General features: G+C 53.6%; 54 protein-coding genes. 18 read left to right on the top strand and 36 right to left on the bottom strand.

Going from position 1 to position 45293, the window contains the following annotated elements; all coding sequences use genetic code 11:
- Window positions 1–129 precede the first annotated feature (129 nt).
- From QMD53_04035 to QMD53_04000, 8 genes are all read right to left on the bottom strand, one after another.
- A complete protein-coding gene (locus QMD53_04035) occupies window positions 130–357 on the bottom strand; it encodes a DUF3343 domain-containing protein (protein ID MDI6799828.1) in 228 nt (75 codons plus the stop codon).
- Between the two features lie 7 nt (window positions 358–364).
- A complete protein-coding gene (locus QMD53_04030) occupies window positions 365–1513 on the bottom strand; it encodes an aminotransferase class V-fold PLP-dependent enzyme (GenBank protein ID MDI6799827.1) in 1149 nt (382 codons plus the stop codon).
- A gap of 9 nt (window positions 1514–1522) precedes the next feature.
- Window positions 1523–1660: a hypothetical protein gene (locus QMD53_04025; protein ID MDI6799826.1), complete on the bottom strand. Its 138-nt coding sequence runs from the start codon at window positions 1658–1660 to the stop codon at window positions 1523–1525.
- Between the two features lie 4 nt (window positions 1661–1664).
- Window positions 1665–1922 (bottom strand): sulfurtransferase TusA family protein, encoded by a 258-nt coding sequence (locus QMD53_04020; protein MDI6799825.1) that lies wholly within the window; start codon window positions 1920–1922, stop codon window positions 1665–1667.
- A 156-nt stretch (window positions 1923–2078) separates the two neighbouring features.
- On the bottom strand, window positions 2079–3179 hold the full coding sequence (gene yedE / locus QMD53_04015; GenBank protein MDI6799824.1) for a YedE family putative selenium transporter: 1101 nt from the start codon (window positions 3177–3179) through the stop codon (window positions 2079–2081).
- On the bottom strand, window positions 3179–3406 hold the full coding sequence (locus tag QMD53_04010; protein MDI6799823.1) for a sulfurtransferase TusA family protein: 228 nt from the start codon (window positions 3404–3406) through the stop codon (window positions 3179–3181). The genes yedE and QMD53_04010 overlap by 1 nt, the downstream gene beginning before the upstream one ends.
- Window positions 3407–3568: 162 nt before the next feature.
- A complete protein-coding gene (gene gltA / locus QMD53_04005) occupies window positions 3569–4954 on the bottom strand; it encodes an NADPH-dependent glutamate synthase (protein ID MDI6799822.1) in 1386 nt (461 codons plus the stop codon).
- Window positions 4951–5811, bottom strand: a complete 861-nt coding sequence (locus tag QMD53_04000) for a sulfide/dihydroorotate dehydrogenase-like FAD/NAD-binding protein (protein MDI6799821.1) — start codon at window positions 5809–5811, stop codon at window positions 4951–4953. Before QMD53_04000 ends, gltA begins: the two co-directional genes overlap by 4 nt.
- A 112-nt stretch (window positions 5812–5923) precedes the next feature.
- On the opposite strand from QMD53_04000, the gene QMD53_03995 reads away from it, so the two are divergent.
- A complete protein-coding gene (locus QMD53_03995; protein MDI6799820.1) occupies window positions 5924–6439 on the top strand; it encodes a hypothetical protein in 516 nt (171 codons plus the stop codon).
- A gap of 3 nt (window positions 6440–6442) precedes the next feature.
- Here QMD53_03995 and QMD53_03990 read toward each other — a convergent pair whose 3' ends face one another.
- Genes QMD53_03990 through QMD53_03980 form a run of 3 tightly spaced genes read right to left on the bottom strand, consistent with a single transcriptional unit; the run spans window position 6443 to window position 9476 of the window.
- Window positions 6443–7435 carry an acyl-CoA dehydratase activase gene (locus tag QMD53_03990; protein ID MDI6799819.1) on the bottom strand — a complete coding sequence of 331 codons (993 nt, stop codon included), beginning with the start codon at window positions 7433–7435 and terminating at the stop codon, window positions 6443–6445.
- Window positions 7435–8523 carry a CoA protein activase gene (locus tag QMD53_03985; protein MDI6799818.1) on the bottom strand — a complete coding sequence of 363 codons (1089 nt, stop codon included), beginning with the start codon at window positions 8521–8523 and terminating at the stop codon, window positions 7435–7437. Before QMD53_03985 ends, QMD53_03990 begins: the two co-directional genes overlap by 1 nt.
- Complete coding sequence (locus QMD53_03980) at window positions 8520–9476, bottom strand: acyl-CoA dehydratase activase-related protein (GenBank protein ID MDI6799817.1); 957 nt, start codon at window positions 9474–9476, stop codon at window positions 8520–8522. The genes QMD53_03985 and QMD53_03980 overlap by 4 nt, the downstream gene beginning before the upstream one ends.
- 119 nt (window positions 9477–9595) lie before the next feature.
- Here QMD53_03980 and QMD53_03975 point away from each other — a divergent pair, with 119 nt between their 5' ends.
- The gene (locus QMD53_03975) at window positions 9596–10642 is read left to right on the top strand and encodes an FAD:protein FMN transferase (protein ID MDI6799816.1); all 1047 of its coding nucleotides are present in this window, start codon (window positions 9596–9598) and stop codon (window positions 10640–10642) included.
- A 101-nt stretch (window positions 10643–10743) separates the two neighbouring features.
- Here QMD53_03975 and QMD53_03970 read toward each other — a convergent pair whose 3' ends face one another.
- The 6 genes from QMD53_03970 to dnaK form a co-directional block, all read right to left on the bottom strand.
- The gene (locus QMD53_03970) at window positions 10744–11085 is read right to left on the bottom strand and encodes a DUF4870 domain-containing protein (protein ID MDI6799815.1); all 342 of its coding nucleotides are present in this window, start codon (window positions 11083–11085) and stop codon (window positions 10744–10746) included.
- 113 nt (window positions 11086–11198) lie between these two features.
- A complete protein-coding gene (locus QMD53_03965) occupies window positions 11199–13661 on the bottom strand; it encodes an AAA family ATPase (GenBank protein MDI6799814.1) in 2463 nt (820 codons plus the stop codon).
- Window positions 13662–13666: 5 nt separating this feature from the next.
- Complete coding sequence (locus QMD53_03960; GenBank protein ID MDI6799813.1) at window positions 13667–14068, bottom strand: helix-turn-helix transcriptional regulator; 402 nt, start codon at window positions 14066–14068, stop codon at window positions 13667–13669.
- 20 nt (window positions 14069–14088) lie between these two features.
- Window positions 14089–15198 carry a molecular chaperone DnaJ gene (gene dnaJ, locus QMD53_03955; protein ID MDI6799812.1) on the bottom strand — a complete coding sequence of 370 codons (1110 nt, stop codon included), beginning with the start codon at window positions 15196–15198 and terminating at the stop codon, window positions 14089–14091.
- Between the two features lie 37 nt (window positions 15199–15235).
- A complete protein-coding gene (gene grpE, locus QMD53_03950; protein MDI6799811.1) occupies window positions 15236–15796 on the bottom strand; it encodes a nucleotide exchange factor GrpE in 561 nt (186 codons plus the stop codon).
- A gap of 81 nt (window positions 15797–15877) precedes the next feature.
- Window positions 15878–17704 (bottom strand): molecular chaperone DnaK, encoded by a 1827-nt coding sequence (gene dnaK, locus QMD53_03945; GenBank protein MDI6799810.1) that lies wholly within the window; start codon window positions 17702–17704, stop codon window positions 15878–15880.
- Window positions 17705–17934: 230 nt separating this feature from the next.
- Here dnaK and QMD53_03940 point away from each other — a divergent pair, with 230 nt between their 5' ends.
- Window positions 17935–18120 carry a 4Fe-4S binding protein gene (locus tag QMD53_03940; protein MDI6799809.1) on the top strand — a complete coding sequence of 62 codons (186 nt, stop codon included), beginning with the start codon at window positions 17935–17937 and terminating at the stop codon, window positions 18118–18120.
- 63 nt (window positions 18121–18183) lie between these two features.
- Here the strand turns inward: QMD53_03940 and pdxT are convergent, their stop codons facing one another.
- From pdxT to QMD53_03890, 10 genes are all read right to left on the bottom strand, one after another.
- Window positions 18184–18750, bottom strand: coding sequence for a pyridoxal 5'-phosphate synthase glutaminase subunit PdxT (gene pdxT, locus QMD53_03935; protein MDI6799808.1), 567 nt, complete (start codon window positions 18748–18750; stop codon window positions 18184–18186).
- 34 nt (window positions 18751–18784) lie between these two features.
- A complete protein-coding gene (pdxS, locus tag QMD53_03930; protein ID MDI6799807.1) occupies window positions 18785–19669 on the bottom strand; it encodes a pyridoxal 5'-phosphate synthase lyase subunit PdxS in 885 nt (294 codons plus the stop codon).
- 96 nt (window positions 19670–19765) lie between these two features.
- Window positions 19766–20584: a bifunctional DNA-formamidopyrimidine glycosylase/DNA-(apurinic or apyrimidinic site) lyase gene (gene mutM / locus QMD53_03925; protein MDI6799806.1), complete on the bottom strand. Its 819-nt coding sequence runs from the start codon at window positions 20582–20584 to the stop codon at window positions 19766–19768.
- 28 nt (window positions 20585–20612) lie between these two features.
- The gene (locus tag QMD53_03920; protein ID MDI6799805.1) at window positions 20613–21263 is read right to left on the bottom strand and encodes a nitroreductase family protein; all 651 of its coding nucleotides are present in this window, start codon (window positions 21261–21263) and stop codon (window positions 20613–20615) included.
- Between the two features lie 29 nt (window positions 21264–21292).
- Window positions 21293–22246, bottom strand: coding sequence for a signal peptide peptidase SppA (gene sppA / locus QMD53_03915; protein MDI6799804.1), 954 nt, complete (start codon window positions 22244–22246; stop codon window positions 21293–21295).
- Window positions 22243–22566 (bottom strand): divalent-cation tolerance protein CutA, encoded by a 324-nt coding sequence (gene cutA, locus QMD53_03910; GenBank protein MDI6799803.1) that lies wholly within the window; start codon window positions 22564–22566, stop codon window positions 22243–22245. The genes sppA and cutA overlap by 4 nt, the downstream gene beginning before the upstream one ends.
- 13 nt (window positions 22567–22579) lie before the next feature.
- Window positions 22580–23071, bottom strand: coding sequence for a DNA polymerase ligase N-terminal domain-containing protein (locus QMD53_03905; GenBank protein ID MDI6799802.1), 492 nt, complete (start codon window positions 23069–23071; stop codon window positions 22580–22582).
- A 105-nt stretch (window positions 23072–23176) separates the two neighbouring features.
- Entirely contained in the window at window positions 23177–23833 is a 657-nt protein-coding gene (gene nth, locus QMD53_03900) for an endonuclease III (GenBank protein ID MDI6799801.1), read from the bottom strand.
- Between the two features lie 70 nt (window positions 23834–23903).
- Window positions 23904–24179, bottom strand: coding sequence for a hypothetical protein (locus QMD53_03895; protein MDI6799800.1), 276 nt, complete (start codon window positions 24177–24179; stop codon window positions 23904–23906).
- Between the two features lie 9 nt (window positions 24180–24188).
- On the bottom strand, window positions 24189–24461 hold the full coding sequence (locus QMD53_03890) for a metalloregulator ArsR/SmtB family transcription factor (protein ID MDI6799799.1): 273 nt from the start codon (window positions 24459–24461) through the stop codon (window positions 24189–24191).
- 199 nt (window positions 24462–24660) lie between these two features.
- Here QMD53_03890 and QMD53_03885 point away from each other — a divergent pair, with 199 nt between their 5' ends.
- Entirely contained in the window at window positions 24661–26145 is a 1485-nt protein-coding gene (locus QMD53_03885; protein MDI6799798.1) for a trehalose-6-phosphate synthase, read from the top strand.
- Here the strand turns inward: QMD53_03885 and QMD53_03880 are convergent.
- From QMD53_03880 to QMD53_03860, 5 genes are all read right to left on the bottom strand, one after another.
- Complete coding sequence (locus QMD53_03880; protein MDI6799797.1) at window positions 26142–27359, bottom strand: glycosyltransferase; 1218 nt, start codon at window positions 27357–27359, stop codon at window positions 26142–26144. The two genes, QMD53_03885 and QMD53_03880, sit on opposite strands and share 4 nt — an antisense overlap.
- On the bottom strand, window positions 27353–28048 hold the full coding sequence (locus QMD53_03875) for a DUF5752 family protein (GenBank protein MDI6799796.1): 696 nt from the start codon (window positions 28046–28048) through the stop codon (window positions 27353–27355). Before QMD53_03875 ends, QMD53_03880 begins: the two co-directional genes overlap by 7 nt.
- Complete coding sequence (gene otsB / locus QMD53_03870) at window positions 28032–28832, bottom strand: trehalose-phosphatase (protein MDI6799795.1); 801 nt, start codon at window positions 28830–28832, stop codon at window positions 28032–28034. The genes QMD53_03875 and otsB overlap by 17 nt, the downstream gene beginning before the upstream one ends.
- A 30-nt stretch (window positions 28833–28862) precedes the next feature.
- Window positions 28863–29768, bottom strand: coding sequence for a zinc metalloprotease HtpX (gene htpX, locus QMD53_03865; GenBank protein ID MDI6799794.1), 906 nt, complete (start codon window positions 29766–29768; stop codon window positions 28863–28865).
- A 79-nt stretch (window positions 29769–29847) separates the two neighbouring features.
- Entirely contained in the window at window positions 29848–30405 is a 558-nt protein-coding gene (locus tag QMD53_03860; protein MDI6799793.1) for a LemA family protein, read from the bottom strand.
- 103 nt (window positions 30406–30508) lie between these two features.
- Here QMD53_03860 and QMD53_03855 point away from each other — a divergent pair, with 103 nt between their 5' ends.
- Together QMD53_03855 and fusA are read left to right on the top strand one after the other, a co-directional pair.
- The gene (locus QMD53_03855; protein MDI6799792.1) at window positions 30509–31177 is read left to right on the top strand and encodes a rhomboid family intramembrane serine protease; all 669 of its coding nucleotides are present in this window, start codon (window positions 30509–30511) and stop codon (window positions 31175–31177) included.
- A 149-nt stretch (window positions 31178–31326) separates the two neighbouring features.
- Window positions 31327–33387: an elongation factor G gene (fusA, locus tag QMD53_03850; GenBank protein MDI6799791.1), complete on the top strand. Its 2061-nt coding sequence runs from the start codon at window positions 31327–31329 to the stop codon at window positions 33385–33387.
- Here the strand turns inward: fusA and QMD53_03845 are convergent.
- A complete protein-coding gene (locus QMD53_03845) occupies window positions 33384–33581 on the bottom strand; it encodes a hypothetical protein (protein ID MDI6799790.1) in 198 nt (65 codons plus the stop codon). The genes fusA and QMD53_03845 overlap by 4 nt on opposite strands.
- A gap of 100 nt (window positions 33582–33681) precedes the next feature.
- Between QMD53_03845 and QMD53_03840 the strand changes: the two genes are divergently transcribed.
- Window positions 33682–35013, top strand: coding sequence for a DUF1015 domain-containing protein (locus tag QMD53_03840; GenBank protein ID MDI6799789.1), 1332 nt, complete (start codon window positions 33682–33684; stop codon window positions 35011–35013).
- Between the two features lie 31 nt (window positions 35014–35044).
- On the opposite strand, the gene QMD53_03835 is transcribed toward QMD53_03840, so the two are convergent.
- Entirely contained in the window at window positions 35045–36916 is a 1872-nt protein-coding gene (locus QMD53_03835) for a DUF2207 domain-containing protein (GenBank protein ID MDI6799788.1), read from the bottom strand.
- 172 nt (window positions 36917–37088) lie between these two features.
- Window positions 37089–37484: a CBS domain-containing protein gene (locus QMD53_03830; GenBank protein ID MDI6799787.1), complete on the bottom strand. Its 396-nt coding sequence runs from the start codon at window positions 37482–37484 to the stop codon at window positions 37089–37091.
- Window positions 37485–37597: 113 nt separating this feature from the next.
- On the opposite strand from QMD53_03830, the gene QMD53_03825 reads away from it, so the two are divergent.
- From QMD53_03825 to QMD53_03775, 11 genes are all read left to right on the top strand, one after another.
- Complete coding sequence (locus QMD53_03825) at window positions 37598–37771, top strand: zinc ribbon domain-containing protein (protein ID MDI6799786.1); 174 nt, start codon at window positions 37598–37600, stop codon at window positions 37769–37771.
- A gap of 92 nt (window positions 37772–37863) precedes the next feature.
- The gene (trxB, locus tag QMD53_03820; GenBank protein MDI6799785.1) at window positions 37864–38802 is read left to right on the top strand and encodes a thioredoxin-disulfide reductase; all 939 of its coding nucleotides are present in this window, start codon (window positions 37864–37866) and stop codon (window positions 38800–38802) included.
- Between the two features lie 23 nt (window positions 38803–38825).
- The gene (trxA, locus tag QMD53_03815; GenBank protein ID MDI6799784.1) at window positions 38826–39158 is read left to right on the top strand and encodes a thioredoxin; all 333 of its coding nucleotides are present in this window, start codon (window positions 38826–38828) and stop codon (window positions 39156–39158) included.
- 4 nt (window positions 39159–39162) lie between these two features.
- The gene (locus QMD53_03810; GenBank protein MDI6799783.1) at window positions 39163–39573 is read left to right on the top strand and encodes a DUF3842 family protein; all 411 of its coding nucleotides are present in this window, start codon (window positions 39163–39165) and stop codon (window positions 39571–39573) included.
- Between the two features lie 18 nt (window positions 39574–39591).
- Window positions 39592–39780, top strand: coding sequence for a CooT family nickel-binding protein (locus QMD53_03805; GenBank protein ID MDI6799782.1), 189 nt, complete (start codon window positions 39592–39594; stop codon window positions 39778–39780).
- A gap of 83 nt (window positions 39781–39863) precedes the next feature.
- Entirely contained in the window at window positions 39864–40121 is a 258-nt protein-coding gene (locus QMD53_03800; protein MDI6799781.1) for a hypothetical protein, read from the top strand.
- Between the two features lie 70 nt (window positions 40122–40191).
- Window positions 40192–40878: an energy-coupling factor ABC transporter permease gene (locus tag QMD53_03795; protein ID MDI6799780.1), complete on the top strand. Its 687-nt coding sequence runs from the start codon at window positions 40192–40194 to the stop codon at window positions 40876–40878.
- On the top strand, window positions 40868–41173 hold the full coding sequence (locus QMD53_03790; GenBank protein MDI6799779.1) for a PDGLE domain-containing protein: 306 nt from the start codon (window positions 40868–40870) through the stop codon (window positions 41171–41173). Before QMD53_03795 ends, QMD53_03790 begins: the two co-directional genes overlap by 11 nt.
- Window positions 41174–41193: 20 nt before the next feature.
- Window positions 41194–41943 (top strand): cobalt ECF transporter T component CbiQ, encoded by a 750-nt coding sequence (gene cbiQ, locus QMD53_03785; protein MDI6799778.1) that lies wholly within the window; start codon window positions 41194–41196, stop codon window positions 41941–41943.
- Window positions 41944–41961: 18 nt separating this feature from the next.
- Complete coding sequence (locus QMD53_03780) at window positions 41962–42678, top strand: ABC transporter ATP-binding protein (protein ID MDI6799777.1); 717 nt, start codon at window positions 41962–41964, stop codon at window positions 42676–42678.
- A 134-nt stretch (window positions 42679–42812) separates the two neighbouring features.
- Window positions 42813–44606 (top strand): adenosylcobalamin-dependent ribonucleoside-diphosphate reductase, encoded by a 1794-nt coding sequence (locus QMD53_03775; GenBank protein ID MDI6799776.1) that lies wholly within the window; start codon window positions 42813–42815, stop codon window positions 44604–44606.
- A gap of 170 nt (window positions 44607–44776) precedes the next feature.
- On the opposite strand, the gene QMD53_03770 is transcribed toward QMD53_03775, so the two are convergent.
- The coding region (locus QMD53_03770) for an integrase core domain-containing protein (protein MDI6799775.1) at window positions 44777–45293 on the bottom strand (517 nt) is incomplete at its 5' end.

Genomic DNA, 45293 nt, shown 5'->3' with positions numbered 1-45293 from the left:
TGGTTATCAAGCATAAAGGTATCATATCACAGTACCAGTTAGGTAGGAATCACCATGTTTAAAGCTGCTTAGTCACTCCGGCCGGCTTGGTTTAAAAACCCTTTGCCGTTTGTGATTCTGAGCCCCTCTCTATGAATTCGGCTCGAGCCAGATAGCCTCGAAGGGGACTCTTCCCTCTTTCAGGACCACCCTGGCCTCCTCTTCACTTTCGGGTGCTATCTTCAAGGCGATCCCGCAATTTGCACTGATGGAGCGGGGGACCGGAACCACCACGACTTCTATCTTTTCCTTCAAAATTCGCTCGGCCTTGAGGGCATGATGTGTTGAATAAAAGGTGATTATTGAGTGACCCTTCAAGAGAGCATTACCCCCTCTTTGAGATGGCGATAAGAGCGTCGAAAAACGCCTCCACCTCGGCCTCGGTGTTCAAATAGCTGAGGCTGGCCCTAACCGTGCCATGCGGATGGGTCCCGATGGTCAAGTGAGCCCAGGGAGAGCAGTGGAGTCCGACTCGCACCATGATATCGTGCTCGCTATCTAAAATGTAGCCGACCTTAGAGGCCGAAAGGCCTTCTAGATTGAAGGAGAAGATGGGAAGGCGCGCCTCGTCCGCTATTTTAACCGGCTGGGTCAGCCCCTCAATCTTGGCAAGACCTTCTCCCATCATCCCAATAAGTTTTAGTTCGTGAGCCCTTACCTTGCCGACCCCTTGATCCAGTATAAACTCGGCTCCGGCCAGCAGCCCAACGAGTCCATGGGTATTTGGGGTTCCGCTCTCCAATGAGTCGGGGAGAAAATCCGGCTGAATATCGCTCTCAGAAGCGCTTCCCGTCCCGCCAAAGATAAGGGGGGAGATTTCGACCCCCTCCCCGATATACAGACCGCCCGTTCCTTGGGGGCCAAAGAGCGATTTATGGCCGGTGAAGGCGAGGATATCTATCTTCATCTTATCTACGTCTATTTCTATCACTCCGGCAGTCTGAGCTGCATCGACCATAAAGATTGCGCCAGCCTCACTCGCTATCTCTCCGACGCCTTCGATGTCCATGACGGCCCCGGTCACGTTGGAGGCGTGGACTAGCGATATCAGCTTGGTGCTCGGCCTTAAGGCCGCCTTGAAGTCGGCCGGATCGATGAGGGAGGTTTTGGGATCGGCCGGTATTATGGTCAGCTCGACTCCTAAACTCTCCAGATGGCGCAGAGGACGGGCGACCGAATTGTGCTCCATGCTGCTCGTGATGACGTGATCGCCGGCCTTGAGGAGTCCAAAGAGGGCCATATTTATCGCGTAGGTGGCATTATGGGTGAAGATGATCCGCAAAGGATCGGTGACCCCAAGGATAGTGGCCATGGCCTCTTTGGCAAGATATATCGATCTTGCCGCCTCAACCGAGAGGCGATGGCCGGAGCGGCCCGGATTGGCCCCTATGTTCTCAAAGAAGTCGGCCACGGCGGCGGAAACGGCCTGTGGTTTGGGATATGAGGTTGCAGCGTTATCGAAGTAGATGTTCATCTTAAGCCCTTAAATGGATAGTATCTTCTCAGCCTTCTTGAATGATTCGGTGGTGTCATACATGTTGGATATCTTGCCCACCACCAGGTCTTCCTTCAGACCGTAATAGTCGAGACAGGTCCCACAGGAGAGGACCTCGGCTCCCAAAGATTCAAGCTCTTTTAGACCATCGAGAACGGGAGAGCCGGATTTTGCGACCTTGTCCAGCCTCTATTCTCACCAAGAAGTGGCCTTCCATCTCCTCTTGGCTGGTCGAGCAGCCAAGACTTTCGGCCATCCGGATGACATTGTCTCTGGCAAAGTCTCCCCTCACCTTGACCTCGATAATCTCCTCTCCGTCTTCTATGGCCTTCTTGACCAAAATGACCGGCTCGGAACGGGAAAAACCTCTGGCATCGATCTCAAACATGGATAAGCCTCCTCCTTAGCGACTAAAGGGACTTCGCCTGAGCCAGGTAAAGGAATGGGGCGGCCCAAGAAGTAAGCTTAAAATATCATATCTTGGGCCGCCCTTTAAACTTAAAATCTTAAAAACCCATTACCGTCTCAACTTCACAGAGTTGTTCTAGACCTTCTCCATATTCATGAAGCCGATCACGGCGGTAAGCAGCAGGGCGATGATGACGGCATACTTGGCAAAGATGGGAACGCCGCTCGGGGAAGCAGCCAGCATGAAGTTGTGCGAGATGGCCGCGCCAAATATCATGCCAAGGACGGTCATGGCCGAATCGGAGTTGCCGCCACCCGAAAGGACTAGCTGACGCAGCGGACAGCCGCCCAGAAGGGCCGAGGCAAAACCGACCAGACCTAAGCCAAGGAAATTCCAGAGGTATTCACCATGGGCGACGGGTTGGCCGGCAAATCCAAGATTGAAGGCCGGAGCATTGACCCCATTGACCCCCAGAACTTGAACGGCGATATTGCCCAAAAAGACGGCAAGCAATATGGCAAGTGAACCCTTGGCCAGATGCCAATCCTTAATCAATACTATATCCCTAACCCCGCCGGCCATGCAGAGCCTACTCTTTTGAGCCAGATAGCCGACGAGTAGCCCCGCGCCAATCGAGAGGATGATGGAAGCGTGCTGGGCGGCCGGCCCTTCCTTGCTAAAAAAGACGGGCCCACCGGCCGCCGGATTGAACATGGGCTTAAAGATGAGAAGGAGGAGCATGATGGCCATTATTGAAGGGAGGATGAAGCCGTTTATTCTGGTCTGAACCTGGGTGCGGCCAAGGTCGAAGCCCTTCTTCAAGAAGTATACGCCGATGGCAACTCCGGCAACGAAACCGATTAGACCGATGAGGGCGTTTAGATCGCCGCCGCCAAGGCGAATCATCATCCTAAGAGGGCAGCCCAGAAAGACAAGGGCCCCGATCATCACAAAGATGCCAAGGATGAACCTGGTGAGCGTCGAGGAACCACCCTCGGCCTTGAACTCCTTGCCGATGAGACTCGCAAAGAGCGCCCCAAATACGATACCGATTATCTCGGGCCGGATGTATTGAACCGGGGCCGCCCGGTGAAGACCGAGGGCGCCCGCGATATCCCGCTCGAAGCAGGCGGTGCAAAAACCCATATTTATCGGGTTACCAAAGAGCACCAAGGCGACGGCAATGAACCCGATAACGGCGCCGGCCGACCAAATCATGAGATTATCCTTCTTCATTAACTGACTCCTTTTGTAAGATTAAGACGGAATTCTAGGCCATCACTTTCGACCGAGACCAGTCTGCCCGTCTTCTCGGCCATCCTGATTACGTTCTCTTTGGCGGCCGGATTATCGACAAGAACGACAATCTCAGCGTCCGGATTCTTTTCAACCGCCTCTTTAGTCCTGATGACGGGGAGCGGACAGGATAAGCCCCTCGCATCGACCTCCACTTCCAAGACCATCACCTCCTTATAAATATGACTTATGAACAATATAAGCATATATTTAACATAAGGGGGGTTTGCGGTCAAGGGATTACTCCTGATTTGGAAGAGAAAAAAGAAGGGCTCCTAATAAAGGAGCCCATCGCATACGATCAATAGACCGGCGGTCTCTGGGGAGCTTTAAGCTCTGGCGGATAGATACTCGTCGATCGAGGCGGCCGCTTGCTTGCCGGCTCCCATAGCCAGAATCACGGTTGCCGAGCCGGTTATGATGTCGCCGCCGGCAAAGACCCCCTTCATGCTGGTCGTGCCCTTCTCGTCGGCCTCGATATATCCCTTAGGGTTCAATTTAAGCTTTGGCGTTGCCTTGAGCAGAAGGGGATTAGCCCCTGTTCCGACGGCTGCGATGACCACATCGGCCTCGAGGGTAAAATTAGAGCCCTCCTTGATGACGGGGCGGCGCCTGCCACTCGCGTCGGGCTCGCCAAGGGTCGTCTCTATGCACTCGATCGCTTTGAGCCAGCCGCTTTCGCCGATCAGCTTTCTGGGCAGCGTCAACGTCTTGAATATGATGCCCTCCTCTTTGGCGTGGTGGGCCTCCTCGGCTCTTGCCGGCATCTCCTCTTCGGTTCGGCGATAGACTAGGTAAACTTCGCTTGCCCCCAGGCGCTTGGCCGTTCTTGCCGAGTCCATGGCCACGTTGCCGCCACCGACTACGACCACCTTGTGCCCCCTTTTGATGGGCGTATCGTGCTCCGGAAAGAGGTGTGATTTCATCAGATTGACCCGGGTTAGAAATTCGTTGGCCGAATAGACGCCATTTAGATTCTCGCCCTCAATCCCCAAGAAGTGGGGAAGGCCAGCCCCGGTGCCGATAAAGACCGCCTCATATCCCTGCTCGAAGAGGTCATCGACCGTCAAAGTGTTTCCGATCACAAAGTTGGTCCGTATCTCAACGCCAAGACCCTTAACGTAATCGATCTCGGCTTCGACTATTTTTTTGGGCAGTCTAAATTCTGGGATACCGTAGACCAGAACCCCGCCCGCCTTGTGGAGGGCTTCGAAGATGGTGACCGAATAGCCCAGTTTGGCCAGATCTCCAGCGCTGACCAGACTTGCCGGGCCCGAGCCGACCACGGCTACCTTCTTGCCTTTGGACTCTACTTTGGAACCGGCAGCCACATCTTGGCTCCGCTCCGAGTCGGCTGCAAACCGCTCTAGAAGACCGATGGCTATCGGATCGGACTTCTTGGCCAGGATACACTCCTTTTCGCACTGGTTCTCTTGGGGACAGACCCGCCCGCAGACGGCCGGCAGACTATTCTTCTCCTTGATCTTCTTGATGGCAGCGGCCGGATTGCCTTCCTTCAAAAGCTTTATGAAGGCCGGGATATCGATGCCGACCGGACATCCTCCCACGCAGGCCGGTTTTTTACACTGCAGGCAGCGCTCGGCTTCCGCCCTCGCCTGCTTCTCATCGTAACCCAAGGAGACTTCATCGAAATTGTCCATCCGCTCTTTGGCATCCTGCTCCCGGGCAGATAGCCTTTCGCCTTTTGCCATCATTTGCGTTCACCTTTCGAGCCGCAACCGCCTTCACATTGCCGTTCGAACCTTTCCAAAGAGGCCTTCTCTTCGTCCAGATATATCCTTTGCCTGATCATCAGCTCATCGAAATCGACCTCGTGGCCGTCAAAATCGGGCCCGTCGACGCAGCAGAACTTGGTCTGACCGCCAATGGTGACCCGGCAAGAGCCGCACATGCCCGTGCCATCGACCATGATCGAGTTCAGGCTGACCACGGTCTCGACCCCGAAGGGCTCGGTCGTCTTGCAGACGAACTTCATCATGATGGCCGGGCCGATGGCGATGACCCGATCGACTCTCTTGCCGCTCTCGATGAGCTGTCTTAAGGGATCGGTACAGACGCCAGAGATCCCGCGGCTTCCGTCGTCCGTGGTGATGATGAAGTCGTCGCTGATGGCTTTGAGCTCATCCTCTAAGACGAGCAGTTCAGCCGTTCTCGCACCCAAAATGGTGATTATCTCATTTCCCTTCGCTTTCAATGCCTTGGCTATCGGCAAAATGACGGCCGCCCCGACTCCGCCGGCCACGCAGACGACCGTACCAAGCCTCTCTATCTCGGAAGGCCTCCCCAAGGGGCCGACCATATCGGAAAGACTATCTCCCGCCTCCATATAAGCCAGTTCCTTGGTCGTCTTGCCGATGGCCTGAAACATTATCGAAACGGTTCCCTTTGAGCCATCATAGTCGCAGATGGTCAAGGGAATCCGCTCTCCGGTTTCATTTATACGAAGGATTAAGAATTGTCCCGGCTTGGCCTTCCTTGCGATATTGGGGGCCGAGATATCATAGTGATAAACTGCTGGTCCGATGGTTCTTTTGGTTAGAATTTCAAACACTTGTATCTCCCTGTTTCAAAGTTTCTCCCCATATATTTACGGCAAGTCAAACAAAAGTCAAGTCAGATATGTTATAAATATAGTAAATGAAGCAATAAAAGGAGGTGATAAAATGAAGAGGTTTACCGCTTTATTTTTGACGCTCATCCTTATTACGACAATCCTAACCTTAACCGGTTGCACCAAGAGGACCATCCAGACAGAGGACGGCGCTATCGATGTGAGCACCGGCTTGGGCGGAGACAAGGTGACCGTAACCTCCGATCAGGGCACCGGCGAGTTTGGAGCCGGAACCGAGCTTCCGGCCAATTGGCCGGATGATATGCCGATATATCCGGGGGCGACCCCTTACGGCAACATCAACATCTCCGGCGAGGAGAACTTGGAGACCGTTGCGGCCGTCTTGTTAACAAACGACTCCATCGATCAAATGAAGAGCTTCTACGACAAAGAGCTCGTGGCCAATGGCTGGAAGATCGAAAGCACCTTCACTGCCGATACCGGCGAGGGCAAGATCATTACCTATTCGGCGGTCAAGGGGAGTAGAATGGCCGGGGTCGTCTTGGGCGAGGATACTGTGGAAGAAGCCGAAGGAAACAACATCACGATAACGATATCGACTAAGTAACTATCAGGTAGTTAGTGTGACTGCCTGGGGCGGCCGGTCATTTTGGACTTCCCATTTACCGCACCGGCCGCCCCAGCAGGCTAAAGTCTCAGCCCCTTTAGAGATCTTGACTATCTCGCAGCCGTTAGAGCAGCCGTTGCAATTGAAACTCACCGTCTTGAACTCCATCTTGGCGGCCGAAAAGCCCCTAAATTCCCCTTTAAAACCCTCTTTTTCCGCCGCCGATTTGGCCAGAAGTGCCGCCCCGATCGCCCCCATGACGTTGTGGTATTTGGGAATTATCACCTCCGCTTCGAGCTCCTCTTCGAAGGCCTTCTTGATTCCAAGATTTGCGGCCACCCCACCCTGAAAAATTATCGGCGAGGCTATCTCCTTGCCTTTGGCTACGTTATTGAGATAGTTCCTGACCAGAGATTTGCATAATCCATAGATGATATCCTCGATGTGGTATCCAACCTGCTGCTTATGGATCATATCCGATTCGGCAAAGACCGTGCAGCGCCCGGCAATCTGAGCGGGGGTTTTGGAGCGGAGGGCGTAATCGCCGAAATCCTCGATATCGATGCCAATCCGCCCCGCCTGATGATCGAGAAATGAGCCGGTTCCGGCCGCGCAAATGGTGTTCATGGCGAAATCGACCACGATGCCGCCGCGCAGAATGATTATCTTGGAGTCCTGACCGCCTATCTCCAGAACCGTCCTGGCATCCGGGATGATCTTTAAGGCCGCGACCGCGTGGGCGGTTATCTCGTTCTTGACTACGTCGGCTCCGACTATCACCCCGCTTAAGGCCCGGGCGCTCCCGGTCGTTCCGGCCGCTTCGATCCTAAGACCGGGCGGAAGGAGCCTCTCCAATTCGACCAGACCGCTCTGGACGGCTGAGATCGGGTCGCCCATCGTCCTGCGATATATGTAGGCGATCATCTCCTCCTTGCCGTCCATGACAACCAGGTTGGTGCTGACCGAGCCGACATCGACCCCAAGATAGCCGACCATCATACAGCCCTCCTCTCAAGTCTCCTGCTCTTCAGAAGATCGGTGAAGGCTTCCAGTCTGGTCATGATCCCAGCCCGGCCCGTCTGTTCATCTATGCTCAATGTTAAGACGGGCATATCCATCTCTCTGACCACCTTGCCAAGCACGCTCTTTGCTATTATCTCCGGCATGCAGGTGAAGGGGAGAAGTTGGATGACCCCATCAAAACCCTCTTTGGCAAATTTGACCACGTGGCCCACGGTCGACTGACCCTCCCCGCCAACGAAGTGGGAGAGGTATGGCTGTGCCAGATGGGCTAACTCGCTTCGGCTGGTCCCAAGGATCCGGTTCCTTTTTAAGGGATCCAGCCAATCGGTGAGATAGACCGATCTCTCCACGTATATGCCTTTCTGGCCGAGGGTCTTTTCGATGTCGAAGTTGACGAAGGGCTCCAAGACGACGTAGAACTCGCCGACCAGACCTATCTTCAAAAAGCCCTCGGTCTCTTCTTTTTCGACCAAGCTAAGTAGCCTCAGCGCCTCTTTTCTGAGCGTCTCAAGCTCGGTTCCGGAATTTGCCTTCCTTATCAGTTGGACGGCCTTAAAATGGGCAAGATCCGTCGCGCCCGAGAACCTTTCAAAGCATCTCATCTTCAAGACTTCGCACTCCAGCTCATCCATGACCGTCGCCTTAGCCCAGGCGATCTTAACTTGGTGGGCGATCTCTAAGAACGATCTCTTAGGGACGAGCTTAGCGCAGGCTGCAAGGAAATCGCCATAGCTGACCCTAAGTGGCTTCATGACCACCATTTCGAAGTCCTTGCCCAAAGATTCGAGCATCCTCCTTTGGACTTCGGCATATAGACCGAACCGGCAGGGGCCGATCCCGCCGGCCATGACCGCAAGGTTGGCCCCTGCCTCCAAGCCCTCTATCAGGTTGCCCACTGTAACCTTCAGCGGAAAGCAGGCGAATTCGGGCGAATGCTTGACCCCAAGGTTGATCGTCCTAAGCGAGGTCTTCGGTGGGACGACCACCTCAACCCCGAGCCTGGTGAAGAGGTCGCTAAGGATAATGTCTAAGTTGCCAAGATGAGGGAAGGTCAGCTTCATATCGCCTCGGCCGCCTTCTTTCGCTCTATCATATCGAGAAAAGCCTCCAGCCGGGTCAATATGCCGGCCGATCCGCTGTGCTCATCTATGACGATGGACATGATGGGGATATTGCCCCCCCGTTTTTTGGCCTCATCTTCGATTATCATCTGGACCAGAGAGTCAGGCCCGCAAGCGAAGGAGAGGAGGTAGACTATGCCATCGACTAAGCCGGCATCGATCCAGTCCAAAGCCGCCGAGACGACTTCCTTTTCATACGTCCAGAAGAGCTCCTTTTCGACCGGCAAGATCTTGCGAATATTCGACTTGACCGAGTTCGTCTCGATCGTCACGACCTCGACTTTGGATCCAACCAATCTATCCAAGATATTCATGTTGATGAAGGGGTCGAACACGTTGTAGGGATGACCGAGAAGACCGATCTTTAGCCCTTCCTTCAGACCGCAAAGGCGCCCCTCTCTAATCAAGGGATTATGATGAGCGAGAGAGGGCTTGGGTGATCTTAGAGACTTAAAACCTTTGTGGACGGCGAGTCCGATCTTTACTACATCATCGGTGAAGTAGCGGCCGAGCTCAAAGATGGATGAGACGACCCCCCTTAGGCCGAGCTTGCGATCTATGGTGCAGGAGATTATTTGGGGGAGATCATCGTCCAAAGCGCTTATCATATCGGGCAGCCCCAAAAATTTGGGGCAGGTGTAGGCATCCTTTTCGATGCTGACAACCCTGGGGATGAATATGCCGTCCACCTTGTCTTTTAAGCTTAAGACGTGCCCGTAGAAGACCTTAAGCGGCAGGCAGGCCTCGTTCTCGGCCGCTTTTACTCCCAGATTCAAGATGGATTTATCGGTCTTGCCGGATAAGACGACCTCTACCCCGAGCCCAGAGAAGAACCCGTCCCACAGAGGAGAGTATTTGTAGTAGAGCAGGGCTTGTGGAATGCCTATCTTCATTCTGCATCAAACCCTTTCGGTAGAGATTAGATTATAACCCCTTCTTTCATGTACGGGCAATACGATGGAAGATTGAGAAGGTGGGCTTAACTATTATATGATGGCAAGGTGATTTAATTATGAAGAGAAAAACAATAACACAAAGCGCGGTAATGATAGCGATAGTCTTGCTGATAGGCTTAGCCCTCTTTGCTAAAAAGGGCGTCTATGAAAGCGTCCCCTATGAGAAGACGGAAGTCCTCATGGACACCTTCGTAACCATCAAGGCATTCGGAAGCGACAAGGAGATGGTTGAGGAGGGGGTGGGCGCGGCTTTTGCCGAGATAAAGAGGCTGGATGAGCTGATGAGCTTCTACTCCAAAGAGAGCGAAGTTGCGGCCATCAACGAAGTCAGCGGCCAAAGATTCGTCCGCGTCTCTTTTGACACCTTTGAGCTGATCTCTTTGAGCTTGGACGTCTCAAGGAAGAGCCTTGGCGCCTTTGATCCGACGGTTGGAAGCATTGAACATCTCTGGGACTTTGTCGAAAAAAGACGAGCCGACCCTAGCGAGCTTGCGGCCGCAGTAGCCCTCGTCGGCTATGAAGGGATCGAGTTGGACGAGGATAAACGGGCCGTAAGACTGAAAGCCGAGGGAGCTAAGATAGATCTCGGGGGCGTGGCCAAGGGCTACGCCTTGGACCGGGCGGCCGATATATTAAGAGATAACGGAATCGAGAGCGCCCTTTTGACCATGGGCAGCACGACCAAGGTCATCGGGGTCAAGGCCGATGGGAAGCCCTGGAAGGTCGGTATCCAAAATCCCCGTTTTGCCGGAGACGGCTCCCTTGTCGGCGTCCTTTCTCTGGACGGACTTGCCTTAAGCACCTCGGGAGATTATCAGCGCTACTTTGAAGAGGATGGCATCCGCCTCCACCACATCCTGGATCCCAAGACCGGGATGCCGGCCGAGGGCCTGATGAGCGCAAGCGTCATCGGAGAGATTACGGCCGCCGAGGCCGATGCTCTCTCGACGGCCGTATTTGTCATGGGCAACGAGAAAGGCTTGGAGTTTTTGGAAAGTGACGACCAGATCGAGGGCATCTTGGTCCTATCTGATGGAAGCGTCAAGATAACTTCGGGGCTTGAGGGCAGGGTTCAAGAATTAAAGGATAATGCCTGGGATTGAAAGGAGAGGGCGAAGGGCTTCGTTTTCCCCTTCGCCCTCTCTTAAAACTTAAATAGATCCGATCAAAGTAGCCAAGTTTGACCGATTTTAAACCAAGAAAGCTAGATGTACTTTTCGGCCAGATCTCCAAAGAAGGGCAACTTATACTTCTCGCCCTGGTAGGCCTTAACCATGAGGACCACCCAGAGCACAAGCCCGATCAATGAGATCAAAGAGCTGATTCCCCAGCCAATATACCAAAACATATTGGTAACAAAACCTAAAACGCTTAAGAAGCCGAATACGAGGATGGACTGCATGGCATGAAAACGGATGTACTCATCTTTGGGGGTTATCAGATAAAAGATGATTCCGCTTATCCAGCCAAAAGCGTAGCAAAGAAGACCCGCTAGCTTTGGGTCCAGTCCCGTGCCTGAAGATGATTCTTTCTTCTCTTCTTCCAAATCATTCACCTCCCCTCTTCGAGCTTGAGAAGATGTATAAGAATATTAAAGCATAAAAAAGCTAGGGGCGCCCTGTGCGGGCGCCCCTATTTACAATCACCTTGACCAAGACGCTAACCTATAGCCAGCTCCTTCTTCTTGGCCGGCTTTTTGGCCTTCTCGAAGGCGAGTTCGCCGCCCGTAAGTGAGACCTTAACCAGATCCCCCTCGCCGAACTTGCCCCTGATTATCTCCGAGGCCAGAGCATTTTCGATCAAGCGCTGGATGGCCCGCCTTAAGGGGCGCGCCCCAAGTTTGGGGTCATCACCCTCCTTGGCCAAGAAAGCCTTGGCCTCGCCGGTCACCTCTATCTCCATTTCCCGCTCTTTCAGTTGCTCCTTTAGCTCGCCAAGCATGATATCGACGATCTTTAAGATCTCATCCTCGGTCAACTCTCGGAAGATGATGATCTCATCTATCCGGTTTAGAAATTCGGGCCTAAAGCTCCTTTTGAGTTCGGCCATAATGACCTGCTTCATCTTATCGTGAGAGGCCTCAGTCTCCTTCTCGCTCCCAAATCCCAAAGAGCCCTTCTCCTTCTGGATCAGGTGGGCCCCAAGGTTGGAGGTCATAATGATGACCGTATTCTTGAAGCTGACCGTCCGTCCCTTGGCGTCGGTCAAACGCCCGTCGTCGAGTATCTGAAGAAGCGTGTTGAAGACATCGGGATGGGCCTTCTCGATCTCGTCGAAGAGGATGACCGAGTAGGGACGACGCCTGACCGCCTCGGTCAGTTGACCGCCCTCCTCGAAGCCGACGTAGCCGGGAGGCGCCCCAACCAGGCGCGAAACGGTATGTCTCTCTTGGTACTCGCTCATATCTATCCTGATCATGGCGTCGTCGTCGTCGAAGAGGAACTCGGCCAGCGCCTTGGTAAGCTCAGTCTTGCCGACGCCAGTCGGCCCCAAGAAGATGAAGGAGCCGATGGGCCGACGCGGATTCTTGAGCCCCGCTCTCGCCCGACGAATCGCTTCGGAGACGCGGGAAACCGCCTCGTCTTGACCGATGATCCGCCCGTGCAGCTCCTCCTCCATGCGAATCAGCTTTTCGGCCTCCTCTTCCAGCATTCGGCTGACTGGAATCCCCGTCCAACTGGAGACGACGGCCGCGATGTTCTCGGCCGAGACGGTCGAGCTGGTAATCCCTTTTTCGGCCAGCCAATCCTCCCGTTTGACGTTGAACTCGGTCTGCAGGCGGTCGGTCTCATCTCGAAGTTTGGCCGCCTTTTCATAGTCGCGCGATTGGACGGCCTCCTCGCCCTCTTTGGTCAAGACGTGAAGCTGATTTTCCAATTTACGCAAGCCGGGCGGGAGCATAATCGACTCCAGGCGAAGCTTGGAGGCCGCCTCGTCCATCAGATCTATCGCCTTGTCGGGCAGAAAACGATCGGTCACGTAACGGCTGGATAATTTAGCCGCCGCCTCCAAAGCCTCGTCGCTGATCTTGACCCGATGATGAGCCTCGTAGCGGTCGCGCAGCCCTTTGAGTATCTCGATCGTCTGCTCGACGTTTGGCTCACTCACCATGATCGGCTGAAATCTGCGCTCTAGGGCCGGGTCCTTCTCGATATATCTTCTGTACTCGTCCAAGGTGGTCGCCCCGACGCATTGAAGCTCGCCGCGAGCGAGCGCCGGTTTGAGCAGACTGGAGGCGTCGAGAGCTCCTTCGGCCGCTCCGGCTCCGACCACGTTATGGAGCTCGTCGATGAAGAGGATTATCTCGCCGCTCGCCTTCTTTATCTCATCGATGACGCCCTTTAGTCTCTCCTCAAACTCACCCCTATATTTGGCTCCGGCGACTAAGCTCCCCAAATCGAGCGAGACGACCTGCTTATCCTTGAGTATCTCAGGCACCTCGCTGCCCACGATGGCCTGGGCCAAGCCTTCGGCGATGGCCGTCTTGCCGACGCCGCTATCTCCGATCAGGACCGGGTTGTTCTTGGTCCGGCGGGAAAGTATCTGGATGACCCGCTTTATCTCCTCGGTGCGTCCTATGACCGGATCTAACTTGCCCTCCTTGGCTGCGGCCGTCAGGTCGCGGCTATATTTGGCCAGCATCTTGCCCTTTGGAGCCAGGCTTTCGTCGGTAAAGCCGTCTCTTCTAATTTGGCGCAGAGCCCCGTAAATCTTATCTTCACTAAAGCCGAGGTCGCGAAGCATGATGGCCCCCGGTCCCTCGCCCTCCTTCAAGATACCGATCAGGAGGTGCTCGCTTCCGACGTAGTTATCCCCAAGATGCTTGGCTTCTTCGGCTGCGATATCTATCGCCTTCTTAAGCCTTGGGGTCAGAACGAACTGCTCGATGAAGCCGTAGGCCTTATCGCGCCGGCTGAGCTCCACGATATCGTTTATCCTGATCCTGGCTTCGCCGATATCGGCGCCCAGAAGTGAAAATATCTGGGGGATGATGCCGTCGGTCTGGGCGAGCAGACCGAGCAATAGATGTTCGGTCCCCATCTGATTATTGTTTATCCTGCGAAGCGCGTCCTGGGCAACCGCCACAGCTTCCCGCGCCTTTTCCGTAAATTGATCGAACATTTAAATCACCTTCCTTCGTCTCTCTTTACCATGCTTCCTTTGGGAAACACGACTATATCTCTACGATAGCTCCTGTGAACGCTATCTATCTCTTTGACCATTTCATTCTTAAACTCATCCATGCCTCTCTTCATCTCTTCCATCTTTTTGTCCATCTCTTCGATCTGATCGTTCAAATTCATGATCATCTTGACCCCGGAAAGATTTATCCCAAGATCGCTCGTGAGCCTCTGAACATATTTGAGCATCTCTATATCTTCGTCCGAGTAGAGACGGGTCTTGCCGTCGCTTCTAGACGGCGAAATTATCTCTTTGGCCTCATACATCCGAAGGGTCTGAGGATGGAGGCCGGCAAGTCTGGCCGCCACCCCTATCATATAGACCCCTCTCTTCTCTCTATCCTTCATCTCTCTCACCGTTTAAATCGTTATACAAGCTTATCCAGATTCTCTCTGGGATTATCCTTATCTATGGCTGCCAGCTTCTCCAAGATCTCCTTCTTCTCGCCTTTGAGGTTTTTGGGCACGGAAATCTTGGCCTTTATCAGCATATCTCCCTTGCCGCGTCCCTTGAGACGCGGTGCCCCCTTACCTTTGAGCGAGAAAATCTGCCCGTCCTGAGTGCCGGCTGGGATTTTGAGCGATATCGCCCCGCTCATGGTCGGCACTTTGATCTTAGCCCCAAGGGCCGCTTCGGTGAACTTTAGCGGCAGATCCATCAGGATATCGCCGCCATCCCGCTTGAAGACGGGGTGGGGTTTTACCTTGGTTATCACATAAAGGTCTCCGGGTGGGCCGCCTTTATAACCAGCCTCCCCTTTGCCGGGAAATCTTATCCTGGCCCCATCGGTCACACCGGCCGGTATCTTGATATTGACTGGTTCGGTCTTGGCCGAGCGTCCCTTGCCCCTGCAAGTCGGACAGAGGTTGTCGATGACCGTCCCCTTGCCGAGGCAAGTCGGACAGGGCCGGCTGATGCTAAAGAAGCCCTGGTTCTGAGCGATCTGACCGCTTCCGCCGCAAGAAGGACAGGTTTTCGGGAAGGTTCCAGGTTTGGCCCCGCTTCCCGAGCAGGTGGTGCAAGCCGCCTCCCTAGTGACGTTAAGTTTTATTGAGGCCCCGCTGAAGGCCTGCTCGAAGGAGATCTGGACGCTGTATTGAAGGTCTCGCCCCCGCTCTGGCATATCGTAGCCTCTGGTCCGCCCGCCCATACCGAACATATTGAAGATATCAGAGAACTGGCCAAAATCTCCAAAGCCGCCAAAACCGGGATCGGCTCCGGGGCGAAAGCCGCCGCCCGACTGAAAGTATTTGACCCCTCGGTCATAATCTGAGCGCTTCTTCTCATCGGAGAGAACCTCATAGGCCTCGCTTATCTCCTTGAACTTCTCCTCCGACTCCTTCTTCTTGGCCTCCTCGGCCTTGTCGGGATGAAATTCGCGGGCGAGCTTACGATAGGCCTTCTTTATCTCATCGGCCGTAGCCTTCTTATCGACACCCAATATTTGATAGTAGTCTTTGTGATTATGGTTAGGCATATTTTTAATATTTCCTCATCAAGATTTAACCGAGCCCCTAGGAGCGCGGCTTGGCCACCTTGACCACGGCCGGCCGAATGACGCGACCGCCCAAAGCGTAGCCCTTCTGAAAGACCTCGACCACGCTTCCCTCCTCATATTCGTCGCTTTCCACCTGCATGAAAGCCTCGTGGTGAAGGGGATCAAACTTTTCTCCAACCGGATCGATGACGCTTAGGCCCTCTTTTTTAAGGGTTTCGGCAAGTTGGGCCATAACCAGCTCTATGCCCTTCTTGAAGGAATCTAAATCGGAAGAGTCGTTTGAAGCGGCAAGCGCCCTCTCCAGATTATCCAGAGTCGGCAAGACCTTAAGGACGATATCCTTGGAAGCCATCTCGAAGAAGGCTGCCTGATCCCGCTCGACCCGCTTCTTATAATTTTCAAACTCGGCTTTGAGTCTCTGAAGCATCTCCACATAGGAAGCGATCTCTTCATTCTTCTTTTTGAGCTCTTCCTTTAAAACGGCTAGATCGCCCTTCTTCTCTTTTTGGCCCTTCTCTTGTTTGGGATGCGCAGACTCACTTACGCCTTTAGCCCCCTTCTCTTCTCTTTCAGTCATCTATAAACCTCCGACTAGTTAAGGCTCTGGGAGCTGCGATTAAAGTCGCGTCCCCCAAATAATCCGCTCAAAGAGCCCTTATTATTCCTTACCTTCCTCGTCGACAACTTCGTAGTCGGCATCGACAACCTGGCCTTCGGCAGATCCTTCTGTTCCTCCCTCGCCGCTCTGGGCCTGAGCCTGCGCATAGAGGACCTCGGCCAGCTTGTAGGCGGCCTGCTGGAGCTTCTCGGTCGCCTCCTTGATCTTGGCAATGTCGCCGCCCTTTAGAGCCTCTTTGGCCTCGGCAAGGGCCGACTCGATGCCTACCCCATCCTCTTCGGCCAATTTATCCTTGGCTTCATCCAAGCTCTTTTCGGTATTATAGACGAGGTTGTCGGCGTTATTTCTTGCCTCGGCCTCCTCTTTTCTCTTTAGATCCTCGGCCGCATGCGATTCGGCCTCGCGAACCATCTTATCTATCTCTTCGCTCGAGAGCGATGAGGTTCCGGTGACCGTCATGGCCTGCTCCTTGCCAGTGCCGAGATCCTTGGCCGAGACATGGGTGATGCCGTTGGCATCAATGTCGAAGGCGACCTCGATCTGAGGGATCCCCCTTGGCGCGGCCGGTATGCCGACCAAATGAAAACGGCCAAGCGTCTTATTGCCCGGGACCATCGGACGCTCACCCTGGAGGGCGTGGATCTCTACGCTATTCTGCCCGTCCTCGGCTGTGGTGAAGATCTCGCTCTTTCTCGTCGGGATGGTGGTATTCCTCTCGATCAGTTTGGTGAAGATTCCGCCCTTGGTCTCGATGCCCAGAGATAGCGGGGTAACATCGAGAAGCAGGACCTCCTTCACATCACCCTTGAGGACGCCCGCCTGGATGGAAGCCCCAACCGCTACCACCTCATCGGGATTGACTCCCTTGTGAGGCTCCTTGCCGGCTAGCTTTTTGACCAGATCGTGGACGGCCGGCATACGGGTTGAGCCGCCGACCAGGATGATGTGGTCGAGGTCGGACACCTTTATCTTGGCATCATCGACCGCCCGATTGAAAGCGGCAACGCACTTCTCCAAGAGATCGGCCGTCATCTTCTGAAATTCGGAGCGGGTCAAGTTCATGTCCAAGTGGAGCGGACCTTGGTCGCTTGCGGTGATGAAGGGTAGATTTATGCTGGTGCTCTGGGCGCTAGAGAGCTCAGTCTTAGCCTTTTCGGCCGCCTCTTTGAGCCTTTGGAGAGCCATCTTATCTTTGGAGAGATCGACGCCGTTTTTGGATTTGAAATCCTCAACCATCCAGTCGATGACCAGCTGATCCCAGTCGTCGCCGCCAAGATGGGTGTCGCCGCTCGTCGATTTGACCTCAAAGACCCCCTCGCCAAGCTCCAAGATGGATACATCGAAGGTTCCACCGCCAAGGTCGAAGACTAAAATCGTCTCTTCCTTGCTCTTTCCAAGACCGTAAGCGAGAGCGGCCGCCGTCGGCTCGTTGATGATCCTTAAGACCTCAAGACCGGCGATGGCGCCCGCATCTTTGGTGGCCGTCCTCTGAGAGTCGTCAAAGTAGGCTGGCACGGTGATGACGGCCTGGGTGATCTTCTCGCCGAGGTAAGCCTCGGCGTCCCTCTTCAGTTTTTGCAGGATGAAGGCTGAGATCTGCTCGGGGGTATAGTCTTTCCCCTCGATCTTGACCTTATCTTTGGTGCCCATCTTCCGCTTGATTGAGCGGATGGTGTGATCGGGGTTGACGATGGCCTGCCTCTTGGCGACCTCGCCGACCAGAACCTCCCCGCCCTTGGAAAACGCAACAACCGACGGGGTAACCCTGCCGCCCTCGGCGTTGGGGATTACCGTCGGTTCGCCGCCCTCCAAGACGGCCATACAAGAGTTGGTGGTGCCCAAATCGATGCCCAGTACTTTTGCCATCGCTATCACTCCTTCAATAGATTAATAACTTTAGTTTAAAGACAGTATAAAATCTAAGTCGTTTAATGTCAAATTTATGATTTTGAGATTGAACTGGCTTTTAAAAGGTGGTTGAAAAATTAATTTTTGGTAAAATTTAGATTTCGTCTTTACAAACCATTTTTCTTTATGTATAAGTTTTCTTATGCGCACTAAAGCAAATACTCACAAATAATCGAGGAGGAAGCCTTATGCCAAGACCAATCGTAGATAGCGATGAATGCACCGGCTGCGGAATCTGTGTGGACGTCTGCCCTAATGACGTTCTTGAGCTGGTAGATGATATTTCGTCCCCCACCAACGAGGACGCCTGCGACGGCTGCGGACTCTGCGCCGAAGAGTGCCCTATGGAAGCCATCGTCATCGAGGAAGACTAGGCTCTTTCTTACGGATGAAAAAGGGCGGGGAGCGATCGCTCCCCGCCCTTTTCTTTTATCTCTTTAGATCATCTTCAAAAAGAGTTCGTGAATCCTCATGTCCTCAGTCAGTTCGGGGTGGAAGGCGGCGGCAAGGAGGCTCTTCTCTTTGGCCATGACGATATGGGAATCAAGCTCGGCCAAGACTTCGACCCCTTCGCCCACCCGCTCTATCCAAGGAGCCCTGATGAAGACAGCATTAAAGGGTCCTCCCTCTAGACCGGCCACCTCTATCTCGGCCTCAAAGCTCTCCTTCTGACGGCCAAAAGCATTTCGTCTCACCTCGATATCCATGATCGAAAGGCTCTCTTCGGCAGGTCCGATCAGACCCTTGGCCATCAGAATCATCCCGGCGCAGGTGCCAAAGATGGGAAGTCCGCCCTGAGCCAAATCCTTGATGGGCTTAATAAGGCCGTACTTCGCCATCAGCTTTGAGATGGTCGTGCTCTCGCCGCCGGGAATAATCAAGCCATCAATATTTGAGAGCTCATGGGGTTTCTTTATGATGACCCCATGAGCTCCCGCTCTCTCTATCATCCTTAAGTGTTCCCTGACCGCTCCTTGGAGGGAGAGCACGCCGATGCCCTTCATGATCCTGTTCCTTAAAAAATATTTAACTTAAGATCTACCAGCCCCTGGTCTGAATCAGCTTATCCTCGCCTATATCCTTGATGTCTAAGCCCTTCATGGCCTCGCCGATCCCCTTGGAGACCTCGGCAACGATCTTGGGGTCGTTATAGTGAGTGGTCGCCTCGACGATCGCCTTGGCCCGGCCAGCCGGATCGTTCGATTTGAATATGCCCGATCCCACAAAGACGCCGTCCGCCCCAAGCTGCATCATCAGGGCCGCATCGGCCGGGGTGGCGATACCGCCAGCCGAGAAGTTGACGACCGGAAGTTTGCCCGTCTCGGCCACCTGTAAAACCAACTCGTAGGGAGCCATCAGCTTCTTGGCCGCGGCCATCAGTTCTTCTTTTTTCAATCCCTTAAGCCAAGTCATCTCGCCGACTATCGTCCTCATATGACGGATGGCCTCGACGACGTTGCCGGTTCCGGCCTCCCCTTTGGTCCTCACCATGGCCGCGCCCTCGCCGATCCGGCGCAGGGCCTCTCCCAGGTTGGTTGCCCCGCAGACGAAGGGGATGGTAAAGGCATGTTTATCGACATGATTGGCCTCATCGGCTGGGGTTAAAACCTCACTCTCGTCGATGTAATCGACCCCAAGGGACTCTAGGACTTGGGCCTCGACGAAGTGGCCTATCCGCACCTTGGCCATGACCGGAATGGTGACGGCACCCATTATCTCCTCGATGATGAGGGGATCGGCCATGCGAGCCACCCCGCCGGCCGCCCGGATATCTGCCGGAACCCTCTCCAGGGCCATGACGGCAACCGCCCCGGCCTCCTCAGCTATTTTGGCCTGCTCGGCATTGGTCACATCCATTATCACGCCGCCCTTGAGCATCTCGGCAAGGCCGGTCTTTACCTTCAAAGTTCCCGTTCTAACCATTTATCCTCCAAATATTAGCGTTAAAGGCTAAGGTAATTTTACAGAAATAAAAATAAAGAGGCAAGAAAGGGGCTGGGTTAAAAGGTAAGATTGAGTTTATTTCTGGCAAATGGGACAGAAGTGGGCGCTTCGCCCGCCAAGCTTGATGCGGCCGATGCTCCCCCCACAGCAGGGGCAATCCTTTCCGGCCCGTCCGTAAACCCGATGCTGCTTGACGTAGCTCCCCTCCCTGCCGAAGACATCGACGTAGTCACCAACCGAAGAGCCGCCCGCCTTAAGGGCATCGGCTAAGACGTGCCTGATAGCACTCGCAAGGTTCTTTATCTCTTCGCCGGTTAGGCTCGAGACGCTTCGCAAGGGGTCGATGCCGGCCAGAAAGAGGGCTTCATCGGAGTAGATGTTGCCGACCCCGGCCAGAAAATTCTGATCCATAAGAAGGGGCTTTATCTTGCCCGATTTCTTGGCTTTGACTATCCGCCTGAACTCCTCATCGCTGATGTCCAAGGCCTCGGGCCCAAGATCCTTTATCTCTTGGGCATCGCCCAAGGGGCCCTCTGCCAACTTGACGTAGCCGAACTGGCGCATATCCCAAAAACTCAGCTCCATGCCATCCGAAAGAGAGAAAATGATGTGGGTGTGTTTGGCCACCTCCTCATCCGGCTTTGCGTAGAGGAGGCGGCCCGTCATCTTGAGGTGAACGAGCAGGTTTAACCCACCAAAGAGTTCGATTATCAGTATCTTTGCCCGCCTCTTTATGGCGGTGATGGTCTTATTCTCAACCGATTTTACAAAGTCGACGGGGGACGAGTTCTTCAAGGGCTTATCGGAGATGAGGCGGACCTTGACTATCTTTTTGCCTTGGGTCAGCCTCTCAAGCTGGCTGCGGATGGTCTCGACTTCGGGAAGTTCGGGCAAAGATATTTACCTCGCTTTCAACTGAATCTCAATCTAGATAGGTTACGCGTCCCTCAAGGTCGATCGCCTTTTCAACCATCCGGCCGCGAGCAGGATATCCGAGCGGCAGGATCGCCATAAGCTCATTTTTGGTGGCAAAGAAGTCTTCGACCAATTCCTCGGGTATAAGGAGGGGAACTCCCAGCCAGACGCTGCCCAACCCAAAACTGTGGGCGGCAATGAGAAGGTTCTCGATGGCGGCAGCCACGCTCTGGACCTCCATCATGTGGAGAAACCCCCTCTTGGTTCGGCCGAAGTACTTGCTCGCCTCTTGGGCGAAACTGCCCCGATTGAATACGGCGATAACTATCGGCGCCTCATCGATCATTCGGCTCGAATACTTGAGAAGACGGTTGACATAGAAGCCGGTATATTCCTTATACCTGGCTTCGCTCGAGACGTTTAAAAAGAGCGAGGAGAGGTCGTCCTTCTTTTTGCCCCCCATGACCACAAAATGCCAGGGCTGACTGTTGTGTGCGGATGGAGCAGAGCAGCCGGCCTTCAGCACCTTTTTCAAAACATCCTCATCTATGGGCCTGGTTTCAAAGTGACGGCAGCTTCGCCTGGAAAAGATGGCGTCCAATACCTCCAAAGATATCTCCTTTCGAGCGCCGATCATTATTGGCTCTGGGTCGATCATCGAATTTAAGACGGATGAGGCAAGCGCCCCTATCTCTTGGTTTGATAGCGAGGCATGGCCGCCTCTTGCTTTAGTTTGTCCAATATGGCGTACTCTGGCCCAAGGGCCTTTGCCTTGATGAAGAAGTCGAGATCACTCGCTGAAAGACCGAAGAGGGCATCCAAGAAGGTCGGCCCCTCATACTCGACCACGCTTGGGTCCTCAACTCCGGCTAGCTCGGCTGCAACATCTATCGCCTTCTGATAGTCACCGACGTAATCTATCAGTCCAAGATCCTTTGCCCGGCTACCCGTGAAGAGTTCGCCGGTCGCCGCCGAGCGGACCTCATCGACCTTAAGGCCGCGCCCCGTCGCCACGTCGCCTATGAACTGATTATAAACCTCATCGGAGAGACCCTGCCACTTTGCGACCTCTTCCTCGGTCAAGGTCCTTACGCCCATATCCTTATGTATGCCCGATTTTATCGTCTGGACCTTGATGCCTAGCTTTTCATAGAGACCGCTCAGATCCATAAATTGCGAGATGACCCCGATGCTGCCGACCAGCGTGCCCGGCTTGGCCACAATCTTGCTGGCCATAGCGGAGATATAATAGCCGCCCGAGGCGGCCATGTCGCCCATGAAGACGACGATCGGCTTCTCGTCCTTCGCCCGTTTTATCTCCTCAGCTATCTCCTGGGAAGCTCCGACCGAGCCTCCGGGGCTGTTGACTTTGAGAACGATCGCCTTGACCGACGAATCCTCAAGGGCCTCTTTGAGCTGATCTCTGACCAAGCTTGGGGTTATTCCGGCCGCCGAGCCGAAGGGATCGGACTCCCCGTTGCCGTCGGCGATGCTCCCGCTCAAAGATATGACGGCTACCACATCGCCTAAGCCGCCCGAGCTTTTGCTCCCGCTAAAGAAGATCGATCCGATGGCAAAGATGTAAAATAGCATGATTGCCGCAAGCGAAATACCTATTATCATCTTGGTTCTCTTCTTCATAAAAGACCACCCGTCTCCTTCTCTATCCAATTAAGGTAGGAAGGCTCGCCCCATGTTATATTCCAAGAGATAATGGCCGGGAGGTCGTAAGAATGCAGGCTCTTGATCTCGTCAGCCACCTCTTTCAGTTTATCCTCGGTCGTCTTGAAGATGACAGCGACTTCGCTCGCCGTCTCCAACTTGCCCTGCCAATGATAGTGGGACTCGATGGGGGAAGAGATGTTGGCGCAGGCTACCAGCCTCTTCTCCAAGAGGCTTGAGCTTATCCGCCTGGCCTCCGTCAAACTCGAAGCCGTAATGTATATTATGATATATTTCACCCAGAGAGCCCCCTTAAGAGTCTGAAGGTTTCGGCTTGTCCTTGGCCTTGAAGATCAGCCAGCCCTTGCCGCCCTGAAAACCGGTAAATATCAAAACGTAGCGCCCTTTAAGGATGGAGCCACCCAGGACGACCTCCACCTCTTTTGAGTCCCGCTTCAGAAGGGTGAAATTTCCCGAATCGAAGATAGCGACCTTGCCAGCCCCGTACTGGCCTTCGGGGATCTCGCCTTCAAAATCGATGTAGCTGACCGGGTGATCCTCGACTTCGATGGCCAGGTGCTTCACCCCGATCCCGGTCGGCAGCCCCTTGGGCACGGCCCATGATTTTAGGACCCAATCTTTCCCGCCGACTTCGGAAGGGAGTTCTAAGCGAAAATCGAAATGATGGCTGCTCGCATGATGCTCCTGGACGACGAAGCGGCTCTGGCCACCCCCTTGAGCTTCCCCCTTTGGCTCGGGGCTCTTCTCAAAACTCCGTTTGTCTCGATACTCCTCAAGGGCCATGTCTTAAGTCCTCAACCGATTTTTTGAACCTTTCCTGACGTCATTATACCTTGTTTTCAATATAAATTCTTAAGATGAAAATCGGTGGATATAAAGGGGGAAGAATTAGGTGAGACCAACCCGCCCGCAGTAGGTCCTTATGGGACATATTTCGCATCGCGGCCGGCGGCTCTTGCAGACATCCCGGCCATGCTCTATCAGGGCCATGTGGAGGGAGGGCCTCTCTTTGGGGGGAGTCCATCTCTCGTAGGCCGCCTTTATCTCCTCGTAGCTCGCTTTGGCGTCCACCAAGGGAAGGCGCTTTGCGATCCTCGCGATATGGGTATCGACCGGAAGGAGACCCACTCCCCCAACCAAAGCTAGCATGACGTCGGCCGTCTTGACCCCGACTCCAGGCAGGACGACCAGCTTCTCTTTGGCAGAAGAGATCGGCTCAAAGATCTTTGCCAAGTCTCCCTCATATTCGGTCATTATTACCTCGGCTGTCTCCTTCAATTTTTTGGCCTTGTTTCTGTGAAGACCGGCCGGCTTGATCAGTTCGGCAAGCTCACCCTCATCCATCTCGCTGAAATTGGCCGGGGTTATCATGAAATGATTTTTGAGGTTTTTGAAGGCCCGGATGTTCCCCCGCCGCTCGGTCGCCTGCGAGATGACGACGGAAACCAAAATCTCGAAAGGGGTCAGCTTTTCGCTCCAGAGAACGGGCTCATATGAGCCGATGATTATCCTCATCGCCGCCTTAAAGTCGGTCTCTTCTATCATGCTCTCTCCTTGGCTGGATAAAGTTTGGGCGGGGCCGTCAAGGCCCCGCCCACTAAGCAGGCTAGAAATATTAGTGTAGAATCTCTCCTTCGGAGTCGAGCATCTGCCTTAAAGCCAAGGTGTCCTCGGGATTACCCAGGTTTATCACCTTGCCGTTCAAGACGTAGACGGGACCCTTGCGGAAGGCCACAAGCTCGCTTTCGACGGCCAAAGGTTCGCCCAGGCGATCGACGTTTATGATGCTCAAGTTGACGGCCGGGTTTAGGCTCTTCAAAAAGGAGGCGACCTCCAGAGCCCTCTCCGATTCCATGCAGTTATCCCGAATGTATATGGTAAGATCCATCATCTTCACCTCTCACTTCTTAAGGGCCTCGATCAAGCCGGGCAAGACCTCCTCGATAAAGGAGAAATTTAGGGCATAATGATGAAACTGCCCCTCCTTCCTCAAGATTATCAGGCTAGATTCCCTAAGGACCCTGATGTGATGGGAGAGGGCCGGCCTAGAGAGGGAGAAGTCCTTGGCCATACAGTCGCAGGAGACTTCGCCACCCATCATCTTCACAACCATCTCACATCTCGTCTCATCGGAGAGGGCCTTAAATATCTTAACCTTTAGGTCTTGCACCATATAAGATCGGGCTCCAGACAAATTTAGATACTTTTAAAATTTTAAAACTACTTAACAATCTTGTCAACGGCTTTGTGACGGGCCGCTTTGGGCCCGATTTTGAATTTGAGCCGAGTGGGTAAATGGTATATCCTAAGGATGCCGATACTCCTTTCGATACTAATATCGCCCCGTCAAGAGCCGCTAGGGAGTGGCTTGGATGAAGAAGCAAGACCTAAAAGACCTGGTTAAAGAGAAGCTATCCGATCAACTCCTCGTGGTCGTCTCAAACCGGGAGCCGGTCATTCACAACTATCACGAGGAGGAGATAAGGTGCATAAGGCCGGCCAGCGGGCTGGTGACAGCCTTGGAACCGGTGGTCAAGACCTGCTCCGGAATTTGGGTCGCTCACGGCAGCGGCTCGGCCGACCGGGCCGTCACCGACGAGGCGGGCAGAGTTATGGTGACCTCGCCTGGTGATGAGAGAGGCGAGGAGCCCTACACCTTAAAGAGGGTCTGGATAAGCAAGGAGGAAGAGGAGGGCTACTATTACGGCTTCTCCAACCGGAGCCTCTGGCCCCTCTGCCACATAGTCTACCTGCGCCCCCGCTTCAACGCGGATGACTGGCTAAATTATAAAGAGGTAAATTCCAAATTTGCCAGGGCCATCTTGGATGAGATCGGCTCCAAAAAGGCCTTCGTCTTCATCCAGGACTACCATTTTGCCCTTCTGCCCCGCCTCTTGAAGGGGGAGCGGCCCGATTTGACGATCGCCCAATTCTGGCATATCCCCTGGCCCAACCCCGAAGCTTTTAGGATCTGCCCCTTCAAGGACGAGATCTTGGAGGGTCTCTTGGCAAACGATATGCTCGGTTTCCACTTGGAATACTTCTGCGATAACTTCATGGCCGCGGCAAAGAGGGAACTTGGGGCCGCGGCCGGAAAAAAGGACTTGAGTTTGACCCATAGAGATAAAACTACCCTGATCAAAGCCTGGCCGATAAGCGTCGACTTTGAACAGACCTCCCGCCTAGCCGAGTCGAATAGGGTTGAGGAGTTGAAACAGAGATTCACCAAAGAGTTCAATTTGAGGGATAAGATCGTCCTCTTCGGGCTGGATCGCCTTGACTATACCAAAGGGATCATCGAAAAGTTTGAAGCTTTGGATAGATTCCTAGAAAAGTATCCTGACTACCTCGGCAAAGTCGTCCTGTTACAAAAGGGAACCTTGAGCCGACTCCACATTCCCGAATACAAGAGACTGAATGATCGGATAAACGCAGTTGTCGAGAAGCTCAATTGGAAATATTCGTCCAATGGCTGGACTCCAGCCATTTTGACCAGGCGTGATCTCGATTATGACGGGATCCTCGCCCTCTATCGTCTGGCTGACGTCTGCATCGTAAGCTCACTCCACGACGGAATGAACCTGGTGGCCAAGGAATTCATCTCGGCGAGAAACGACCTTGGCGGCCGCCTGATCTTGAGTCGATTCGCCGGAGCCTTCAACGAGCTCGGCGAGGAGGCAATCGGCATAAACCCCTACGACATAGAGGCTTTTGCCGACAGGATAAAGGAGGCCATCGAGGTGGATGAGGAGGAGGCCAGAAGGCGAATGGGCGCCCTGCGCAAGGTGGTCTCGTCAAACGATATCTACGATTGGATAGGCAAGATAGCAAGTGACCTGGCCGAAATCGGAAGCTAAAGGCGGACTATCTCTTCGGGATGATAGAGGGAGATGAAGAGGAGAAGATAATCCCGAACGTGTCTGGTCAGAAGGAAATTTCTCCGGGCGAACTCCCTGGCGTTTACCCCAAGTCTCTTTGCGTAGCCGGGATTTGAGAGGAGCTCCCTTATCGAGTAGGCCGTCCCCTCGATCGTCCTGGTCAAAATGCCATTGTAATTATGGGTGACCTGAAGGGTGATGCCCCCCACGGCCGAGGCGATGATCGGCTTGCCCTTCCACATGGCCTCACTGACCGTAAGACCGAAGCCTTCACGAATCGATTTTTGCAAGATTATATCGGAGGCGCGCTGTAGGGCGTTTACTTCTGTGTCTGCCGGCGTCTCAAGCTCCAAGATGTGAATGTCGGCATCTTTGGCCGCCCGCTCCTTGACCTCGGATAGGATCTTGGCCCCTTCAGGATCGTCTACGGCTGCCCCTCCGGCCAGGATGAGCTGACAATCGACCGTCTTCTTGACCAGCTTATAGGCCTCGATTACCCCGATGGGGTCTTTGAGATAATCAAAACGTGATATCTGGGTTATGATCGGTTTGTCCCGCTTGATAGCAAATCTTCTAAGAACCGAATCGATCGCCTCTTTGGATAGTTCCTGATTCTTCAGGCTCAAGGGGTCTATCGAGGGGGGGATCAGGAAGGTCTTTATCGAGAGGCGCTGAGTGAACTTGGGCGAAGAGAAGATGGCGGCGTCGTAGGAGTCGATGTAGCGCCTCAAGAACTGCCAGGTTCCCCAGTCGGGCGATTGGGTGTCGACGTGGCAGCGCCATACCCATTTATTCTCATTTTCGGCCTTCTTCTCGACCAGGGCCAGGGGCTGGGGATCGTGAATCAGCACGATGTCGGAGTCAAGATCGATGTTTTTGGCGTTTTCCCGGCTGTTCTCCAAAAAGACCTCTATCTCTTCTTGGCCAATATCGACGTCGGCCCCATGCAGGGCGTTGTGTATCTTTTTGGTGATGGTGAAGAAGACCAAAGAGCCGGTCATTACCTCCCACTTCATATCGACACCCATGTCATTTATGAGGGGGATGAAGCGGTTCAAGATCTCGGCCACCCCGCCTCCCATGGCGGTGGAATTGACAGTTTTTATGCTCTTTTTGGAGAGCCTCTCGGCCAAGATCTTTATCTCGTCCACCTGTCCTTCGCCGATTATAGGAGCATACTGATCTATCAGCACCGCGCCTGACCTCCTTCGCTTCTTTTGGCCGACTTTACGGCCTTCTTGACCAGACCCAAGAGTTTGTTTCGGATATCTTCCATCACGTAGAAGATAAAGGGGTCGATGGCCGCAATACGCTCGGCCAGTTGCTCCTCGCCGAGTTCTTCTCTTAGCCAAAGGGCAAAGTCGTTTTCGGATTCACCCATGATGGGGTCGATGCCGACCATGTGAGAGCAGATGCTGTCGATGCTGACTTCCTTTAAGGCCTGTTGCAATTGAACGAGATCGTAGGCCACGTGTTTGGTCGGCAAGATAAATACCTTGGCCTTTATAAAATGAAACTCTCTGCCGGGCGGGGTGTCGAAGGGCTTGAAATCTTCGGAGTCGATGTGCTCTTTTATGAGACCGACTATCCGCGACTTGAGATCGAAGATGTTTAGGGGCTTCTCAAGATCGAGAGCGACTATCCTCTCGCTTAAGGCCTCCTCGTGGATATCCTTCTTGACCCAGTAGGCGAAGTCGTTGGGCGTCTTGGGCGATTCGTAAGGCTGAAAGGATACGAAGTGGTGGGTGTGATGATAGACCACCGAGATCGGTGCCGCCTCGATGAGATCGGCGAGTTCCTTCAAGTTCTTTGCCTTTTCGCCGGTTATTTCAAGAAGACTCAACCTGGTATAGAAAACGAATGGATTATCTGCCTTTTTCATCCAAGACCTCTTTCACTCCACCAAGAAATAGCTCAACCTCGCCGATATCGCTCAAGAAATATTCGGCAACGCTTTTGGGGCTCTCTTCGCCTACAAGCGCGGTTAAGCCCATCTCTTCAAGAGCCAAGAAGGCATCCTCGTCAGTCAAATCATCTCCTAAGTATATCGGCAAATAACCTAAGAGATTGACCTCATCGATTATCCACCGGACGGCGCTACCCTTATCCCAGCTAAGAGCGGGAAGGAACTCGATCACCTCTTTGCCCTCCCTCATCTTAAGCCGATTAGATGCCATGAATGGCTCGCAGACTTCATGGGCCATGCGTTTTATCTTCGCCACGTCCTCCCGCTTGACCTGCCGATAGTGAAGGCTTATGGTCAGTCCCTTCTCCTCCAGGGCCGCGTCCGGGTAATCCGAGAGCTTCAAGGCAAGCTTTCGGCCCAAGTCTAAAATAGAGGAAGCCGCCTCTTGGGCGCCGGGATGAGTCATCTTCTTACTCCCGGCCTCTATCTCAAGGCCATGATTTCCCGCATAGATTACGCCGCTCAATCCGACCCTTCCCTTGAGATCTCCCAGGGAGCGGCCGCTGATGACGGCGACCCTTACGTCCTCTTTATCCTTTAGTTCTGATAGAAGGTCCTTTATCTTTTGAGATATTACGGCATCCTTCGGATGGGGGACGATGGGGGAGATGGTTCCGTCAAAATCGGTCAAGAGAAGAAGGCCCTTGGCTGAAGCTATCCTCTCTCTTATGATGGACCAAGCTTTAAATAGATGCTGCATCTAACCTCTTAGGCAGGTTTTGCGGATTAATCAGACGACTTCAAATGACATTGCTCGAAGCTTTGCCACCCTCTCTTCGATCTTGGGATGGGTGTTGAAAAGGTTGTTTATGGAGCCACCGATATCCTTTAGAGGATTGACTATATAAAGGTGGGCCGTGGCCTTGTTGGCCACCTCGAGCGGCTCTCTATCCGAAGCGAGCTTCTCCAAAGCTGAGGCCAGTCCCTCCGGATAGCGGGTGAGCATGGCACCGCTCGCATCGGCCAAGAATTCTCGCTGACGCGAGAGGGCAAGACGCATTAGCTGAGCGACTACAGGCGCAAGAATGGCCATTATGAGACCGACTATCATAAGGATGGCTCCAAATTCTCCGCCGCCATCATCTCGCCGTCTCCTTGACCCGCCCCACCAAAAAGATCTCATCAACCAGTCAGCGAGCAGGGTGACGATGCCGACCATGACGACGGCAAGGCTCGCGAGTTTAATGTCGTAGTTCTTGATGTGACTCATCTCATGGGCTACGACCCCTTCCAGCTCGACCCGATCCAGCTTTTCCAGAAGACCGGTCGTGACGGCCACGGCCGAGTGCTCCGGGTCGCGTCCGGTGGCAAAGGCATTGGGGGCACTGTCCTCGATCACATACATCTTGGGAACCGGCACCCCGGCCGCTATCGAGAGGCCCTCGATGACGTTGTAGAGGTAAGGGAGCTCAACCTTTTCGACCTCCCTTGCCCGGCTCATGGCAAGGACGATGCGATCGCTGTAGTAATAGCCGGTCCAGCTCATAGCGCCCGCCACCAGGAGGGCGAAGAATACGCCCGCGTAACCGAACTCGGTGAGCTCGCCAAAGATGTAGCCCAAGTAGGCAACGAAGATGATGAAGATGATTATCATCGCCCAAGACCTTCTTATATTGCTCGATATCTCTTCATACATAAATTATCACCGATCAAAAGGGATTGGATGAAACGAAAAAAGATGGGTGAACCGATCTTTGAGCTCGAGCCCGATGAGGCTAGAATTGAACCTTTACCGGCTCCCTTGAAGACTCCTCGGCCCCGAAATAGGTACGCGCCGTAAAGCCGAACATGGAGGCAACTATGTTGCCGGGAAACCTCTGGATCATCGTGTTAAACTTCATGACCGTATCGTTATAGAACTGACGGGCGTAGGCTATCTTGCCCTCTGTCCCAGAGAGCTCCTCCTGGAGCATTATGAAATTCTGGTTGGCCTTAAGATCCGGGTAGGCTTCGGCCACCGCAAAGAGAGATTTTAAAGCCCCGGTCAAAGCATTTTCGGCCTGGGCCTGCTCGGTAACCCCTGCGGCATTTATGGCCTGAGCTCGGGCTTGAGTCACCTTTTCAAAGAGCTCCTTTTCGTGGGTGGCGTAGCCTTTGACCGTCTCGATCAGGTTGGGGATGAGGTCATAGCGCCGCTTGAGCTGGACGTCTATCTGTGACCAGGCGTTATCTATCCTGTTACGTAAGGTCACGAAATTATTATACATTCCGATGATGATCATGACCGGAATCAGCAGTATGATTATCAGAAATATGGTTGGACCAAAGAACATGTCTCCTCCTCTTTTTAAGTTAGAATTATAAAACAATCATAGGGCGGGCGACTTGCTTTGTCAATTTGGGCGCCTTAAAATGAGTCCTCAAAAGGGAGAGCAAGTGATACCGATAAGAGACGAGAATCCGACGCGCACCTTCCCCTTCGTGACGATATCGCTGATTGCGGTAAATTCAGCCGTCTTCCTCTATGAGTTGAGCCTTGGGAGCGGCTTTGACGCCTTCATCAGGTCTTTTGGGGCGACCCCTTGCCTCATCCTGACCAAAGGAGGCCCCTACGTCTATATCACCCTACTCACCTCAATCTTTTTGCACGGTAGCTGGTTCCATCTCCTCGGCAATATGCTCTATCTGTGGATCTTCGGAAACAACGTCGAGGACGTCCTTGGCCACCTTGGCTTCATCCTCTTCTATCTTCTATCCGGCCTGGGTGGAGCGAGCGCCCACGTCATCATGAACCCCGCCTCGAGCCTGCCGAGCCTTGGGGCGAGCGGGGCCATCGCCGGGGTGTTGGCCGCCTATCTCATCCTCTTTCCGCTCGCCGGCGTCGATGTGGCTATTCCCATCTTCTTCTTCATAAGCATAGTCCGTCTGCCGGCTCTCATCGTCATCGGATTCTGGTTCGTCCTTCAGTTGCTTAACGGATATTTCTCAGCCATGTCGCCTATGATGGAGGCGGGAGGAGTGGCCTGGTTCGCCCACATCGGCGGCTTCTTAATCGGCCTCCTCCTAGCCCTCTTCGCCTACAAAACGATTCCTCAAAAAGACTAACCCTTACTAAGGGAATCCCTCGGGCGAAAGCTTGAGTTCCCTGCAAAACTTGCGCCTTTTTCAAATTTATGAAGGTTGTCTTCCGTTGGTGTCGAAATGTGTAAATAATTTTGGTTTTTAATCCATTCTTATTGCAGGGGGATGATTCGATGGGCAAGACGACCACGGCCGACATCAGAAACGTGAGCCTTATCTCGCATGGGGGAGCCGGGAAGACCAGCCTCACCGAGGCCATACTATTCGACGCCGGATCGATCGAGAGACTGGGACGGGTCGATGATGGCTCGACAACGAGCGATTACGACCCCGAGGAGATAAAAAGACATATATCTTTGACCTCGACCATCACCCACTTCAATTGGAAGGACCACAAGGTTAACCTGATAGATAATCCTGGTTATGCCGATTTTATCGGAGAGGTCAAGGGCTCGCTTCGGGCCTGCGATGGGGCGATCCTCCTAATCGATGCCGTAAACGGTTTTGAGCCTCAGGCCGAGACCTACTGGAAGATGGCCGGCGATGAGAACCTATCCAGACTCGTCTTTATCAACAAGATGGACAAGGAGAACGCCGACTTCGATAAGGCCCTTGCCAGCTTGAGGGCCTCGCTTAAGGGTTCTTTGATGCAGCTCCAAATACCGATAGGCTCCGGAAAGGATTTCAAGGGAGTGATAGACCTCGTAAAAGAGGAGTCGCTCATCTCCGATAAGGGCAAAATGACCAAGGGTCCCGTGCCGGGCGATATGCAGGAAAAGGTGGCAGAGGCCCGCAGAATCCTTATGGAAGCGGCGGCAGAGAACGACGAGGAACTCTTGGACAAGTACTTGAGCGAGGAGAGCTTAAGCGGTGACGAGATGCTTCTGGGCTTGGCCAAGGGCGTGAAGGAGGGCGGCCTCGCCTTGGTCCTCTGCGGCTCGGCCCTTTTCAACCAGGCGGTTGAGCCGCTCATGGATGCCATCGTAAACTTCGTGCCCTCGCCAAACGAGCGGCCGACCCCGGCCGCTTTCGAGGGCAGAGATAAAAAGGAGGTGGCATGCGACGCCGATCCGAGCGCTCCCTTGGTGGCCCTGGTCTTCAAGACGATCTCCGATCCTTATATCGGTCGGCTCAATTTCGCCCGCATCTATTCGGGCACCATGCGGGCATCCAGCACGGTCAATAACTCAACCCAGGATAAGAAGGAGAAGATCGGCCACCTCTTTGCCATGTGCGGCAAGGAGCAGGGGGACGTAAGTGAGACCATATGCGGCGATATAGTCGCCATTCCCAAACTTGCCCAGACTCACAGCAACGACACCCTGTGCGATGAATCCAAGGATATAGTCTTGGAGAAGATCGACTTTCCGACCCCGGTCTATTCGGTGGCCATAGAGTCAAAGACCAAGGGCGACGACGAGAAGTTGAGCACCGCCCTCTCTAAACTGGCCGAAGAGGACCCGACCTTCGTCATCAGACGAGATAACGAGACGTCGCAGACGGTTATCTCGGCCATGGGAAATGTCCAGATAGAAGTGAAGATGGATAAGCTCAACCATAAATACGGCGTCCAGGCCGAGCTCAAAGAGAAGAAGATAGCCTACAAAGAGACGATCAGAAAATCCGCCCGAGTTCAGGGAAAATATAAGAAGCAGTCGGGCGGGCGGGGCCAATACGGCGACGTCTGGGTGGAATTTCAGCCGCTTGCTCAGGGCTCCGGATTCGAGTTCGAGAATAAGATCTTCGGAGGCTCCGTGCCCAAACAGTATATCCCGGCCGTGGAAAAGGGCCTTCGCGAAGCTATGGCCGAGGGAGTCTTGGCCGGCCATGAGGCGGTTGACATAAAGGCCACACTCCATGACGGCTCCTTCCACCCGGTCGACTCATCCGAGATGGCATTCAAGATAGCCGCCTCGATGGCCTTCAAAAAGGGGGTGGCCGAAGCCTCGCCCGTCCTCTTGGAGCCGATCTTAAATGTCGAAGTCCTTGTGCCCGAAGCCTACATGGGCAACGTGATCGGCGACCTCAACAGCAAGCGGGGCCGGATTCTCGGCATGGAGCCGACGGAAGACGGCTTCGAGTTGGTCAGGGCGAGCGTGCCCGAAGCCGAGATGAAGAGATATGCGACCGAACTGCGCTCTCTGGCTCACGGCCGCGGTTCCTTCTCGTTTGAGTTCGCAAGGTACGAGGAGGTCCCCAAGGATCTTGCCGACAGAATCGTCGAAGAGATTTAAAAGGAAGAGGCGGCCAGGACGAACCCGAGACTCGGATGGGTCGTCACCGCCTTTTCGACCTCATAGGGCAAAAGGATGTTCGGTTTTACAAACACCCTTTTACCCGAAAGAGCCAGCGGGAACTTAGAGAAGATCTCTTCGATAACCTCCTTAAGGTCGCAATAATCGGCCGATCTTACGATGACCCCTGGCATATCCGCCCTCACTTAAATCGAAAAGAGACTGTTGTCCAAATCGTAAGTCTCGCTTAAAATTGAAATGCTTTTAAAAAATATCGCTAGAAGGTGTCGTTTCTTGATCGAAATCAAACCTTTCAAGGGTCTGCTTTACAACGATGATGACGTCGATTTAAAGGATGTCGTCACTCCGCCTTACGACGTAATCTCTAAGCAGGCCCAGAGGGACTTCTATCAGAAGAGTTCCTTTAACATCATAAGGCTCATTTTAGGCCAAGAAAAACCGGACGACAACAGCCAAAAAAATAAGTACACGAGGGCCAAAAGGCATTTCGATAGCTGGCTTGAGAAGGGGATACTGGTAGCCTCAGATGAGCCGGCCATATTCTTTTACGAGCAGATCTACTCCACAAAGGGCGAAAAGAAGCGGCGCCTCCTTGGCTTCATAGCCCTCCTTAAGATAGAGGACTTTAAGAGCGGCTTGGTCTTGCCCCACGAAAAGACCTTCCCCAAGGCCAAGGCCGATCGCTTAAGCCTGATACGGGCCTGTAAGGCAAATTTCAGCCAGGTCTTCTCCCTGTACTCCGATCAACAAGATGAGCTCGGCAAGATTCTTGAAGGCGCAAGGCCCAAGCAGCCCACGCGAGAGGTGGCCGATGAGAGCGGCGTCATCCATAGGTTATATACCATAACCGACCCCGATGTGATAGAAGTCGTCTCAGGCAAGATGCAGGATAAGACGATCTTCATCGCCGACGGCCATCACCGCTACGAGACGGCCCTAAATTACCGAAATGAGATGCGAGCCACCTCAAATGACCCCGAGGCCGGCTTCAATTACGTAATGATGATGTTCGTCAACATGGACAGTGATGGCCTCTCGATCCTGGCTGCCCATAGGTTGGTAAAGGATGCGGTGGACCAGAGCGAGGAGGACTTCTTGAAGATGGCCTCAAGATACTTCGATATCGAGACCTTTTCCGGCCCAGCCGGGAATGAGGACGGAGTCAAAAAGAGGGCCTGTGAGGCTCTAAGCCGACGGATGAACTGCTCTCACAGCATTCTCTCTTACTTCGGCGGTGGCCGTTACCACCTGCTTACGCTGAAGGATGAGGGCCTGATGGATGAAGTTATCTCCAAGGCCCGCTCGTCCGCCTGGAAGAGACTGGATGTAACCGTACTTCACGGCCTCTTGATAGATGAAATCTTGGGGGTTAAGAGCCGCGACCTCATCAAGCACAAATCGATCAAGTTCACTCCGGATGAGGACGAGGCGACCGCTCTGGTCGATAGCGGCGAATACAAGGTTGCCTTCCTGTTGAATCCGACGACGATAGATCAGGTCAGAACGATAGCCAAGGGCGGAGAGAGGATGCCCCAGAAATCGACCTACTTCTATCCCAAGCTCATCACCGGTTTGGTCATCTATGACCATGAGGAGCCGAGGTAAAGAAGATCCCTCTCCCTGAGCCCCGGGCCCTTTAGCCGGCTCCGCCGCCGCTTCCGCCGCCGCCACCGCCGCCGCCGCCCGAGAATCCGCCGCCGCCGCCGCTCGCCGAACTCATAGCGCTGTTTGCCGTGGCCACCATGCTCGAAAGGCTCTGGCCGAATGACTCGAGCGAGCCCAAGCCCTCAAGGCCCCTGGAAGACTCAAACCAAGACGGCCCAAAATAGGTGAGGCCCTGCTCTTTTAGGATTTCGGGCATGACGATCTTGAGTTGTTCGATCGTCTTTTCGGCTACGCCCAGACTGACCGCATAGACCAGATAATGCTCCCAGATGACCATCGAGGATGGCAGGGCCTCCTTTAGGTTGGAGAAGTGGAGCAGAAACCGCTTGAAGGCCTCCCACTTCTTAAAGTCCGAGGCAGCGGCGGGAGAGCGGCGCCTCAAGAATACGGAGAGAACTATTTGAAGAACCCCGAAGAAGATGGCTATAAAACCGGAGGCTATCTGCCAGGTGGCCATGATCGCGGCCCCAAAACCAATCAGCATGAGCGAGACAAAGACGTTTAAGGCTATTACCGAACCGTGCCGCTCCAAAAAACCGTGAGCCTTTGCGGCCAAAGAGGCGTCCTTCTTCCACTCCTCGAAGAAGCGGCTGAAGGCGAGGGGTTCGGCTTTGGCAAAATCCTTGAGCTCTTCAATGCTGACGCTCTCCCCATTTCCCACCTCATCGAAGAGGAAACTTAAGAGATTAGACTCATAGCCGTTCAAGGAGTGGGTATCGGAAACCATCCTCTTTAAGTTGTAGTCATACTCAGTCCTGATGACAAAGAGTATCTTTCTGGTAAGCTCCTCCTCTTTTATGGTTAAAAAACCTCTTCTGGCGAGGTCCATCAGGGTTGCGATCATATCCCTGGTATCGACGTGACCGAATTTGACCAGATAACCCATGACGGCCGGGGGATATTCAGCCGGGAGCTCCCTGAAATAATCGCCGTCAAAGCTGGGCGAATACTCCTTTCCAAAGAGAAACCACAAGATGGCGTAGAAGAGAATACCGACTGCCGAGACGATGATCGAAGAGGCTAGACCCATGCTCTCTAGCTGCCTCCGCTTCTCAAGATCGGCTATGGCCCGCTCCCTCAAGATATTGGCATCTTCTGCCCACTCGGTCTCTTCGGCCAAGGCTTCATTTAAGATGGGCTCATCGAAGTCGACCTTTGCCTCTGGCACCAAGGATAGCGGGAAGAGAACCCTCCCCTCAACGAAGGTGCTTGCGGGCAGATCGTTCACCTTGAAGCTGACGGTCGCCCCGTCCACTATCTCCACCTCGCCGGTCAAGGGGCCATGAGCCCAGGCCCTGATCTCCTCCTTATTGGCCCCATCGGGCAACCTTAGGACGGCCTGAAATCTTTCAACCGGTTTGGTCCAACCCGTTCCAACGAATTTCCAATAGAACTGAGCGAAGTCGGAGTAGACGTCGACGCCGCCCAAGATCTTATATTTGATGATAAAGGTCTTTTCACTATCCTTGGCCGAAAAGTACCACTTTGCCGTGAAAGAATCCTGATCCCGATCCAGCTCGTAGGTACCGGGGGCCGATGAGGTCGAGCGGACGTATTCGATCCCTCCCTCTTGAATTGAGAAGTCCTTGATTTCATACTTGTAGCTGAGCGGCAGGCTATACTCAGCCCAGCTGAAGGTGCCATCAAAGGCGAACGTCCGCTCCTCTGCCACGCTGAAGGAGCCGTCCTTCTCCACTTCTATTTCGATGTCCAGCTTAGGGAGAGTGTAGTCCTTGGCCGAGGCCGAAGGAGAAAAGCCAGCCATCAGGATGAGGGCGAGGGCGAGGAGAGGATAGAGCCTAGCTTTCACCTTAAGCAAAAGGGTCCTTTTGAGCCTTGCCACAAAACCTCCTCTTTCAAGCCAGATCCCATTAGGACTTGGCAGATTCTTAGAAGAATGTCGGATGAAAAGCAAGAAGAGACAAGAATAATCCATCGGGGATATCAAAGTAAAGCGGAAGCAATAAGCGGTCTCTTTGGTAACGAACGACCCCAAAACCGCAAGCTTTGAAAACCTAGTTCGAGCAGTATTTTGACATCTCTTTTACCACATCGCTTGCGGCTAAAACGCCGACCGGACGCCGGAGCGGAGGCTCGCTCATAACCACCAGGCGGTGAACGTGCTCGTTCACCATCATGCTGGCCGCTTCTGAAACCAGAGCATTGGGCCTGACCGTCAGCAGCCTATTATCGATGATATCCTCGGCCACGGCCGTCTTGATATCCTTGCCGAATGCCTTCAAAAGTCCCCAGTCCGAGATGACGCCACAAGCCTCACCGGCCTCATCAACTACAACTATGCAGTGAATTTTATGCCCGACCATGAGCCCGGCAATCTCACAGAGCGGGGTATCCAACCTGCAAGTCACCACCCCAAGATGCATGATATCCCTTACCAGCAAATCATTCATCAGTACGCCTCCCCCTTTTATTGGTAATTTTAACTTTAAAAGTTTAAAATGTCATTAGAAATAGTCATCTGACCGATTACTTTATCATCTAACTTTTTTAAGAAGATCTCAAAATGGCCAACTACAAGTGCAAAATGTGCGGTCTTATTTTCAAGCACGAACGAAAAGAGGAAGAAGAGAGCATCGTCTGCCCGCGCTGCAAAAGTCCGGATGTGGCCAAGACGGTTGACAACCTGGAGACCTTGTTCGGCGAAGGCAGCTGCGGCGTCAGAAGAAAATCCGCCTGATAGGTCTCGGGTGGGCCGTGAGCCCGCCAAGAGAAAGCATCTTAGCGCTTACAAGATTAACGGTTTAAAAATCGTTCTTATTGCGGAGGAGCATGAGTAATTCGAAGAGTAAGTACGATCTCATAATAATCGGAGGCGGCCCGGCCGGGCTTACGGCCGGCATATACGGCGCGCGGGCTAGGCTAAGGACCCTGCTCATCGAGAAAGGCTTGACCGGAGGGCAGATAGCCGCAACCGAGGAGATCGAGAACTACCCAGGTTTCGTGGAGGCCATCGGGGGAGCTGAGTTAACAGGGCGCATGGAGAAGCAGGCCATGAGATTCGGTCTTGAGATCAAGACCCTTCTCGAGGTGGAATCGATCCAAGGCCAAGGAGGAGACTTTACTATCCTTGCGGGGGATGAGAGATCTGATGGCAGAGCCGTAATCGTCTCGACGGGAGCGACTCCGGCCAAACTAGGCATCCCAGGAGAGAGTGAGTTTGCCGGCCGTGGCGTCTCTTACTGCGCCACCTGCGACGGCGCATTCTTTTCGGGCGCGGACGTCCTTGTCGTGGGAGGCGGAAATGCCGCCGTAGAGGAGGCCATCTTTCTGACCAAGTTTGCACGAAAGATCTCTTTGGTCCATCGCAGGGATCAGCTTCGGGCCGATAGGATCCTGGTAGAAAGGGCAAGAGAGAGCGATAAGATAGACTTCATTTTGGGTTCTGAGCTCCTTGCAATAGAGGGAGGCAGCCGGGTAGAGCGAGCCATCATAAAGGATAAGAAAAGCGACAAGGTCGGCGAGGTGGCCGTGGGCGGAGTCTTCATGTATGTCGGCACCAAGCCCAACTCTGACTTCTTGACCGATATTTTAAAATTGGATGAAAAGGGTTATATCATCACAGCAGATGACCTGATGACCTCGAAAGATGGGATTTTTGCCGCCGGCGATGCGAGAAAAAATGGAGCCAAGCAGGTTGTAATCGCCGCCGGCGAAGGAGCTTTAGCCGCCATCTCGGCTCAAAAATACCTCGATGAACTTGGTGGCTAGAAATAAACACGGGAGGATAAGATATGGGTGGAGGAAGCGTCATACATTTAAATAAGGATAACTTCGAGGCGGAGGTTTTGAAGGCGAACGGACCGGTCCTGGTCGATTTCTGGGCGGCCTGGTGCGGACCCTGCCGATCCATCGCTCCGGTCTTGGAGGAACTGGCCGGCGAATACTCCGGCAAGCTCAAAGTATGCAAATTGAACGTCGATGAGAATCAGGAGACGGCCTCAGGTTATGATATCATGAGCATACCGACCCTTATCCTCTTCAAGGACGGTGCCATCCAGAAGAAGTTGGTCGGAGCTATGCCCAAGAAGAGCCTGGTCGAATCCCTGGCAGAATGGCTGAGGTAAAAAAATGATCATCGCCGTCATAGACGGCATGGGGGGCAGCATAGGCCGCCAAATCATAATCAAGCTCAGAGTGGCCTTTGGAGATGAGATAGAGCTGCTCGCCTTGGGAACCAACGCGGTTGCCGCAAGCAATATGATGAAGGCCGGAGCAAACCTCGGAGCAAGCGGAGAGAATGCCTTCGTCCACTCCATAGGCCAGGCCGATTTCATCATCGGCCCCCTCGCGATGATGGTTCCAAATTCATTTCTGGGCGAACTCACCACCAAGATGGCCGAAGCAGTATCCGGGGCCAAAGGGGAGAAGATAATCCTTCCCCTAAATAATCTGGAGGCGATCTTGATCGGGGTTAAGGATACCCCTTTGCCCCACCTGATGGATGAGGCAATCATCGCCCTGAAGTCGAAAATCAGTTAACGTTTTCAAGGAGGAAAGATGTGCGAAGCCAAAGTATTCTTAGATAAAGATGGCGAGCTTGAAGAGTATATGGATAACGTAGTGATCATACGGCCAGAGGGCGAGAAACTACTCCTCATCGACCTCTTCGGGGAGCAGAAGTTTTTGAAAGCCGACATTAAAGAGCTCAAGCTCTTGGACCATAAGGTAATCTTGAGCCAGGTTTAGTCCTTGATAAGGCCAGAGCCTTCTGCTATCATCGCCGAAATGGGTGCTTTATTAAGCGACCATGGCCTTAATGGGGTGATATCGTGTGCGAGAGCGGAGTTAATTTAACTGGGCTGAAATTGGGTCTCCACCAACTCGGAGAACTAAACGGCCTCTTCGAAAAGGGCGCCGCCCAATGGCGGGCGATAGCAGGCTCCCTTGAGCACGGGGATTTAGCCTCCTGCCTTCAGGAGGCCATCGAAAATTCCGCCAAGATTGAAGCCCTCCTTAAACAGGCGATCGCCGAAGCGAATCACCTGTCTGACCATCATAACCACGAGGTCACCATAACCAAGCTTTAACCACCTATCCTATGCCCTAGCATCAGGGAATCCCGAAGGATTTCAAAAAATTATTTTGGAGGGATTACCCATGCACATTCCAGATGGATTTCTCGATGTCAAAACAATGGCATCAACAGCTATCTTAGCCGGCGCGGCCGTCAGATACGGTTTCAAAAGGGCCGGTGAGGAGCTGGGCGATAAGCAAGTCCCCTTGCTTGGAGTCGTCGCCGCCTTCATCTTCGCCGCCCAGATGCTCAACTTCCCCATCGCCGCCGGAACTTCCGGCCACTTCTTGGGGGCCTTTTTGGCCGCCGTCCTCTTGGGACCCTGGCTGGCCGCAGCCGCTCTAACCGTCGTCCTCTTCATCCAGATGATACTCTACGGCGACGGCGGCCTTTTGGCTCTGGGAGCAAACGTCTTCAATATGGCCATCGTAGGCGGGGTGGTGACCTACTACATCTTTGCGGCCTTAAGGCCGCTCCTTGCAAAGAATAGAGCGGGCTTCATTGCGAGCGTCGCCCTGGGCTCCTGGCTGTCGGTCATTCTGGCCTCCGCCTTCTGCGCCCTCGAAATTGCGGCCTCCGGCCATTCTCCCCTTTCGGTAGTACTGCCCGCCATGCTCTCCGTCCACGTCCTCATCGGGATCGGCGAGGCAATGATGACCGTTGTGGTCGTCAACATGATCTTAAGCGTCCGCCCCGATCTGATAAGAACCTATAAGAGCGAGGACTCCTTGACCACCGGCGGAGCGGGAGGTATCACAAGTGAAGCTTAAGATCGCAAGTTTTATAACTATAGGCCTCTTGATCTCCTTCTTTTTGGCCACCCTTGTCTCGCCATATGCCTCACCTCATCCCGATGGCTTGGAGAGAGTGGCTGAGAACAAGGGCTTCATTGAACTGGCCGAGAAAGAGCCGGCCTGGACCGGGTCGCCCATTCCAGATTACGCCGTCCCCGGGATAGAAAGAGAGTCGATTGCAACCGGACTGGCTGGCCTAGCCGGAACGGCTATAACCTTCACCTTGGCCCACGGCCTGGCCAGAATCTTAAAGAGGGATGAAAGGACGTAAGCATGGAGGGCTCTGCTTTATTGAAGTCAACTTCGGCCCGAGGTTATCTCGGCAGGCTAGACGCCAGGATCAAGATAATCTCCTTCTTCATGATCGCCGTCATATCGGGCACGACGCCCGCAAAGGCTTATCCGACCTTTGCGGGCTACTTCGGGCTTCTCGTTCTGATATCTTTAACCTCGGGCCTTAAGTTGACGCACATCATCAAGCGGGTAGCCCTGGCCCTCCCCTTCATGCTGGTCTTGGTGATTTCGCTCCCCTTCTTTGGCCAGAGCGGCGATCAGGTGGCAGGCCGCATCTTCGGCCTGCCGATGTACAGCGAGGGCCTCTCAACCCTATTTACGGCCGGCGCCAAGGCGACCTTGGCCATTTTGGCCATCTCTATCCTTACCGTCTCGACCCCGTTTGACAGGCTTATGGAGGGCTTTAAGGGGCTCGGAGCGCCCAAGGTCTTTCTTGCAACCGTCTCCTTCATGCAGCGCTACGTCCACGTCTTAAGCGATGAGGCGCAGCGCATGAAGCGGGCCAGAGACTCTAGAAACTTTAATCCGAGATGGATATGGCAAACAAAAACGATCGGAAACATGATCGGGGTCATCTTTTTGCGCAGCTATGAGCGGGGCGAGCGGGTCTATATCTCGATGCTCGCAAGAGGTTATGATGGTAAGGAGAAACCGTTTGAGGCGGCTCCCCTCTCCCCGATCGATCTCATCTTCGTCACCACCTTGCCCTCTTTGGCCATCGCGATAAGATTTTTCGCCAAAGCGTAATGATAATTTGGAGGCCCGATGCACCATAATAAAGCGGTTGAGATAAGGGATCTTAAATATAGCTACCCGGACGGCACAGTTGCCTTGAAAGGTATCGATATCGATATAGAACACGGCCAGTCGATCGCCCTCCTCGGCGCAAATGGGGCCGGAAAGTCGACCTTTGCCCTCCATCTCAACGGCTCTCTTAAAGGAGATGGTCGGGTGATGATCTTCGGCCTCCCGATAGCCAAGAATAATTTGATGGAGATAAGAAGGAGGGTCGGCCTAGTCTTTCAGGACCCCGATGATCAGCTATTCTCCTCAACCGTATTCGATGACGTCGCCTTCGGACCCGTAAACATGGGCCTCTCGCCCAATGATGTCAGAAAGCGGGTCCTTGCCGCCTTGAGCTCGGTCGGGATGGAGGGCTTTGAGGAGCGCCCTCCCTATCACCTGAGCTTCGGCCAGAAGAAACGAGTGGCCATAGCGACAGCCCTCTCCATGGAGCCTGATATGCTCGTCTTGGATGAGCCGACCAGCAACTTGGATCCCAGAGGCAAGGGCAAGATAATCGAGATAATCGAGGGGCTGCCCATAACCAAGCTCATCATCACCCATAACCTGGATGAGGCAAAGAGGCTCTGCGAGCGGGCCGTCATCATGAGCGGCGGCAAAATAGTCGCCGACGGAGAGGCTTCAGCCATCCTCTCCGATGAGCCCTTACTAAAGAAGTATGAGCTGACCTACGATTGACCCGATTCGCCTCAAAGCACTCAAGTGTTGCATGCCTTGGAGCGATGAAATACCATTTAGATTAAGCGCCTACCCAATGGCCTTAAGCTTTCTGAGCTATTAAACCCTTGGCAAGCCGATCATAGGTGGCAGAGATGAAAGATTACCCAGAGACCAAACTCTCAGAGAATGCTGTGGAGGTGCTGAGAGAGAGATACCTCTTAAAAGACGAGCAAGGCAAGGTCCTCGAGTCCCCGGATGAGCTCTTTGCGAGGGTCGCGGAAACCGTCGCCAAAATCGATGCCCTCTACGATAGTGGCGCCAATCTTGCCGCCCTAACAGAGCGGTTTTACGAGATGATGGCGGGCCTCGATTTCTTGCCCAACTCTCCCACTTTGATGAATGCGGGAACCGAGCTCGGTCAGCTCTCGGCCTGCTTTGTTCTTCCGGTAGAGGATTCGATGGAATCGATCTTTGCAGCCGTAAAGAACATGGCCTTGATCCATAAGAGCGGCGGAGGGACGGGTTTCTCTTTCTCGAAGATTCGGCCAAAGGGTGACGTAGTCAGTAAGACACACGGCCTTGCTTCCGGTCCCCTCTCCTTCATGCGCGTCTTCGACGTAACAACCGAGGTCGTAAAGCAGGGTGGTCGGCGCCGGGGAGCCAGCATGGGCATTCTTGCAGTCGATCATCCCGATATCTTCGATTTCATAAGAGCCAAGGCCGATGGAGAGAGCCTCAGCAACTTCAACCTCTCGGTCGCAGTGACAGATGAGTTCATGGAGGCGGTAAAGAGAGGCGGCGATTTCGCCCTCATAAATCCCAGAAACAAGAAGACCGTAAAGAGGATTTCGGCAAAAAGTCTCTTTGATATGATGGTCTCATCCGCCCATTCGAGCGGAGACCCCGGCCTTGTCTTCATCGATGAGATAAACAACAGGCATAACCCAACTTTAAGAATCGGCGAGATAGAGGGGACCAACCCCTGCGGCGAGCAGCCCCTCTTGCCCTATGAGAGCTGCAATTTGGGCTCAATAAACCTGGCCCAGATGGTGAGAGGGGCCTCAGTCGACTGGGAAAAGCTCGCCAGAACGATCCGACTGGCCGTCCATTTCTTAGATAATGTGATAGACGCGAGCAAGTTTCCTCTGCCGGAGGTGGATGCGATAACCAAGGCCAACCGCAAGATCGGTCTCGGAGTCATGGGCTTTGCGGACATGCTGATCATGCTGGCCACCCCCTATGACTCCGAGGAGGCCATAAAAATCGGCGAAGAGATCATGGCCTTCATCTCGAAAGAGGCGAGAGAAAAATCGGCTCTGCTGGCTAAGGCGCGGGGTTCATTTCCCAATTTTAAGGAGAGCCGCTGGATCGATATGGGATTTTCTCACATGCGCAACGCCACCACCACCACCATCGCCCCGACCGGCACGATAAGCATAATCGCAAATACCTCAAGCGGCATCGAACCTCTCTTTGCCGTCTCCTTCGTCAGAAAGGTCATGGACGGGACAAGGCTTGCCGAGGTCAACCCGCTCTTTGAAAGGATGGCCAAAGAGATGGGGCTCTGGCAAGACGAGATAAAACAGGAGGTAATGAACTCAGGAAGGCTCCGGAGCCTAAGGGGGATTCCGGACAGTTTTAAGCGTCTCTTTGAAACCGCCCTTGAGATCCCCTTCGAGCAACACATCAAGATTCAGGCCGCTTTCCAGAGACATACTGATAATGCCGTCTCCAAGACGGTCAACTTGGCCGAAGACGCTACCGAGCAAGATGTGGCGGCCGTCTTCATGCTGGCCCATGAGATGAGATGTAAGGGAGTCACCGTCTACCGCTACGGCTGCAAGAAGAGCCAAGTCCTTTACGCGGGATATCCAGAACTTAAAAAAGCAAGGGCAGCTTCTATTGAAGATGCTAAAAATAAGAGCTGCCCTGAGTGTAAAGCCTAACTTATTACTTAATCATCAAAGGCTGATTCGTCAAAAACCTCTACGTCAATTTCATCCGTCAAATCTTCCATTCTTTCTTCGAAGTATTCCCACTCTTTTTGGTAATCTCCCTTCGAACTGCGCCCGAAAACTTGAACTACTATTGAGGAATCCTAAGGTGAATGGCGATATTACGCTGTCGCTGCTGCAAGCTCTCGCTTGATGAACTCATCCGGCGCAAAGTAATTGATTGCCGAGTGCCGACGCCTTTCATTATAGTACGAGAGCGCTTTGTTGATAAGCTCTATCACCTCGCTTTCTGTTTGAGCAGCGGCAAATACATCCCCCCACTCGTCCTTGAGCCTGCCGAAGAAGGACTCCATATCGGGATTATCCGAGGGTGTTGCAATGCGGCTATACGATATCTTGATGCTGTCGCGCACTAAGTATCCCGCATACTCATAACCTGTATAGACGCTGCCCTGGTCCTGGTGGAAGATGACGCCGGACAGATTAACTCCTAGCTTTTTCAAATACGCTTTTGCTTGACGACATACCCCGACAACCAGATTACTGTCTGGGCTTCTTGACGCGCTATGCCCGATGAGTCGCTTTGATACTGCTTCAAGGGATGCCGCCAAATATACTCTGCCCTGAGCGAACCGTATCTCGGTAATGTCGGAGAAGACGACCTCAAAGAGCCCGATG

The organism is Actinomycetota bacterium (assembly GCA_030017835.1).
Lineage (GTDB): Bacteria > Actinomycetota > Aquicultoria > UBA3085 > Oleimmundimicrobiaceae > Yes70-04.
This window is presented reverse-complemented; position numbering and strand designations above follow the sequence as displayed.

Excerpts from the sequence above, each read along its gene's own strand:
- QMD53_03905 (MDI6799802.1), bottom strand. The coding sequence starts at position 23,071 with ATGGCCCTTGAGGAGTATCGAGACAAACGGAGTTTTGAGAAGAGCCCC.
- htpX (MDI6799794.1), bottom strand. The coding sequence starts at position 29,768 with ATGTATGAAGAGATATCGAGCAATATAAGAAGGTCTTGGGCGATGATA.
- QMD53_03895 (MDI6799800.1), bottom strand. The coding sequence starts at position 24,179 with ATGATGGATCTTACCATATACATTCGGGATAACTGCATGGAATCGGAG.
- QMD53_03860 (MDI6799793.1), bottom strand. The coding sequence starts at position 30,405 with ATGTTCTTTGGTCCAACCATATTTCTGATAATCATACTGCTGATTCCG.
- QMD53_03920 (MDI6799805.1), bottom strand. The coding sequence starts at position 21,263 with ATGATCGACCCAGAGCCAATAATGATCGGCGCTCGAAAGGAGATATCT.
- yedE (MDI6799824.1), bottom strand. The coding sequence starts at position 3,179 with ATGAAGAAGGATAATCTCATGATTTGGTCGGCCGGCGCCGTTATCGGG.
- QMD53_03780 (MDI6799777.1), top strand. The coding sequence starts at position 41,962 with ATGCACCATAATAAAGCGGTTGAGATAAGGGATCTTAAATATAGCTAC.
- gltA (MDI6799822.1), bottom strand. The coding sequence starts at position 4,954 with ATGATGGCAAAAGGCGAAAGGCTATCTGCCCGGGAGCAGGATGCCAAA.
- QMD53_03985 (MDI6799818.1), bottom strand. The coding sequence starts at position 8,523 with ATGAAGCTGACCTTCCCTCATCTTGGCAACTTAGACATTATCCTTAGC.
- nth (MDI6799801.1), bottom strand. The coding sequence starts at position 23,833 with ATGATAGAAGAGACCGACTTTAAGGCGGCGATGAGGATAATCATCGGC.
- trxB (MDI6799785.1), top strand. The coding sequence starts at position 37,864 with ATGAGTAATTCGAAGAGTAAGTACGATCTCATAATAATCGGAGGCGGC.
- QMD53_03940 (MDI6799809.1), top strand. The coding sequence starts at position 17,935 with ATGCCAAGACCAATCGTAGATAGCGATGAATGCACCGGCTGCGGAATC.
- QMD53_03810 (MDI6799783.1), top strand. The coding sequence starts at position 39,163 with ATGATCATCGCCGTCATAGACGGCATGGGGGGCAGCATAGGCCGCCAA.
- QMD53_04020 (MDI6799825.1), bottom strand. The coding sequence starts at position 1,922 with ATGTTTGAGATCGATGCCAGAGGTTTTTCCCGTTCCGAGCCGGTCATT.
- QMD53_03845 (MDI6799790.1), bottom strand. The coding sequence starts at position 33,581 with ATGCCAGGGGTCATCGTAAGATCGGCCGATTATTGCGACCTTAAGGAG.
- trxA (MDI6799784.1), top strand. The coding sequence starts at position 38,826 with ATGGGTGGAGGAAGCGTCATACATTTAAATAAGGATAACTTCGAGGCG.
- dnaJ (MDI6799812.1), bottom strand. The coding sequence starts at position 15,198 with ATGCCTAACCATAATCACAAAGACTACTATCAAATATTGGGTGTCGAT.
- QMD53_03825 (MDI6799786.1), top strand. The coding sequence starts at position 37,598 with ATGGCCAACTACAAGTGCAAAATGTGCGGTCTTATTTTCAAGCACGAA.
- otsB (MDI6799795.1), bottom strand. The coding sequence starts at position 28,832 with ATGCAGCATCTATTTAAAGCTTGGTCCATCATAAGAGAGAGGATAGCT.
- pdxT (MDI6799808.1), bottom strand. The coding sequence starts at position 18,750 with ATGAAGGGCATCGGCGTGCTCTCCCTCCAAGGAGCGGTCAGGGAACAC.
- pdxS (MDI6799807.1), bottom strand. The coding sequence starts at position 19,669 with ATGGTTAGAACGGGAACTTTGAAGGTAAAGACCGGCCTTGCCGAGATG.
- QMD53_04030 (MDI6799827.1), bottom strand. The coding sequence starts at position 1,513 with ATGAACATCTACTTCGATAACGCTGCAACCTCATATCCCAAACCACAG.
- fusA (MDI6799791.1), top strand. The coding sequence starts at position 31,327 with ATGGGCAAGACGACCACGGCCGACATCAGAAACGTGAGCCTTATCTCG.
- QMD53_03805 (MDI6799782.1), top strand. The coding sequence starts at position 39,592 with ATGTGCGAAGCCAAAGTATTCTTAGATAAAGATGGCGAGCTTGAAGAG.
- QMD53_03990 (MDI6799819.1), bottom strand. The coding sequence starts at position 7,435 with ATGGTCGGCTATCTTGGGGTCGATGTCGGCTCGGTCAGCACCAACCTG.
- QMD53_03885 (MDI6799798.1), top strand. The coding sequence starts at position 24,661 with ATGAAGAAGCAAGACCTAAAAGACCTGGTTAAAGAGAAGCTATCCGAT.
- QMD53_03775 (MDI6799776.1), top strand. The coding sequence starts at position 42,813 with ATGAAAGATTACCCAGAGACCAAACTCTCAGAGAATGCTGTGGAGGTG.
- QMD53_03965 (MDI6799814.1), bottom strand. The coding sequence starts at position 13,661 with ATGTTCGATCAATTTACGGAAAAGGCGCGGGAAGCTGTGGCGGTTGCC.
- QMD53_03995 (MDI6799820.1), top strand. The coding sequence starts at position 5,924 with ATGAAGAGGTTTACCGCTTTATTTTTGACGCTCATCCTTATTACGACA.
- QMD53_04010 (MDI6799823.1), bottom strand. The coding sequence starts at position 3,406 with ATGGTCTTGGAAGTGGAGGTCGATGCGAGGGGCTTATCCTGTCCGCTC.
- QMD53_03980 (MDI6799817.1), bottom strand. The coding sequence starts at position 9,476 with ATGAAGATAGGCATTCCACAAGCCCTGCTCTACTACAAATACTCTCCT.
- QMD53_03830 (MDI6799787.1), bottom strand. The coding sequence starts at position 37,484 with ATGAATGATTTGCTGGTAAGGGATATCATGCATCTTGGGGTGGTGACT.
- QMD53_03960 (MDI6799813.1), bottom strand. The coding sequence starts at position 14,068 with ATGAAGGATAGAGAGAAGAGAGGGGTCTATATGATAGGGGTGGCGGCC.
- QMD53_03795 (MDI6799780.1), top strand. The coding sequence starts at position 40,192 with ATGCACATTCCAGATGGATTTCTCGATGTCAAAACAATGGCATCAACA.
- QMD53_03975 (MDI6799816.1), top strand. The coding sequence starts at position 9,596 with ATGAAGAGAAAAACAATAACACAAAGCGCGGTAATGATAGCGATAGTC.
- sppA (MDI6799804.1), bottom strand. The coding sequence starts at position 22,246 with ATGAAGAAGAGAACCAAGATGATAATAGGTATTTCGCTTGCGGCAATC.
- dnaK (MDI6799810.1), bottom strand. The coding sequence starts at position 17,704 with ATGGCAAAAGTACTGGGCATCGATTTGGGCACCACCAACTCTTGTATG.
- QMD53_03875 (MDI6799796.1), bottom strand. The coding sequence starts at position 28,048 with ATGAAAAAGGCAGATAATCCATTCGTTTTCTATACCAGGTTGAGTCTT.
- QMD53_03890 (MDI6799799.1), bottom strand. The coding sequence starts at position 24,461 with ATGGTGCAAGACCTAAAGGTTAAGATATTTAAGGCCCTCTCCGATGAG.
- grpE (MDI6799811.1), bottom strand. The coding sequence starts at position 15,796 with ATGACTGAAAGAGAAGAGAAGGGGGCTAAAGGCGTAAGTGAGTCTGCG.